Source organism: Streptomyces sp. NPDC045431 (assembly GCF_040646655.1).
Lineage (GTDB): Bacteria > Actinomycetota > Actinomycetes > Streptomycetales > Streptomycetaceae > Streptomyces.
Window position 1 is genome coordinate 1 of sequence record NZ_JBEZAQ010000029.1, and the last position, 53,339, is coordinate 53,339.

General features: G+C 72.9%; 44 protein-coding genes. 26 read left to right on the forward strand and 18 right to left on the reverse strand.

Annotated elements, in window-relative coordinates; all coding sequences use genetic code 11:
• A partial coding sequence (locus AB0A69_RS32210; RefSeq protein ID WP_361429378.1) for a M28 family peptidase occupies positions 1-835 on the reverse strand: 835 nt, incomplete at its 3' end.
• Positions 836-896: 61 nt separating this feature from the next.
• On the opposite strand from AB0A69_RS32210, the gene AB0A69_RS32215 reads away from it, so the two are divergent.
• From AB0A69_RS32215 to AB0A69_RS32235, 5 genes are all read left to right on the forward strand, one after another.
• Complete coding sequence (locus tag AB0A69_RS32215; RefSeq protein WP_361429458.1) at positions 897-1,637, forward strand: protein phosphatase 2C domain-containing protein; 741 nt, start codon at positions 897-899, stop codon at positions 1,635-1,637.
• Between the two features lie 103 nt (positions 1,638-1,740).
• Positions 1,741-2,208 carry a hypothetical protein gene (locus AB0A69_RS32220; RefSeq protein WP_361429380.1) on the forward strand — a complete coding sequence of 156 codons (468 nt, stop codon included), beginning with the start codon at positions 1,741-1,743 and terminating at the stop codon, positions 2,206-2,208.
• A gap of 204 nt (positions 2,209-2,412) precedes the next feature.
• Entirely contained in the window at positions 2,413-4,053 is a 1,641-nt protein-coding gene (pgm, locus tag AB0A69_RS32225) for a phosphoglucomutase (alpha-D-glucose-1,6-bisphosphate-dependent) (RefSeq protein WP_361429382.1), read from the forward strand.
• 137 nt (positions 4,054-4,190) lie between these two features.
• Complete coding sequence (locus AB0A69_RS32230; RefSeq protein ID WP_361429384.1) at positions 4,191-4,988, forward strand: VOC family protein; 798 nt, start codon at positions 4,191-4,193, stop codon at positions 4,986-4,988.
• A gap of 125 nt (positions 4,989-5,113) precedes the next feature.
• On the forward strand, positions 5,114-6,733 hold the full coding sequence (locus tag AB0A69_RS32235; protein ID WP_361429460.1) for an adenosine deaminase: 1,620 nt from the start codon (positions 5,114-5,116) through the stop codon (positions 6,731-6,733).
• Positions 6,734-6,781: 48 nt separating this feature from the next.
• On the opposite strand, the gene AB0A69_RS32240 is transcribed toward AB0A69_RS32235, so the two are convergent.
• The gene (locus AB0A69_RS32240; RefSeq protein WP_361429386.1) at positions 6,782-7,711 is read right to left on the reverse strand and encodes an anti-sigma factor RsbA family regulatory protein; all 930 of its coding nucleotides are present in this window, start codon (positions 7,709-7,711) and stop codon (positions 6,782-6,784) included.
• Positions 7,708-8,073, reverse strand: coding sequence for an STAS domain-containing protein (locus tag AB0A69_RS32245; RefSeq protein WP_361429388.1), 366 nt, complete (start codon positions 8,071-8,073; stop codon positions 7,708-7,710). The genes AB0A69_RS32240 and AB0A69_RS32245 overlap by 4 nt, the downstream gene beginning before the upstream one ends.
• A gap of 148 nt (positions 8,074-8,221) precedes the next feature.
• Between AB0A69_RS32245 and AB0A69_RS32250 the strand changes: the two genes are divergently transcribed.
• Entirely contained in the window at positions 8,222-9,484 is a 1,263-nt protein-coding gene (locus AB0A69_RS32250) for a cytochrome P450 (protein WP_361429390.1), read from the forward strand.
• Between the two features lie 12 nt (positions 9,485-9,496).
• Here the strand turns inward: AB0A69_RS32250 and AB0A69_RS32255 are convergent, their stop codons facing one another.
• The 5 genes from AB0A69_RS32255 to AB0A69_RS32275 form a co-directional block, all read right to left on the reverse strand.
• On the reverse strand, positions 9,497-9,664 hold the full coding sequence (locus tag AB0A69_RS32255) for a Rho termination factor N-terminal domain-containing protein (protein WP_361429392.1): 168 nt from the start codon (positions 9,662-9,664) through the stop codon (positions 9,497-9,499).
• Between the two features lie 62 nt (positions 9,665-9,726).
• Positions 9,727-10,314: a hemerythrin domain-containing protein gene (locus tag AB0A69_RS32260; protein WP_361429394.1), complete on the reverse strand. Its 588-nt coding sequence runs from the start codon at positions 10,312-10,314 to the stop codon at positions 9,727-9,729.
• A gap of 10 nt (positions 10,315-10,324) precedes the next feature.
• Complete coding sequence (locus tag AB0A69_RS32265) at positions 10,325-11,524, reverse strand: hypothetical protein (RefSeq protein WP_361429396.1); 1,200 nt, start codon at positions 11,522-11,524, stop codon at positions 10,325-10,327.
• A 282-nt stretch (positions 11,525-11,806) separates the two neighbouring features.
• Positions 11,807-12,946 carry a lytic polysaccharide monooxygenase gene (locus tag AB0A69_RS32270; RefSeq protein WP_361429398.1) on the reverse strand — a complete coding sequence of 380 codons (1,140 nt, stop codon included), beginning with the start codon at positions 12,944-12,946 and terminating at the stop codon, positions 11,807-11,809.
• Between the two features lie 137 nt (positions 12,947-13,083).
• Positions 13,084-16,338, reverse strand: coding sequence for an amidohydrolase family protein (locus AB0A69_RS32275; RefSeq protein WP_361429400.1), 3,255 nt, complete (start codon positions 16,336-16,338; stop codon positions 13,084-13,086).
• Between the two features lie 207 nt (positions 16,339-16,545).
• On the opposite strand from AB0A69_RS32275, the gene AB0A69_RS32280 reads away from it, so the two are divergent.
• The 4 genes from AB0A69_RS32280 (at position 16,546) to AB0A69_RS32295 (ending at position 22,764) form a co-directional block, all read left to right on the forward strand.
• Positions 16,546-17,808: a cytochrome P450 gene (locus AB0A69_RS32280; protein WP_361429402.1), complete on the forward strand. Its 1,263-nt coding sequence runs from the start codon at positions 16,546-16,548 to the stop codon at positions 17,806-17,808.
• Between the two features lie 152 nt (positions 17,809-17,960).
• Positions 17,961-18,863 carry an NUDIX hydrolase gene (locus AB0A69_RS32285; protein WP_361429404.1) on the forward strand — a complete coding sequence of 301 codons (903 nt, stop codon included), beginning with the start codon at positions 17,961-17,963 and terminating at the stop codon, positions 18,861-18,863.
• Between the two features lie 424 nt (positions 18,864-19,287).
• On the forward strand, positions 19,288-22,191 hold the full coding sequence (locus AB0A69_RS32290; RefSeq protein ID WP_361429462.1) for an AAA family ATPase: 2,904 nt from the start codon (positions 19,288-19,290) through the stop codon (positions 22,189-22,191).
• 153 nt (positions 22,192-22,344) lie between these two features.
• Positions 22,345-22,764: a DsrE family protein gene (locus AB0A69_RS32295; RefSeq protein ID WP_361429406.1), complete on the forward strand. Its 420-nt coding sequence runs from the start codon at positions 22,345-22,347 to the stop codon at positions 22,762-22,764.
• Positions 22,765-22,779: 15 nt separating this feature from the next.
• On the opposite strand, the gene AB0A69_RS32300 is transcribed toward AB0A69_RS32295, so the two are convergent.
• On the reverse strand, positions 22,780-23,571 hold the full coding sequence (locus AB0A69_RS32300; RefSeq protein ID WP_361429408.1) for an ATP-binding cassette domain-containing protein: 792 nt from the start codon (positions 23,569-23,571) through the stop codon (positions 22,780-22,782).
• 145 nt (positions 23,572-23,716) lie between these two features.
• Between AB0A69_RS32300 and AB0A69_RS32305 the strand changes: the two genes are divergently transcribed.
• Positions 23,717-24,067, forward strand: coding sequence for a cupin domain-containing protein (locus AB0A69_RS32305; RefSeq protein ID WP_361429410.1), 351 nt, complete (start codon positions 23,717-23,719; stop codon positions 24,065-24,067).
• A 152-nt stretch (positions 24,068-24,219) separates the two neighbouring features.
• Here the strand turns inward: AB0A69_RS32305 and AB0A69_RS32310 are convergent, their stop codons facing one another.
• Positions 24,220-25,143 carry a Rieske 2Fe-2S domain-containing protein gene (locus AB0A69_RS32310; RefSeq protein WP_361429412.1) on the reverse strand — a complete coding sequence of 308 codons (924 nt, stop codon included), beginning with the start codon at positions 25,141-25,143 and terminating at the stop codon, positions 24,220-24,222.
• A gap of 175 nt (positions 25,144-25,318) precedes the next feature.
• On the opposite strand from AB0A69_RS32310, the gene AB0A69_RS32315 reads away from it, so the two are divergent.
• From AB0A69_RS32315 to AB0A69_RS32330, 4 genes are all read left to right on the forward strand, one after another.
• On the forward strand, positions 25,319-25,987 hold the full coding sequence (locus tag AB0A69_RS32315) for a PadR family transcriptional regulator (RefSeq protein ID WP_361429414.1): 669 nt from the start codon (positions 25,319-25,321) through the stop codon (positions 25,985-25,987).
• 62 nt (positions 25,988-26,049) lie between these two features.
• Entirely contained in the window at positions 26,050-27,771 is a 1,722-nt protein-coding gene (locus AB0A69_RS32320) for an acyl-CoA dehydrogenase family protein (RefSeq protein ID WP_361429416.1), read from the forward strand.
• A gap of 487 nt (positions 27,772-28,258) precedes the next feature.
• Positions 28,259-28,525 carry an alpha-amylase gene (locus AB0A69_RS32325; protein ID WP_361429418.1) on the forward strand — a complete coding sequence of 89 codons (267 nt, stop codon included), beginning with the start codon at positions 28,259-28,261 and terminating at the stop codon, positions 28,523-28,525.
• Positions 28,526-28,573: 48 nt separating this feature from the next.
• Entirely contained in the window at positions 28,574-28,939 is a 366-nt protein-coding gene (locus tag AB0A69_RS32330) for an MmcQ/YjbR family DNA-binding protein (protein WP_361429420.1), read from the forward strand.
• A 51-nt stretch (positions 28,940-28,990) separates the two neighbouring features.
• Here AB0A69_RS32330 and AB0A69_RS32335 read toward each other — a convergent pair whose 3' ends face one another.
• Entirely contained in the window at positions 28,991-29,815 is an 825-nt protein-coding gene (locus tag AB0A69_RS32335) for an ATP-grasp domain-containing protein (protein WP_361429422.1), read from the reverse strand.
• 44 nt (positions 29,816-29,859) lie between these two features.
• Between AB0A69_RS32335 and AB0A69_RS32340 the strand changes: the two genes are divergently transcribed.
• Positions 29,860-30,336 carry a hypothetical protein gene (locus AB0A69_RS32340; protein ID WP_361429424.1) on the forward strand — a complete coding sequence of 159 codons (477 nt, stop codon included), beginning with the start codon at positions 29,860-29,862 and terminating at the stop codon, positions 30,334-30,336.
• On the opposite strand, the gene AB0A69_RS32345 is transcribed toward AB0A69_RS32340, so the two are convergent.
• The gene (locus AB0A69_RS32345; RefSeq protein WP_361429426.1) at positions 30,259-31,020 is read right to left on the reverse strand and encodes an alpha/beta hydrolase; all 762 of its coding nucleotides are present in this window, start codon (positions 31,018-31,020) and stop codon (positions 30,259-30,261) included. The two genes, AB0A69_RS32340 and AB0A69_RS32345, sit on opposite strands and share 78 nt — an antisense overlap.
• A 35-nt stretch (positions 31,021-31,055) precedes the next feature.
• Positions 31,056-31,988: an NADP-dependent oxidoreductase gene (locus AB0A69_RS32350; RefSeq protein WP_361429428.1), complete on the reverse strand. Its 933-nt coding sequence runs from the start codon at positions 31,986-31,988 to the stop codon at positions 31,056-31,058.
• Positions 31,989-32,103: 115 nt separating this feature from the next.
• On the opposite strand from AB0A69_RS32350, the gene AB0A69_RS32355 reads away from it, so the two are divergent.
• On the forward strand, positions 32,104-33,096 hold the full coding sequence (locus AB0A69_RS32355) for a helix-turn-helix domain-containing protein (RefSeq protein WP_361429430.1): 993 nt from the start codon (positions 32,104-32,106) through the stop codon (positions 33,094-33,096).
• Between the two features lie 19 nt (positions 33,097-33,115).
• Here the strand turns inward: AB0A69_RS32355 and AB0A69_RS32360 are convergent, their stop codons facing one another.
• Together AB0A69_RS32360 and AB0A69_RS32365 are read right to left on the reverse strand one after the other, a co-directional pair.
• Positions 33,116-38,266, reverse strand: a complete 5,151-nt coding sequence (locus AB0A69_RS32360) for a tetratricopeptide repeat protein (RefSeq protein WP_361429432.1) — start codon at positions 38,264-38,266, stop codon at positions 33,116-33,118.
• Complete coding sequence (locus AB0A69_RS32365) at positions 38,263-38,766, reverse strand: hypothetical protein (RefSeq protein ID WP_361429434.1); 504 nt, start codon at positions 38,764-38,766, stop codon at positions 38,263-38,265. Before AB0A69_RS32365 ends, AB0A69_RS32360 begins: the two co-directional genes overlap by 4 nt.
• 717 nt (positions 38,767-39,483) lie before the next feature.
• On the opposite strand from AB0A69_RS32365, the gene uppS reads away from it, so the two are divergent.
• Genes uppS through AB0A69_RS32385 form a run of 4 tightly spaced genes read left to right on the forward strand, consistent with a single transcriptional unit; the run spans position 39,484 to position 44,131 of the window.
• Positions 39,484-40,200, forward strand: a complete 717-nt coding sequence (gene uppS, locus AB0A69_RS32370) for a polyprenyl diphosphate synthase (protein WP_361429436.1) — start codon at positions 39,484-39,486, stop codon at positions 40,198-40,200.
• The gene (locus AB0A69_RS32375) at positions 40,201-41,064 is read left to right on the forward strand and encodes a squalene/phytoene synthase family protein (protein ID WP_361429438.1); all 864 of its coding nucleotides are present in this window, start codon (positions 40,201-40,203) and stop codon (positions 41,062-41,064) included.
• Complete coding sequence (locus AB0A69_RS32380) at positions 41,061-42,581, forward strand: oxygenase MpaB family protein (protein ID WP_361429440.1); 1,521 nt, start codon at positions 41,061-41,063, stop codon at positions 42,579-42,581. The genes AB0A69_RS32375 and AB0A69_RS32380 overlap by 4 nt, the downstream gene beginning before the upstream one ends.
• Positions 42,582-42,607: 26 nt before the next feature.
• On the forward strand, positions 42,608-44,131 hold the full coding sequence (locus AB0A69_RS32385; protein WP_361429442.1) for an AarF/UbiB family protein: 1,524 nt from the start codon (positions 42,608-42,610) through the stop codon (positions 44,129-44,131).
• Positions 44,132-44,271: 140 nt separating this feature from the next.
• On the opposite strand, the gene AB0A69_RS32390 is transcribed toward AB0A69_RS32385, so the two are convergent.
• Entirely contained in the window at positions 44,272-44,784 is a 513-nt protein-coding gene (locus AB0A69_RS32390; RefSeq protein ID WP_361429444.1) for a hypothetical protein, read from the reverse strand.
• A gap of 720 nt (positions 44,785-45,504) precedes the next feature.
• On the opposite strand from AB0A69_RS32390, the gene AB0A69_RS32395 reads away from it, so the two are divergent.
• The 5 genes from AB0A69_RS32395 to AB0A69_RS32415 all read left to right on the forward strand — a co-directional run bounded on the left by AB0A69_RS32395 (position 45,505) and on the right by AB0A69_RS32415 (position 51,162).
• Entirely contained in the window at positions 45,505-46,710 is a 1,206-nt protein-coding gene (locus AB0A69_RS32395) for an MFS transporter (RefSeq protein WP_361429464.1), read from the forward strand.
• The gene (locus AB0A69_RS32400) at positions 46,700-47,908 is read left to right on the forward strand and encodes a methyltransferase (RefSeq protein WP_361429446.1); all 1,209 of its coding nucleotides are present in this window, start codon (positions 46,700-46,702) and stop codon (positions 47,906-47,908) included. The genes AB0A69_RS32395 and AB0A69_RS32400 overlap by 11 nt, the downstream gene beginning before the upstream one ends.
• A gap of 228 nt (positions 47,909-48,136) precedes the next feature.
• Complete coding sequence (locus tag AB0A69_RS32405; RefSeq protein ID WP_361429448.1) at positions 48,137-48,847, forward strand: NUDIX domain-containing protein; 711 nt, start codon at positions 48,137-48,139, stop codon at positions 48,845-48,847.
• Positions 48,848-49,402: 555 nt separating this feature from the next.
• A complete protein-coding gene (locus AB0A69_RS32410; protein WP_361429450.1) occupies positions 49,403-50,194 on the forward strand; it encodes a class I SAM-dependent methyltransferase in 792 nt (263 codons plus the stop codon).
• Between the two features lie 521 nt (positions 50,195-50,715).
• Positions 50,716-51,162, forward strand: coding sequence for a hypothetical protein (locus tag AB0A69_RS32415; protein ID WP_361429452.1), 447 nt, complete (start codon positions 50,716-50,718; stop codon positions 51,160-51,162).
• A gap of 303 nt (positions 51,163-51,465) precedes the next feature.
• Here AB0A69_RS32415 and AB0A69_RS32420 read toward each other — a convergent pair whose 3' ends face one another.
• Together AB0A69_RS32420 and AB0A69_RS32425 are read right to left on the reverse strand one after the other, a co-directional pair.
• Positions 51,466-52,161 (reverse strand): hypothetical protein, encoded by a 696-nt coding sequence (locus tag AB0A69_RS32420; RefSeq protein WP_361429454.1) that lies wholly within the window; start codon positions 52,159-52,161, stop codon positions 51,466-51,468.
• A gap of 311 nt (positions 52,162-52,472) precedes the next feature.
• Complete coding sequence (locus AB0A69_RS32425; RefSeq protein WP_361429456.1) at positions 52,473-52,904, reverse strand: hypothetical protein; 432 nt, start codon at positions 52,902-52,904, stop codon at positions 52,473-52,475.
• Positions 52,905-53,339: the final 435 nt, after the last annotated feature.

Consider the following 53,339-nt stretch of genomic DNA (forward strand, 5'->3'; position numbering starts at 1 on the left):
GCTCCGGCTCCACCACCCTCGCCTTCCGCGCCGAGGTCCTCGACACCAAGGACTTCGGCGGCGTCCCGCAGGAGGTCGTCACCGCCCAGTGGGAGCGGCGCCACAGCCGGGCCGCCGCGTCCGTCGCGCGGCGGTGCACCACGAGCGTGAAGTCGCCGCGCAGCCCGCCGGCGCGGACCTCGGCGGCCACGTCGGGGAACGCCGCCTCGAAGCCCAGCGGCATCAGCTGACTGCCCGGCTCGTCCGTGAAGTACCCGACCGACTCCAGGCACATCATGCCCACGGCCCGGCGGCCGCGCCGCAGCCGCCGGGCCGCGTACCGGGCGCCGATCAGCCCGAGCTCCTCCATGTCGAGGACCGCGAGCGTGACCGGGGGCGGCTGCGGCAGCCCGGCGAGCAGGCGCGCGGTCTCCAGCAGCACGGCCACGCCGGAGGCGTTGTCGTCGGCGCCCGGGCTCGCCTCGACGGTGTCCAGGTGGGCGCCGACGACCACGGTCCGGCGGCTCGGGGCGCCCGGCAGCCGGGCCAGCAGATTGGCTCCGGCCAGCCGCCGGTGCAGCCGGAACTCGAGCGGCAGCGCCTGGTGGCCCCGGCGGTCGGTGGAGCCCAGGCGGCACCGGACGTCGAACGGCTGCCGCTCGGTGCGCCAGCCCGCGGCGGCGAGCCGGCCCGCCACGTATGCCTCGGCCCGCCGCATGGCCTCCGGCGCGCGGGCCCGGCTGCGCGGCCCCTCGGCGAGGACCTCCACGTCGTGCCGCAGGCGCGCGGGGTCGGCCCGCGCGCCGAGCTCCCGTACGAGCGCGGCGACGTCCGTGGCCGCGGAGGTACCGCCCATGGCACCACGGTGCTCCCCTTCGCGCGGCGCCACAATGGGAGGGGAAGGGAGGGCGATGCCGGTGGCGTACGCGGCGGTGACCGCCCTGAGCCACGTCGGGCTGGTCCGGGAGCACAACGAGGACAGCCTGGTCGTCGGGCCCTGGACGTTGTGCGGCACGGTGACGGAGAGCCCCCAGACGCTGGTCTTCCCGCTCGGCACGCCGCTCGTCGTCGCGGTCGCCGACGGCCTCGGCGGCCAGCCGGCCGGCGAGGTCGCGAGCGCCCTGGTGGTGCGGCGGCTCTGCGCGCTCGGGCCCACGCTGGCCGGCGAGGACGCCGTCCGCGACGCCGTGGGCCACTGCAACCGCGCGGTGTACGCGGCGGCCGGCGCCGACCCGGAGCTGCTGACCATGGGCACCACGGTGGCGGGTGCCGTCGTGCTGACGGAGTCGCTGCTGGTGTTCAACGTCGGTGACAGCAAGGTGTACGCCGTGTCCGGGGACGGTCTGCGCCAGGTCAGCGTCGACGACAGCCCGCCTCCCCCACCGGGGCGGCGCACCACGTCGGCCGTCACCCAGACGCTCGGCGGCGGCACCGCGTTCACCGCCGTCACCCCGCACGTGACGGCCTGCGCCCTCTCCCCCGGCGACCGGTTCCTGATCTGCAGCGACGGCCTGACCGACCCCGTACCGGACGACGACCTCGCGGCCCTGCTGCGCGTGCACGACGACGGCCGGGCCGCCTTCGAGCTGTGGAAGGCCGCCATCGACGCGGGCGGCCCCGACAACATCACCCTCGCCCTCCTCCGCGTCGGCGTCTGACCGGAGGGGGCGGTGATGAGGCGCCATGGGCACGCGACCGCCGCTCTGGCATGATCCCGCCATGGGGAGCGGTCCGTTTCGACCTGCCCCGGGGGGAGCGACGATGGAGTGGACGACCCTCGCGAGCACCGTGGTCGGCGCGGCGATCGCCACCTTCTCCGGCGCGCTGCTCGACCGCAGGCGCTGGCACCGGGACCGCCTCGACCGGGGCACGGAGGTCCGGCGCGTCCTGTACGGGGAGTATCTCGCGCGACTGTCCGAGGCCCGCAACGCGTGCGGGCGGCTGGCCCGGGGCACGGGCCTCGACGCGGACGCGCGCCGCCGGGAGGCCCGCGAGGCGTTCGAACCCTGCGTGGGGCTCCGGTACCAGATGACCATCACGGCGCCCGGCCCCGTCGTCGAGGCGTCGGAGCGGGTGTTCCGTACGCTGCGCGACCTGCGGGACACGGTCGCCGACGGGGCCCGGGCCGACAGCGACGCGTACGACGCGGGCCGGGAGCGGTACAACGACCGGCTCATGGAGCTCCGGGCCGCCATGCGGAAGGACCTGGGTGCCGACGCCGGTGTGTGAAGCACCGGGCCGGGGAACCCTCCCGCGGGCGGCGGACTTCCCGGAATCGTCTCGCGCAGCGCGGGCCCGTACCCGTGTCCCGTGCGGCTGATGGCACCGTCCGGGGGGAACGTCCGTACGGGGGGTATCCGCCCCCGAAGAGGACAGGCAGGCGATCATGGTCCGTGTACTGCTCACACGGGACCGATGCGGAGGAGTGGACAGATGCCGAACGAGCGCGCGGGACAGCAGGCGCGGCCCGAGGACCTCGTCGACGTGGCCCGGCTGGTGACCGCGTACTACACCGTGCACCCCGATCCGGCGGAGGCGGCCCAGCGGGTGGCCTTCGGTACGTCGGGGCATCGCGGGTCGTCCCTCGCGGCGGCGTTCAACGAGGACCACATCGCGGCGACGAGCCAGGCGATCTGCGAGTACCGGGCCCGGCAGGGCACCGACGGGCCGCTGTTCCTGGGGGCGGACACCCACGCCCTGTCGGAGCCCGCGCGGGTGACGGCCGTCGAGGTGTTCGCGGCCAACGGCGTGACCGTGCTCATCGACGCGGGCGACGGCTACACCCCGACGCCCGCGGTGTCGCACGCGATCCTCACCCACAACCGCGGGCGGGCCTCGGGCCTGGCCGACGGTGTGGTGGTCACCCCCTCGCACAACCCTCCGGCGGACGGCGGGTTCAAGTACAACCCGCCGAGCGGCGGCCCGGCCGGCTCCGAGGCGACCGGGTGGATCCAGGAGCGGGCCAACGAGATCATCACCGGTGGGCTGAAGGAGGTGCGCCGGCTGCCCTACGCCCGCGCGCTGGCGGCGTCCACCACGGGCCGGTACGACTTCCTCGGCGCGTACGTGCGCGACCTGCCGTCGGTCCTGGACCTGGACGCCGTGCGCGCCGCGGGCGTACGGATCGGCGCGGACCCGCTCGGCGGGGCGTCGGTGGCGTACTGGGGGCGCATCGCCGAGGAGCACCGGCTCGACCTGACGGTGGTGAACCCGCACACGGATCCGACGTGGCGGTTCATGACGCTGGACTGGGACGGCAAGATCCGGATGGACTGCTCGTCGCCGTACGCCATGGCGTCGCTGATCGAGGGCCGCGACCGGTTCGCCATCGCCACCGGCAACGACGCGGACGCCGACCGGCACGGCATCGTGACGCCGGACGGCGGGCTGATGAACCCGAACCACTACCTGGCCGCGGCGATCGACCACCTCTTCCGCCACCGCGAGCGGTGGCCGGCGAGCGCGCGGGTCGGCAAGACGCTGGTGTCGTCCGGCATGATCGACCGCGTCGCCGCCGACCTCGGCCGCGAGCTGGTCGAAGTACCGGTCGGCTTCAAGTGGTTCGTCGACGGGCTGGCCGACGGCTCTCTCGGCTTCGGCGGCGAGGAGTCCGCCGGGGCGTCGTTCCTGCGCCGTGACGGCTCGGTGTGGACCACCGACAAGGACGGCATCGTGCTCGCGCTGCTCGCCTCCGAGATGCTGGCGGTGACGGGCCGCACGCCCAGCGAGCGGTACGCCGCGCTGACGGCCCGGTTCGGCGAACCGGCGTACGCGCGCGTCGATGCGCCCGCCACCCGCGAGGAGAAGGCCGCGCTGGGCCGCCTCTCCCCCGCCCAGGTGACCGCCGGCACCCTCGCCGGCGAGCCGATCACCGCCGTCCTCACCGAGGCCCCGGGCAACGGCGCGCCCATCGGCGGCATCAAGGTGTGCACCGCCAACGCCTGGTTCGCCGCACGCCCTTCGGGCACCGAGGACGTCTACAAGGTGTACGCCGAGTCGTTCCAGGGCCCCGAGCACCTGGCGCGCGTGCAGGAGGAGGCCCAGGCCGTCGTGTCGGCGGCCCTGCGGGGCTGACGGACGCCGCGCCGTCCCGCGTCACCGGTTCGCCCCTCCCGGCGGGCGCGGGACGGCCCGCGGTGTCACGCTGCTGCGGTAGACCGGCGGTGGGCCCGCGGTAGGGGTACGCCGCACCAGCGACGCGAGGAATCACCGTGATCACCACTGACTTCGTCCAGGGCTCCCCCTGCTGGATCGACCTCGGCGCACCCGATGTCGCGGCGGCGGCCGACTTCTACGGTTCCGTGTTCGGCTGGGAGTACCAGCCGATGGAGGCCGACGAGCCGGACTTCGGCTTCCTGGCGCTGGACGGCAAGAGGATCGGCGGTCTCGGCCGGCTCACCGAGGAGGGCGCCCGCTCCGCCTGGATGATCTACTTCCTCACGGACGACGTCGACGCCACGACCGAGGCGGTACGGCGGTCGTCCGGCACGGTGCGGGTGGCCCCGATGGACGCCGACGGGGAGGGCCGGATGGCCCAGTACACCGACCCGCAGGGCGGGCAGTTCGCCGTCTGGCAGCCCAGCACGTTCAAGGGCATGGACACCGTGGACGCGGTGGGGGCCCTGTGCTGGACGGAGCTGATGACGACGGACGCGCCCGCGGCCAAGGAGTTCTACGGGAGCCTGTTCGGCTGGCGGACGCAGGACATGGACCTGCCCGGGGGCGGCGGGACGTACACGCTGATCACCCCGGCGGGCCAGCCGGAGGAGCGGATGCACGGCGGGCTCATGCAGCTCCCGGCCGAGCAGCTGTCGTTGACCGGTGGCCGTGCCTACTGGCACCCCGTCTTCGGGTCCGAGGACTGCGACGAGACCGTCGCGAAGGTGACCTCGAAGGGGGGCACCGTGCAGATGGGGCCGGAGGACGCGGAGGGCGTCGGACGGCTGGCGGTCTGCGTCGACCCGGCGGGCGCGGACTTCGTGGTGCTCACCCCGGTCGAGATGAGCTGACGACCCGTCACATCACCTCCGTGTCGCCCCTTCCCCGCTCCGTTCACCCGTACGGGTGGCCGTCGGTGTGAACATCGCCGGACGGGCCGTACGCCCCGCGCTCCGGTGGCGATCATGCAACGGTGATCACCCAACGCCACCACGCCGGCCGCCGACGGGCCCTCCTCGCGGCCGGTCTCGCCGTGCTCAGCCTGTTGTCGGCGCAGTCCGCGCTGCCCGCCGCCGCCCAGGGCGCGGACGCCCCGTCGACGCCGTCCTCGCACGCCGCCCACCCGCGCCTCGTGACCCCGGCGGAGGCGCGCGTCGACGCCCTTCTGGAGACCATCCGCCACCGACCCGCCCGGCTCCGGGAGTTCTTCCGGAACCTGCCCAAGGGCGGTGACCTGCACAACCACCTCTCCGGCGCGGTCTCCACGGAGTATCTGATCCGGCTCGCCGGAGAGGACGGGCTGTGCGTCGACGAGTCGACGATGACCGCCGTGGAGCCGCCGTGCGGGCCGGGCAGGCGTCCGGCCGCCGACGCCGCGAGCGACCCCGCGTTCCACCGTGCGCTGGTGCGGGCGTGGTCCATGGAGGGCTTCCCCGAAGGGGAGCCGGGCCACGACCACTTCTTCGCCACCTTCGGCCGGTTCGGCGCGGTGACCTGGCGCCACCGCGGCAAGCTGCTGGCCGAGGTCGCCGACTCCGCGGCCGCGCAGAACCAGTCGTACCTGGAGACGATGGTGAGCCCCGCCTCGGACGGGGCCAAGCAGCTCGCGACGGAGGTCGGCTGGGACGCGGACCTCGCCAGGCTGCACGGCAAGCTGCTGGAAGGCGGGAAGCTCGACCGGCTGGTCGCCGAGGCGCGCGCGGAGGCCGACGCGGCGGACCGCGAGTTCCGTGAGACGGCGCGCTGCGGCACCGCGCGGCCCGCCCCCGGGTGCCGGCTGACGGTGCGCTGGATTTCGCAGGTGTCGCGGGGCGGCGCGCCGGAGCGGGTCTTCACGCAGATGGCCCTGGGGCTGCGGCTGGCGGAGCGCGACCCGCGGTTCGTGGCGGTCAACCTGGTCCAGCCGGAGGACTGGGAGAGCTCCCTGCGCGACTACCGCCTGCAGATGCGGATGCTCGCCCATCTGCACCGCGTCTACCCCCGGGCCCACATCACCCTGCACGCGGGTGAGCTGTGGCCGGGGCTGGTCAAACCGGAGCACCTGACCTTCCACATCGGCGAGGCGGTGAACGTCGCCGGCGCCGAGCGCATCGGCCACGGCGTCGACCTGGTCCACGAGGACGACTGGCGGCGGCTCGCCCGCACGATGGCCGCCCGGGAGGTGGCGGTGGAGGTGCCGTTCACCAGCAACGCCCAGATCCTCGGCGTGAAGGGCGCGGACCATCCGTTCTCCACCTACCGGGAGTACGGCGTGCCGGTCGTGCTCTCCACCGACGACCCCGGTGTCTCGCGCATCGACATCAGCCACGAGTACCAGTACGCCGCCACCACGTACGACCTCGGCTACCCGGAGCTGAAGGACCTGGCGCGGGCGTCCCTGGAGTACGCCTTCCTGCCGGGCCGGAGCCTGTGGCGGGGCAACCCCACCCGGGAGGGCTACCGGCCCGTCGCGGAGTGCCGTCCGGAGCCGTCCACGCTCCGGGCGCCGGGGTCCGCCTGTCAGGAGCTGCTGGCCACCAGTCCGAAGGCGGCCCTCCAGTGGCGGCAGGAGGTGGCCTTCGCCGCCTTCGAGCGGAGGTTCCGCGCCGGGGCGTGAGCCCCCCTGGCACAGCGGGGGCCACGACGGCACGGGGTGAGCCCGGGTTCAGCTCAGGTAGAAGCGGATCGTGGTCCCCGTGTCGCCGGTGTGGAGCCGTACGAGGTCCGACAGGTGGTGGACGAGGAGGAGCCCGCGCCCGCCCGGCTGGTGCGGCGGCGGGGGGCGCCGCCCGGCCAGCGGGTCGGTCAGCCGCCCGCCGTCGTGGACCTCGCAGACGACCTGTCCGCCCTCGGCCCAGATCCGCAGGACCCCCTCCCCCGCGCCGTGCACCACGCTGTTGGTGGTGAGCTCGGCGACGGCGAGGGCCAGGTCCTGCGACCGCGGCTCGGTGAGGCCGAGCCGCCGGCCCTGCTCGACGGCGAAGTGCCGTACGCCGGGCAGTACGCCTGCGGCGAACGCGTACGACGCGGCGCCGGGCGGGGCGGGCAGCGCCGTGTTGTAGCGGGCGATGACCCCCTCGGGGTCGTAGGCGGCCGAGACCGCCTCACCGGAGTCGTCGAGGACGACGGGGTGGGTCTCCAGGGCGTCGGCCAGCACCTGGGGGTCCAGTCCGTCCGCGTCGTACGGACACAGGATCGTCACGTCACGTCCGGCGAACGCGTGGTTGATCAGCGCCTCGTGCTGCACGCAGGCCGGGTACTCCGCCTCCGTGCGGCCCGGCCAGATCGGCTCCCCGATGATGCGGATCCGTCCCGGTCCCCGGCTGTCGGCGAACGCCCGCAGCACGCCCGGGATGATACGGCCGGGGTTGCGGCCCGCCTTGGTCATGTCGACGAAGTGGACCTCGCTCGCGCGGTCGCCCAGCTCCGTCTGGATCAGCTCCAGGCGGGCGGGAGGGGCCGCGACGGCCACGGGCTCGCCGCCGGCCAGCCCGTCCAGGATGAAGGGGACCGTGCCCGCCACGTACTGCGCCGCGCCGCGGTAGAACAGCGCCGGATGCACGAAGGGGTCCCCGACGGTGACCTCGCTCGTCACGATGCCACCTCGATCTCGGTCACTTCCGGCCAGAAGAGCTCTAGTATGCGGGGCAATTGCGGCGGAGGGCTGTGCAGGACGATCCTTCGCCCCCGCGGCATCGCCTGGGCGGTGAGTACCAGATCGGTGGCGCCGGCGACGTCGATGAACGACACCTGCGCCAGATCGGCATGACAGGCGTCCCCTGGCTGCCGCACTAGCTCCTCCAGCACCGTGCGCCAAGCCAAGCGCGTGGTCACACTGATCTCCCCGTTCACCCGCAGGCCGGACAGGTCCCCCAGCGGATACGCCTCGAGGGAAGCCTCTTCCCCCGGTTCCGCGTCGAAGCCCGCCCGGCCGGCAGGTCGGCCCTTCATGCTCATTTTCCGTACCGTACCCGCCGCGGCCGTCGGCATGTCACCCCGGGGCGGCCGTAACAAGACGACAGCGGTTGGCGTACGAGCTCCACGGCGGGGGTGCCGCCCGCCCAGCGCGGTTTCCGTTCGTGCGGTATGGGGCATTTGTGGGGCTATGTCTGCACACCGAACTCCCCTCGCCGATCGCACCGCCTCCCTGTTCCTGAAGGGCTACGCCTGGCTGCCCAACCGGATGCGGCGCGCCCCGGACGGCGTCGTCCGGGTCCGGCTGCTCGGGCGGCACGCGGTGGCTCTCCGAGGGCCCGAGGCCGTGCGGTTCTTCTACGACGAGGCCAACGTCCGCCGCGGCGGGGTTCTCCCGGAACCGGTACGCGCCACCCTCTTCGGTGACGGGGCGGTGCACACGCTTGACGGGGAGGGCCACCGGGTCCGCAAGGCGATGTTCCTGTCCCTGCTGACACCCCCGGCGCGCGTCGCGGATCTGGTGGAGCTCGTCGGCGACGCGTGGGACGATGCCGTGCGGCAGTGGGGCCGGCAGTCGGAGGTCGTGCTGTTCGACGAGGCGGCGGAGGTGCTGACGGCGGGGGTGTGCCGCTGGACCGGGGTGCCCCTGGAGGTCGCGCGCACCGGCGCGGTGGCGCGCGACATGGTGGCGATGGTCGACGGTTTCGCCACCCCGGGGCCGCGCCACTGGCGCGCCCGCGCGGCACGCCGCCGGTGCGAGGCCTGGCTGGGCGGGCTGGTGGAGGACGTACGCGCCGGGGCGGTCGAGGTGCCCGAGGGCTCGGTCGTCGACGCGGTGGCCCGGCACCGCGACTCCGACGGGCGGGCCCTGGACGCGCGCACCGCCGCCGTGGAACTGCTCAACGTCGTCCGGCCGACGGTCGCGGTGGCCTGGTTCGTCGCGTTCGCCGCGCACGCGCTGCACCGCTGGCCCGAGCACCGCAAGCGGCTCCAGGACGACGACGCGGCGTACGCGGCGGCCTTCGTGCACGAGGTCCGCCGCTTCTACCCCTTCGCACCCTTCCTCGCGGGCCGGGCGGCCAACGACCTGGACTGGCGGGGCCACCCGATCCCCCGGGGCGCGCTCGTCGTGCTGGACGTGTACGGCCAGAACCACGACGCCGAGCTGTGGGGCGATCCGTACACCTTCCGCCCCGAACGCTTCCTGCAGCACCCGGTGGACCGGGACGAGCTCGTCCCACAGGGCGGGGGCGACCCCTCCACGGGTCACCGGTGCCCCGGCGAGGCCGTCACCATCGCGCTGCTGGAGGCCCTCTCCATCCGGCTGGCGCGCCTGCGGTACGACGTGCCGGACCAGGACCTCGCCATTCCCCTGGGGCGCATCCCCACCCGGCCGCGGGACGGCCTGCGGATCGCGGGCGTACGGCTCGACGCCGACGGGAACGCCGGGTGACCGTCCGGGCCGTCAGCCGCCGGCTCCGCTGATCGCGTCGACGAGCTCCCGCTTGCGCAGCGAGCCGACCCTGCCGGCTCCGCGTTCACGGGCGAGACCGCGCAGCTCCTCCATGCGCATGTGCTCCAGCTCCTCCATGGAGGTGCCGGACCGCTGCTGCTCGGCCTTCCACCGTCGCACGCGACCGACGCCCCCGCCAGCGCATCCGGCGGGGGCGGAAGGGCCGACGGCCGGTGGTCCGGTCAGTGGCCCATGGCCTTGCGTACGGCGTCCTTGGTGCGGTCCATCAGCGCGGCGACCGGGCCCACCGCGATGTTGGCGGCCGCCGACTCGACGCCCGGGTGCGGCCGGGTCGGGGCCATGGCCTCGGCGGCCTTGACGCCCCGCGCCATCGCCGCGAGCCGCGCGCTGTCCGTGCTGCGCCGGATGTGGGTGAACTCGTAGCGCTCCTCGGCGCGGGCGTGCGCCTGTACGTCGGCGCGCAGCGCGAGGAGCTGCGGCATGAAGTCGGGGTCGTCGGTGTCCATGCCGTCGAGGGCGGCCAGCGCCTTCTTGGCGGCGCGCTCCTCGGCGAGACGGTCCTCGACCACGCCTTCGCCGCCGGGCATCGAACGGCGGGCGAAGGGGTGGACGACCTCCTCCTCCGCCGTCTCGTGGACGGCGAGGAGGCGCACCAGGCGGCGGAACGCTTCCCGGCGCTCGTCTCCGGTGCACCGCTCGACCTCGTCGAAGAGGTTGCGGATGTCTCCGTGCTGGCGCATCAGCAGCGAGACGACGTCGTCGTCCGGGGCGTTGTCGTCGCCGGCGTGCGGGGTGTCGATCGGGGACACGGCGGGCCTCCTACTTCTCCTGCAGGGCGGGGTCGGGGTGCGGTCCTTCGGTCTCGACGCGGTACTCGCGGCCGAACATGTCCTGGTGCTGGGCCATGACGCGCTCGCTGGGCGGCTCCTCGCCGCCGTTGATCGCGGCCTGCATCTTCTCGAACCGCTCGTGGGCCTCGCGCACATAGCCGGCGCCCAGGGTGGTGAGGTCGATCTGGGTGGCGAGCAGGTCGCGTACGTACGCCTTGTTGGGCTCGAAGGTGAGCACGTTGGGCAGCTCGGGGGCGAGCACCGACTCGGGGTCGCGGCCGTCGTGCCGCCGCATCAGGTCGCACGCGATGCGCAGGTGCTCCAGCTCCATGTTGAGGTGCAGCTCCCAGATGGCCTTGACCTTGGGGTCGCTCTCCTGCTCCATGAAGGAGTAGTACAGGTAGCACTCGTTGTACTCGTGGTTCACGAGCTGCTCCCACCACGTCTCGCCCGGGTCGACCAGCGACTCGTAGTGGGTGACGTGCTCCTCCTCGATGAGCCCGATCTCCTGGTAGAGCTGGCGGGCGATGGGCTCCATGTAGGTGGAGCCGGTGTTCATGTAGAAGTTCATCGTCTGCTGCTCCGCCGACATGACGGTCAGGGCGTGCAGCTTCGACAGCGGGTTGGTCTGCTCGCGGTCGTAGGGGTCGCGGACGTTGTCGGCGGGGTGGCGGTGGTGGTACTTCGTCGGGCGGCCCGGGATGATCTCGGTGAGGTTGTCGACGATCGACTCCGCCTTGCGGTGCTCGATCATCTCGTACAGGTTCGCGTACCGGTACAGGTGGTCGAAGTCCTCCAGGACGCCGAACTGGTACGCCTGCTTCAGGTACGGGTCGGGCTCCATCCGGGCGACCCAGGCGGTGAGGTCGACGGCGACCTGCTCGTACGCGATCGTCGTCTCCAGGACCGACGACACGCCGGGCAGCAGCCAGTTCACCACCTTCTGCTGCTGGGCCTCGATGTAGCGGGTCTCGGCCAGCTGTCGCTTCACCTCGGGGTCGATGGTGTTGCGGGCGAGCTGGTGGCTGAAGAGGATCGCCTCGACCTCGATGCCGTTCATCGTGATGATGCGGCAGCGGGTGTACGGGTCGCAGTGGTCGGGGTCGATGGGCTCGACGTTCAGCTCGCGCCAGTTCCTGAGCTGACGGTCGAGCGGGATACCGCGTTGCTCCAGTGGGTTGAAGGACATGGGGCCTCCTGTGGGCGGTGGCAGTCGACTGCACGGCTGGGTACCCCGAAAGGCGCACGGGGAACGACGCGTTTCGGCCGGGGCGAGAGACATGCTTAACCGCTTCCGGATTCCGCCTACCGCCCGCGCCCTCGCGCGTTGCTCCCTCCGGGTAATCGCCGGGGCCATCGGCCCGCATTTCCTTGACCTCACGGTGGATACCGCACTCGGGGGCGAGGTGGACCACGCACGCGTCCCCCGCCGGGCGCGGGGGCTCGGCGGGGGACGGGGAGAGCGACGGGCTTACGGGGTGACGCAGCCGATCATGCCGATCGGGTAGTCGTTGCCCGTCGAGGTGGCGGTGAAGCCGAAGGTGACGCTGCTGTCGGCGCCGATCGTCCGGTTGTAGTCCACGTTCCGCACGGTGACCGTGCCGTCCGCGCCGTTCGTCAGGGCTCCGCCCCAGATGCTGCTGATCTTCGTGCCGGTGCCGGGCTTCCAGGTGACGCCCCAGCCGCTGGTCGGCGTGGTGCTGTGGTTCATCACCTCCACGGAGGCCTGGAAGCCGCCGTTCCAGGAGTTGACCACGTTGTAGACGGCCATGCAGGAGCCGGTGTGGGGGTCGGTGGGAGTCGGGGTCGGCGTGGGCGTGGGGGTCGGGGTCGGCGTGGGGGTCGGGGTCGGGGTCGGGGTCGGGGTGGGCGTCGGCGTCGGCGTCGGCGTCGGGTTCGAGCCGCGGATGCCGGTGACCTCGCCGTTGCCGCCGTCGAAGACCACGTCGGAGCAGGAGAAGAAGTTCTCCTGGCTGTCCGAACGCACCCACTGGATGAAGATCATCGCGTCACCGGAGCGGCCGGAGGGCAGCTTCAGATCCCAGTGGTAGTGGCCGCCGTTGGAGCCCGGGGAGCCCTGCTGGGGCGGGTTGGTCACCGTCTGGATCAGGTCGAGGTCGCCCCAGGCGAGCGGCTTCGTGGGCGACCAGCCGGGCTTGGTGAGGTAGACCCGGAAGTCACCCGGGTGCGCGGCCCAGTTGCTGTACTTCACCCGCATCGTCGCCCCGGACGTCAGGTGCGTCTTGGGCCAGTCGGCGCGGGCCGCGTTGTAGGCGGAGAAGTTGTACGGGGAGCGGTCGCCGGCGCTGCACAGCTTGCCGTCCGGGACGTAGCCGGCGCCTCGCCCGCCCGCGTTGGAGTCGAGCACGGCGAACCAGTTGTACAGGGCGCTGCCACCGCTCTGCGCGAGCGCGTCCTTGCAGGCGGGGTTGGTGGGGTCCAGCCCGCCGGTGCCCGTGATGGCGTCCAGCTGGCACAGGTACGTGCGCGAGCCGGGCATCATGGCGACGCCGTGCGCCTGCGCCGTGTTCTGCCCCAGGAGCAGCAGCCCTATCGCGGACAGGAGCGTGGCGAAGGCGGTCGCCAGGGAGTACGTCTTACGTCGTGACACAAGGCCTCACCCTTCGAGCCTTTCGAGTGGCAATGGTGATCGATGCATGACAATGCTGTGCCCCGCCGCTTGGGAGCGCTCCCACCGCTACGGTACCCAGACGTAAAGAGCGTGTAAACGGGAGCGTCCCCAGAAGGTCAGCCGAGGCCGCCGTCCGCGCCGCAGCAGCCGTCCCGCCGCAGTTGCCGCCCGACGGCCGACCAGTCCGCCTCGGAAGGCTCCTGGGAGCGGCCGGTACCCGTACCCCTGCCGGTACCGGCGAACGCGGCGACGAGCGCCGCCTGTTCGTACGGCACCCCGCCCCGCAGCACCGAGACCGTACGCACCAGCGTGTCGAAGTCCGCGAACGGATCCCCTTCCACCACCGTCACGTCCGCCACCTTGCCGACCTCCAGGCTCCCCAGGTCGCGCTCGGCCCCGAAGGCACGGGCGGCCAGCAGGGTCGCCGTGTGCAGGGCCTCGGCCGGGGACAGGCCACCCAGGTGGTGCAGCGCCCGCAGGTTCATGTGCAGCGAGAGGCCCACCGGCACGATCGGTGCGTCGGTGCCCAGGGCGACCAGCCCGCCCGCGGCGAGCACCCGCCGGTACAGGCCCGTCTCGGTGCGCAGCGCGGCCAGTTGCGCCTCACTGGGCGGGCGCGCGGCCAGCTCCCGTACGGCTGCGGTGTCCCAGGGCGCCATGACGGTCGTGACGCGGGGATCGCGGGCGAGCCCGGGGTCGGCGCCCACCAGGCTCATCGCCGAGAAGGGCGTGGCGATCAGCGTGAAGTCCACGCCCCGCGCGGTGTAGATCTCCTCGACGTCCTGGTAGGACCGTCCGGACGCCGTCGTCGCGTGCCCGTACTCGGCGCGCTGCGTCGCCTGGAGATGGGTGGTCAGGTCCTGCCCGGTCTGTACGCCCGGCGAGCAGAAGTGGCTGCCCGCGGGGACGCCGAGCCGCTCGTGGGCGAAGCGGGCGGCCTCCTCCATCACCCAGGCCGGGGCGCGTACGTACGTCTTGACGACGTCCCAGTCGAGCGCGGCCCCGCGCTCCAGGGACCGCCGCAGGCCCGCACGCGTGTGGTGCGCCCTGCCCATGCTGTACGCCACGCGGGTGCCGTCGAGCAGTTCGCCGCAGGTCAGCAGGCGGGGCCCGGCCAGCTGCCCGGCGGTGATCGCCTCACGGAGGCGGGCCTGTTCGTAGGCGAACCCGCCGAGCGAGACGGCCGTGGTGATGCCGTACGACAGCTGGGCGGCCGTCTGGCGGCCGCCGTAGGTGCTCTGCCAGGGGTGGGTGTGCGTGTCCCACAGCCCGGGCAGCACCGTGCCGTGCCCGGCGTCGACACGCCGCAGTGCCGGCCGGGCGCGGGCCGGCCGGTGCGGCTCGATCGACGCGACGCGTCCGCGGCGTACGACGATGTCGACGTCCTCCCGTACCGAGGTGTCGCCGCCCGTGCCGTCCCACAGCCGGCCCGCGTGTACGACCGTGTCGGCCGGCGTCGGGCGCCGGTGGTCCAGGGGGACGCGTACGGTGCGGGGCCGGCCGCCCTCCCGGCCGGTGAGCCGCAGCAGCCTCAGCCGGTCCCCGGAGAGGTACAGCAGGGTGCGGGAGTCGCCCGACCAGGAGGGGTGGTCGGCCGCTTCGTCGCCGAGCCGGCGCAGCGGGCCGCGGGGCGTGCCGTCCGGCGCCACCGGCAGCAGGCACAGCGCCGATTCGACGATCAGCGCCATCCAGCGTCCGTCGGGCGACCAGACCGGGCCGGAGTCGTAGCGGTCGGAGATCGAGGCGTGCGGCTGGACGGCGTGCAGGCGGGTGGTGCCGGTTTCGGTGTCGGCGACCCGGATGAGGTTGTAGCCCTCGCGGAAGCGCCGGTTCAGCCGGTTGCGGTCGCACCACGCGAGATGGCGGCCGTCCGGGGACCAGCTCGGCCGGCCCGGCAGCCCTCCGCCGCCGAGGGGCGCGGCGAGTACCCGTTCGGCTCCCGTGGACAGGTCGCGGAGGATGACGTTGCCCGCCATGTCCAGGCAGGCCAGCCGGGTGCCGTCGGGCGACGGTGCCGGGAGGACCCGGCCGCCGGTGGCGAGCGCCGTCCGCGTACCGGAGCCGAGGTCGAGCCGGTACACGCCCAGCAGGCCGTCGCTGTCGTCGCAGTGCACCAGGGACCGGCCGTCCGGCGCCCAGACGGGTCCGAGGACATAGCGGGTGGCGTCGGCGCGCAGCAGCCGGCGGGGTGGCCGCCCGCCGGTCGTGCCGGCCACCCAGAGGGAGTTGAGCGCGGCGAAGGCGACGCTCCGGCCGTCGGGTGACAGCGCCGGGAGGTGGATTCCGCGCACCGGGCGCAGCCGGTCGCCGTCGAAGTCGTGCTCCTTGGCGCGGTGGCGCGGCCGCTCCACGGGCAGCGCCGCCCGGAATGGGATCGGTTCGGCGGTGTGGGGCGCCTCGGGGCGGACGAGCGTGAAGCGGCCGTCGACGGTGAGCAGCAGCTCTCCGGCGGCCGTCCAGCGCGGCGGTACGGGCGCGATGTCGCCGTCGACCGCCACCGGCGCGCCGTCGACCACGAGGGTGCAGGAGCCCTGGGGCGCGGGGGTGGTCCGGAGGTACGCCAGCCTCTTCCCGTCCGGTGCGACGGCCGGGGCCATGACCTGGGCGGTGGCGCGCTCGGTGTGCACGACGTCGACCGCGCCGCTCCCGTCGGCGGCCACGGCCGCCACCGTCCGGGCCTCCAGGGTCACCGTGCCGGTGGGGCTCGTCAGGGCCCGGGCCCGTACGAACAGGATCCGATCGCCGTCCGGGGACCAGGTGGGGTCGAAGTCCTCCCAGGCGCCGTCCTGCGACGGGTCGTCCTGGCCGGGCAGTCCGGTCACCCGGGTGAGCCCTCCGCCCCTCAGGTCGAGTACCCAGATCCGGTACGGCGCGCCCGTCACCGGATCGCCGCCGCGCTCGGACGCGAACGCGATCCGGGTGCCGTCCGGGGACCAGGCCGGACCCCGGTCGTCCCAGGGCCCTTCGGTGCGCCGGCGGAGCTCCGATCCGTCGGGGCGTACGGTCCACACGTGGAACCCGCCGTCCCGGTACGCGCAGAAGGCGACGAGCGCGCCGTCGGGCGAGACGGTCGGCCGGTTCGGCTCCAGGTCGGGCGGGGTGAGCGGGAGGGCCCTGCCGCCCGCGCGGGGCACCGACCACAGGGTGTGCTGCACCTCGGCGATGAGCCGGTCGCCCGCGGGCAGGAGGTCGGCGGAGCCGTTGGTGGCGGCGGTGAACTCCAGGCGCGGGCCGGCGGGCCGCGGCGGGGCCGCGGCGGTGGCGGCGTCGGCGGTCCCGGCCCCGGTCCCCGTGGCGACGAGCACGGTGCCGGCCGCCGCCCCGGCTCCCGCGAGAAATCCGCGGCGGGAGAGACCCTCAGCCCCGGACATCGGCTGCCCTGCGTCCAACGGTCCTCCCGGTCGAAGCGCTCGGCGGATCACCACGCGCCCGCGCGCGCAGGAGCATCCTTCCGCGCGGGCCCCTCACCTATGCACGGCCTCGCCGGTGCCGCCCGGGTGCCGCGTTCGCGCCAGGCGCACGCATCAGCCGCGGCGAGGTCCACGCGACACACGTACCGGCAGGGCAGGATCTCCGGCATGCCGACTCCCTCCCTCGAGCAGTTCAGCCTCTACGACGAGCGCTTCCAGGACGGTCGCTACGAGATCTACGACGCGCTCCGCACCAGGGAGCCGGTGTTCTGGCACGAGGAGACCCGGTCCTGGTTCATCACGCGCTACGTGGACGTCTCCGCGCACCTGGTGGGGGACGCTTTCCTCACCGGTCCGCTGGTGAGGAACAAGATGAGGAACGTTCCGCCGGGCGAGGAGGGGCGGTTCCAGGACATCGTCGACATCGTCTCGGCCTGGATGGTCTACAACGACCGTCCGGTCCACACCCGGCTGCGCAGCCACATGAACCGCGCGTTCTGGAGCAGGGAGATCGACCTCATCCGTCCCGAGATCCGGCGCATCGTCTCGGAACAGCTGGATCTCGTCCTCGAACGGACCGGCGGCTCCTTCGACTTCGTGGAGGCGGTCGCCCATCCGGTCCCCGCCATGGTCCTGGGCCGGATGCTCGGCATCCCGGCGGAGGAGGTCGAGCGGTTCATCGGATGGTCCGACGACATCGCCGCCTTCATGCAGGACTTCGTCGTCAAGGCCGCGCCCGACCGCGAGACCGGTGCGCGGACCCGGCGCAGCCTGCGCGAGATCGTCGGGTTCCTGACCCGCGCGATCGAGGAGCGGCGCCGGAGCCCGAGGAACGACCTGCTCACCCGGCTCGTCGTGAGGGACGCCGACGACTCCGGTGGGCCCGGGGCGCTGACGGACGCCGAGGTGATCCGGCAGACCATCCACCTCGTCTTCGGCGGGCACAAGATCCCGCAGTACCTGCTGAGCAACTGCCTGCACCTGCTCCTCGCGCACCCGCGGGAGTTCGCGGCGCTGAAGGCGGACCGCGCCCGCGTGAGCGCGACGGTGGAGGAGTGCATCCGGCTCGAGGCACCGCTGCAGTACGTCACCCGGCACGCGAAGGACGACATCGAACTGCACGGCAGGAGGATCCGCGGCGGCGACTCCGTCTACTTCTTCCTCGGCGCCGCCGGCCGCGACCCGGAGGCCTTCGAGGACCCCGGGGTCTTCCGCCCCGGCCGCACCGGCCGCCGGCACCTCGGGTTCGGCGGCGGGTACCACGCCTGCATCGCGGCGGCGTTCGCCCGGGCGGAGGTCGAGGAGGTGCTGCTGGGCCTGCTCGACCGGATGCCCGGGGTGGCCGCGCGCTACGACCTCTCCAGGCCGCGCTGGACGCCGAACCCGACCTTCCACGGCATCGTCACCATGCCGGTGGAGGCCGAGGGCTGACCGCGGTCGTCCGGCCCACCCCCGCGCAGGCGTGCACCACGTGCCCCGGACACGGCCGTGACGTCCGGCGGACGAAGGCGTTTTCCCTCATCGATACGGTGACGGGTGGCGGGTCCGTCCGGCTCGCCGCCCCCTTCAGGAAGGTGGCACCCATGCGACGCAGCGGCCCCGGCACCGCCACGAGTACCGCCGTGATCCTCACCAACGCGCGCGGCCAGTACCTGCTGCACCTGCGCGACGCCCACAAACCCATCTGCGATCCGGGCACCTGGTCGCTGATCGGCGGCGCACCCGAGGGGGCGGAGACGCTCGACGAGGCGATCGCCCGCGAGCTGCGCGAGGAGGCCGGACTCGTCCTCCCCGGCCTCACGCCCTTCACGACGGTGCGCGCCGAAGGCCCCCAGGTGACGGAGGGTCACATCCATGTGTACACGGGCCGGTGGGACGGTGACGCCGACCGGTTGCCGGTCGGCGAGGGCATCATGTTCCGCTGGTTCGACGTGGCGACCATGGCGCAGCTGACGATGTGTCCGTGGGCGTACGAAGCGATCCTCACCCACCACCGGCAGGCTTCTGTCGCCGCGCCCGCGCCCGCGGCGGTGCCGCAACAGCGTTCCGGCGCCGTGCGGAACGTGATCGGCGCGCACCTCTACCTGGAGCGCGACGGGCGCACGCTCCTCGGACTGCGCCACCCTGAGGTCGCGTACGCGGCCGAGCACTGGCACGCGCTCGCGGGACACGTCGAGTACGAGTCCGTCCGGTCGGCCCTGGTGAGGGAGGCCGCCGAGGAGGCCGGTCTCCTCCTGCGACCGGAGGACCTGCGCCTGGTGCACACCGTCCACGTGCTCGACCGGGCCGCCGCGGAACCGCGCGTCCAGCTGTTCTTCCGCGCCACCGCCTGGTCCGGTGAACCCGAGGTGCGCGAACCGGACCGGTGCATCCGCTGGGAGTGGTGGCCGCTCGACGGCCTGCCGGAGCCGATGGTGCCCTACACCCGCACGGCCATCGACGGCATTCGCGCCGGCCGCGCCTACTCCGAACTGGGCTGGCCGTGACGGCCCTGGCCGTCCCTATGACGTGGCAGGAGCCGCCGGACAAGGGCCAGGTAAGAGGCGCGAAAGCGTCACAGCTTCAGGAGCACCCCGCGCCCGCACCTCGCGGTCTGCCGGGACCAGGCGCAGGCGGATGCGGAGGGAGTGGCCCGGGCCGGGACCGCGCCACTCCGCCACGAGGTCGGCTTCTCCGCGGGGGTGGCGGCCCGGACGCGGTACGGCGCGTCCGGGGTGGCGAGGGCGAGCAGCGCGGCGCGGGCGTCGGCGGCGGAGCGAGGGGGGCGCCTTCGGCGGGGTGGCGGGTGCCGGTCAGTCGGTCAGTCGGTCAGTCGGTCAGTCGGTCAGTCGGTCGAGGAGACGCATCTGATCATCGTACGGAGGGCGCCGGTCGGGACGGATCGGGCGAACTAGACTGTCCGGTGTGGTGATGCGGTCGCCCCTGGTCGGCCGGGCAGCCGAGTACGCCGGGCTGCTCGAGGCGCTCGCGCGGTGCCGGTCGGGTGAGGGCGGCCTCGTCCTCGTCAGCGGCGACGCGGGGGCCGGCAAGAGCCGGCTCGTCGCGGAGGTGCTGGACGGGTGGGACGGGCGCGTACTGCGCGCCGCCGCCGCACCCGGAGCGGGGGCGTACGCGCCCGTGGCCGATGTGCTGCGCGCCGTGTCGGAGGGCGCCGGCGGGATGCCGTCGTACGGCGAAGTCGAGCAGTCCGCCCTCTTCGACGCCGTCCTGCGCGTCTTCCGGGACCTCGGGCGTGAGCGGCCGGCGGTGGTCGTGCTGGAGGACCTGCACTGGGCCGGCGCCGCGGCCCTCGACCTGCTGCCGCCGCTCGCGGAGGCGGTGGCGCGCGAACCGCTGCTGCTGCTCGGCACGTACCGCGGCGAAGAGCTGCCGCGTGCGCACCCCGTCCGGCGCCTGCGGACCGCGCTGCGCCGTGGCGGCCGCTTCGTGGAGGTCGCGCTGCACCCGCTGACCGCCGAGCAGACCGGTGAGCTGCTGACCGGGCTCCTCGGCGGCGCTCCTTCGCCCAGGCTCGTCGCGGCGGTGCACGGCCGGGCGGAGGGGCTGCCGTTCTATGTCGAGGAGCTCACCGCCGCCCTCGTCGAGACCGGTGGCGTGTGGCGCCAGCGCGACGGCGGCCTCGACCTGGTCCGGGACGCGGAACTGCCCGTGCCGGAGAGCGTGCTGGACGCGGTGCTGGTCCGTACGGCGGGGCTGCGGCAGCGGTGCGCGGACGCGGTGGAGTTCGCCGCCGTCCTCGGCGTCCGGGTCGACCTCGTCGCGCTCGCCGGGCTCGTGGAGCCGCAGGACGTCGACCGGCTGCTCGACAGCGGGCTGCTCACGGAGCTGGAACAGGAGCCGGGGTGGGCGGAGTTCCGCCACGCACTCGTACGGGACGCGCTGTATCGCGGCATCCCGTGGGCCCGGCGGCGGCGCCACCACCGCCTCGTCGCGGAGCACCTCACCGCGCGCGGCGCACCGCCCGAGGCCGTCGCCGAGCACTGGATCGCCGCGCACGAACCCGAGCGGGCACGACCCTTGCTGCTCGCCGCGGCCGAGCGGCACTGCGGTGTGCACGCCTACCGGGACGCGGCCGGGCTGGCGCGGCGGGCGCTCGCGCTCTGGCCGGAGGACACCGACCCGGAAGGCCGGCTCACCGCGCTGGAGCACCTGGCCGACTGCGCCGAGCTGTGCGGGGAGCTGGAGGTGGCCCTGTCGGTGTGGGCCGACGTCGCGCGGCTGCGGCGCTCCGGGGGCGACCTCCCGCGCGCCGCGTCGGCCCATCGGCGCGGGGCCAACGCCGCCGGGCTGCTGGGCGACTGGTCCCGCTCGGTCGCCGAGCGCGGCGAGGCGGCCGACGCGTACACGGCGGCGGGCCTGCCGGCCGAAGCGGCGGCGGAGCGGCTGACGCTGGCCGACGAGCTGAAGTCCGCGGTGCGACTCACGGAGGGCCTGGACCAGGCGGTGGCCGCGGCCGAGGACGCGCGGGCGGCGGGCCGTACGGACCTGCGGGCCCGCGCGCTGGCGATGCAGGGCTCCCTCCGCTCCGCCCTCGGTGACGGAGCCCGGGGAGTCGCACTCGCGCGGTCCGGGCTGGAGCTCGCCCTCTCCGTACGGCTGCCGGAGGCGACCGGCGAGGCGTACTACGAGCTGGGCGAGGCCCTCGGGTACGCGGCCGACTACGCCGCGGCCGCCGACGCCATCGACTCGGCGATCGAACTGTGCCGGGCCCACGGGGTCACCGAGCTGGGGCGGGTGTGCTTCACCTGCCTGTCACCCGTGGTGCGCCTCATGGGCGACTGGGACCGCTCCCTCGCCATCTGCGGCGAGGTGCTCGCCGACGCGCAGACGCCCGAGATCCTGCGCAGGGTCGCGGAGGAGGAGTCGGGGCTGATCACCGTGCTCCGCGGGGACCGCCGGCACGCGCGGGCGCCGCTGCGGCGCTCCGCCGACTTCGGCCGCGCCCACGAGGTCTTCGGCATGGAGGTGGGCGCGACCTGGGGCCTGGCCATGGTCGCCGCCCTCGACGGCGACGAGGACGCGGCCGTGCGCACCGTCTCGGCCCTGCTGGAGCGCTGTCGCCTGAAAGGGGAAGGGCACTACGCGCTGCCGGCGCTGCGCTGGGCGGCGACGTTCCTGGCGGAGCGCGGCGACGAGGACGGGGTGGCGCGGTGCCACCGGGCGCTCGCCGCGGCCGCGGCGCGGAACAGCGCGCCCAAGGTGCTGTCGGCCCTCGCCCACGCGAGTGGCGAACTGGCCCTGGCCGAGGGTGACCCGGTGCGCGCCTCGGCGCACTTCGGCCGGTCGCTCGACCTGCTGCGGGGGATCTCGGCGCCGTACGAGCGGGCCCTCACCCAGCTGCGCCGGGGCGCCGCCCTGGCGGGCGAGGGCGACCGGGACGCCGCGGTGGCCGTGGTGACCAGCGCCTACCGGGCCGCGCGCCACCTCGGCGCCAGGCCGCTGACCCGCGGCTGCGCGACGACGCTGGCCGCCATGGGCGAGCGGATCGACCGGCGGCTGGGACGCCTCGCGGCCCGCTCCCTGGAGCCGGCCGGGCTCACCCGCCGGGAGCGGGAGGTGCTGCACCTGCTGGCCGACGGCCGGACGAACCGCGAGATCGCCGGCGAGCTCTTCGTGAGCACACGCACCGTCGACATGCACGTACGCCATGTGCTCGACAAACTCGGCTGCCCGTCGCGGACGGCGGCCGCCCGTCGCGCGGTGGAGCTCGGCCTGACGGAGGCGGGGGCGGGGGCTGGGGCCCGGACCGGGGCGGGGGTCGAAGCCGGGGCGGGGGCCCGGGCGGGGCTGCCGTCGCGGAAAGTACGGCAATAGCCGGCCGGGAACACGGCAGGACGACGGATGTTCCTCCCTCCGCCGCTTCCTAGCGTGGGGGGTGAGCCATCGAGGACCAGGGCCTGTCGTTCGGATCAGGCCGGATCAGACCGGATCAGGGAAGGCTCTGGCACCCCTCACCGGGAGGAAGCCATGGAGAGACTCGCCATCGTCGTCCGGGACGACGCGTACGACAAGTTGCTCACGCCGCTGACGTTCGCCTGGCTGTACGCGGAGAAGGGCGTGCAGGTGGACATGCTGTTCGTGCTCTGGGCCGTCCGCGTCCTGACCAAGGACGGGGCCGGGTCGGTGGAGGTGGAGGGCCGGCACAGCGGCGCGGACGCGGAGGCGCTGCGGCGGAAGATGACCGAGGACGGGGAGCCGACCGAGATCCTGGACTACCTCACCCACCTCAAGAGCACCGGCCACGTGAACCTCTACGGCTGCCGTCTCGCCGCCGAGAGTTTCGGGGTGGACGAGACGAACCTGATCCCCGAGTCGGCGGGCATCGTCGACGCCACGTGGTTCCTCGAGGAGAAGGCCGTCCCCGCGGACCATTGCCAGTACTTCTGACGGCGGGAGCCTGCCTCATGGGCGCCGCCGGGTCCGCGCGCTCCACCGCCCGTCCCTGCGCTCCAGCTGGACGGGGTGGCCGAAGCAGGTGCTGACCAGGTCACTGGTCAGCACCTCGGCGACGGGGCCGGAGGCCAGGGCGCGTCCGGCCCGCAGCAGCAGCGCGTGGGTCGGACCGGCCGGGAGCTCCTCCAGGTGGTGGGTCACCAGCAGGGAGGCGAGTCCGGGGTGGGCCTCGCGCAGGGCGTCCAGCCGGTCGAGCAGCAGCTCACGGCCGCCCACATCGAGGCCCGTGGCCGGTTCGTCCAGGAGCAGGAGCCGCGGCCGCGGCATCAGCGCACGGGCGATCAGGGTCCGGCAGCGTTCCCCCTGGGAGAGCGTCGGCCAGCGCGCCTCGCTCCGGCCCGCCAGCCCGAGCATTTCCGTCAGCCGGTCGGCCCGCTCCTCCTCGTCGGCGGACGGCAGCCGGCGCGGTGGGCGCTCGATGGAGTTGGTGAGGCCGGTCAGGACGACCTCGCGCACGCGCAGCGCCGAGCGGAGGGGGTGGCGGGGGTTCACGTGTCCGATGAGGGCCCGCAGTTCCCGCAGGTCGACCCGGCCGAGCCGGTGGCCCAGCACCTCCACCGTGCCGCTGGTCGGGTGGGTGAGCGCACCGAGCAGGCCGAGCAGCGTCGACTTGCCCGCGCCATTGGCGCCGAGCAGCGCCCAGTGCTCACCGGCGCGGACGGTGAGGGAGATGTCGCGGAGGAGGGGGACGCCGTCGCGGACGACCTGGACGTCATGGGCTTCGAGGGCGGCGGCGGTCATCGGCTGGGACGGGGAGCGGTGAAGATCACGGACGCAGCCTAACCACTGCTCAGCTCCTCAGACAAGCTGCGGACCTCCGGGTCGGTTGGATCCATGCGACCCCCTCCCCCAACGCCCCGATCTTGAGTGCGTACAGTCAGGGCCCATGACGAACCAGTCCTCCTTCGTGGTGCACGTTCCCGACGCCGAGCTGGAGCCCGAGCCCCTGGACCCCGAGCAGATCGTCTCCGGCGACCCGGTGGTGACCGGGAAGGTGCTGTGGGAGTCCGCCGACGGCAAGCAGGTGCGCGGCATCTGGCAGATCACGCCCGGCGTGGTGACGGACACGGAGGCGAACGAGCTGTTCGTCGTCGTCAGCGGGCGCGCCACCGTGGCCGTCGAGGGCGGGGACACCCTGGAACTCGGGCCGGGTGACGCGTGCGTCCTGCGCGAAGGGGACCGGACGACCTGGACGGTGCACGAGACCCTGCGCAAGGCGTACCACATCTGCCTCTGAGGCCAGGGGCGTCGGCGACCTACCGATCCGCCGACGCGGAACGGTCCGTCGACGCGGAACGGCCCGCCGACGCAGAACTGCCCGCCGACGCAGAACTGCCCGCCGACGCAGAACTGCCCGCCGACGCGGAGCGGCCCGTCCGCTGACCCGCGTCACCCCGCGCGGGTCGCACGGGTCGCCGCCGCCGCGCCCGCCGTGACGTCCGCGAGGTGCCGCAGCCGTACTTCCAGGCGCCCGTCGACCACCCGGCTGTCGAACGACGGCTGAGGCGCCGTCGCGGGTCCCCGGACGTTCCAGCCGTCGGCGAGCCGGAAGACGCTGCCGTGCCACGGACAGCGCACGCAGCCGTCGCGGATCTCGCCCTCCGACAGGGGTCCGGCCATGTGGCTGCACCGGTCGGCCAGCACATGGACGGCTCCGCCCGGCTCGCGGAACACCATGACCGCCACCTCGCCGACATGGCTCCGTACCGCCCTGCCCACGGGGAAGTCGGCGAGGTCGCCGAGGGCGTGCCAGCCGGGCTCCGTCATGTTCGGCACCTGCTCGGCGTGGTTCGCGCCGGAGGCCTGGCGGTAGGCGAGGTGGCCGCCCAGCGCACCGCCCACCATGACCGCCGACAGTCCGGCCAGCCCCAGCGCCTTGCCCCGCCACACGCGGCCGCGGCGCCTGGCCGCGTACGAGGCCGCGTACAGGGCGACGGCGGTGATGTTGCCGGCGGCGTGGACGAGCCCGACGCGCTGCTGCTGCTTGGGAAGGTCGGCCCAGTCGACCCAGCCGGCCACCGCGGCGGGCCCGGCTGTCGCGAGACCCACGCCGATCAGGGCCCGGGAGGCCCGGCGGTTGCCGGGCAGGGCGTCCAGCACCGCCGCCGACAGCCACGTCCCGATGGGCACCTGCACCATCAGCGGGTGCAGGGGATGCCCGAGCCAGCGCCCGTGCAGCACGTCCCGCGCGGCGCCCAGCGGGGCGGCCTGGACCGCGGACCGCACCGCGCCGATCAACCAGTCGGCTCCGGACCACCGCTCCAGCCCGTCCGCGCCCCGAAGGACGCGGCCGGGCCCTTCGGCCGACGGCATAAGCCGCCGCACCACCGCGGTCCCGCGCTGAAGCCTGCCCGTTCGTTTCATCCCGGTCATGCCGTTCCGGGTAGCCGCTCACACCCCGGATGAAACGGCGGGCCGCCGAGTGAGCCGGGTCTCACCGGGACGCCACGACTTGTCTATGCAACAAGTTGCATAGCAGGATCACGGTATGGCGCTCGAGCACGCGATCCTCGTCTCCCTGCTGGAGAAGCCCGGCTCCGGCTATGAGCTGGCCCGGCGCTTCGAGCGGTCCATCGGCTACTTCTGGACCGCCACCCACCAGCAGATCTACCGCGTGCTCAAGCGCATGGAGGCCGACGGCTGGATCGACGTGCGCGAAGTGGCGCAGCAGACCCGGCCGGACAAGAAGGAGTACTCGGTCGCCGCCCCGGGCAGAGCGGCCCTCTCCCGGTGGCTGCACGATCCGATCGAGCCCGAGAGCGTCCGGCACGACCTCGCCGTGAAGATCCGGGGCGCCGCCTTCGACGACCCGGCCGCGCTGATCGAGGAGGTGGAGCGCCACCAGGGCCTGCACCGCGACCGGCTCGCGCACTATCTCGCCGGAGAGCAGCGGGACTTCGGCGCGGACCGGGCTCCCGGAAGGCCGGTCGACCCGCTCGGTTCCGACGACGCGCACGGTTCCGACGGCGAGGGCGGGTCCGGCGGCACGGGCGGTTCCGGCGAAGCGGGCGGTTCCGGCGAAGCGGGCGGCGCGCTCGATGCCGGGCGGGAGCTCCAACACGCGGTGCTGCGGGGCGGTATCGCGTACGAGCGGATGATGATCGCCTGGCTCGACGACGTGCTCGCCACCCTCCACCGGCTCCGTCCCGGCCGCTGAACCCCGTCGGCTCTCCCTGTCGCTTCCCCTCCCCTGTCCCCAAGCCGGAAAGGCGAACATCCATGGCTGACCCGCTGCTGTTCAACCCGCGCACCTACGACCCCGCGCACTTCGACCCCGAGACCCGCAGGCTGCTGCGCGCCACCGTCGACTGGTTCGAGGAGCGCGGCAAGCGCAAGCTGATCGAGGACTACCGCTCCCGCGCCTGGCTGGCGGACTTCCTCGCGTTCTCGGCGAAGGAGCGGCTGTTCGAGACCTTCCTCACGCCCGCGTCCGCCGCCGAGGGACAGCCGGACAAGCGCTGGGACACCGCGCGGATCGCCGCCCTCAACGAGATCCTCGGCTTCTACGGCCTCGACTACTGGTACGCGTGGCAGGTCACGATCCTCGGCCTCGGACCGGTCTGGCAGAGCGACAACGCCGCGGCCCGCGCCCGCGCCGCCGAACTGCTCGCGCAGGGCGAGGTGTTCGCCTTCGGCCTGTCCGAGAAGACCCACGGCGCCGACATCTACTCCACCGACATGCTGCTGGAGCCCGACGGCGACGGCGGCTTCCGGGCCAGCGGCTCGAAGTACTACATCGGCAACGGCAACGCCGCCGGACTCGTCTCCGTCTTCGGCCGCCGCACCGACGTCGAGGGCCCGGACGGGTACGTCTTCTTCGCCGCGGACAGCCGCCACCCGGCGTACCACCTGGTGAAGAACGTCGTCGACTCGTCGAAGTACGTCAGTGAGTTCCGACTCGACGGCTACCCGGTGCGCGCCGAGGACGTCCTGCACACCGGGCGCGCCGCGTTCGACGCCGCGCTCAACACCGTCAACGTCGGCAAGTTCAACCTCTGCACGGCCTCCATCGGCATCTGCGAGCACGCGATGTACGAGGCGGTCACGCACGCGCAGAACCGCATCCTGTACGGCCGCCCGGTCACCGCCTTCCCGCACGTGCGCCGCGAGCTGACCGACGCGTACGTCCGGCTCGTCGGCATGAAGCTGTTCAGCGACCGCGCCGTCGACTACTTCCGCTCGGCGGGCCCCGACGACCGGCGGTACCTGCTGTTCAACCCGATGACCAAGATGAAGGTGACCACCGAGGGCGAGAAGGTCATCGACCTCATGTGGGACGTCATCGCCGCCAAGGGGTTCGAGAAGGACACGTACTTCGCGCAGGCGGCCGTGGAGATCCGCAGCCTGCCGAAGCTCGAGGGCACGGTCCACGTCAACCTGGCGCTGATCCTGAAGTTCATGCGCAACCACCTGCTGGACCCGGTCGATTACGCCCCCGTGCCGACGCGCCTGGACGCCGCCGACGACGCGTTCCTCTTCCAGCAGGGGCCGGCCCGCGGCCTGGGCTCGATCCGCTTCCACGACTGGCGCCCCGCCTTCGACGCCTACGCGCACCTGCCGAACGTGGCCCGCTTCCGCGAGCAGGCGGACGCCCTGTGCACGTTCGTCACCACCGCCGCGCCGAACGAGGAGCAGAGCCGCGACCTGGACCTCCTCCTCGCCGTCGGCCAGCTCTTCGCCCTGGTCGTGCACAGCCAGCTGATCCTGGAGCAGGCCCGCCCGACCGGCCTGGACGAGGACGTCCTGGACGAGCTGTTCGCCGTCCTCGTACGCGACTTCTCCGCGTACGCCGTCGAGCTGTACGGCAAGGACTCGGCCACGCCCGAGCAGCAGCGCTGGGCCCTGGACGCGGTCCGGCGCCCGGTCGTCGACGACGGCCGGTCGGCGCGCGTCTGGGAGCGCGTCGAGGCGCTGTCCGGGGCCTACGAGATGGCGCCGTAGACCCGGAACCGGCGAACCCGGTGTGCGGGAGCGCGGTGGCTCGGGGGGCGCCGCGCTCTCGCACACCGGTACGGGCCTTGCCGGCGCCGGAGCGGGGAGCGGGGAGCGGCCGTGAGCATGCGCGATTTCCGGCCGAAGTGTTCGGTCGCTCGGACAGGTTGCGCCCGTTTCGGGGCGGCGGTGCAGGTGGGCGCCCTGTGACCGGTGCGAACGGCGGGTTGCGCCATGTGCTGTGGCGCGCCGGGCGACGTGGCGGTGAGCGGAACGCCGCAGGTCGGCGGAGGCGTCGTCCCGAGGGCGTCATCCGGAGGAAACGTCGGCGACACACGGCCTTCGGACAGGTCGGCGCGAACCTTGTCCACCCGCGTCGACGGCGACGCACACTACCCCTGTCGTTCAACTCATGAAGACAGGAGTGACAGTGAAGCGGGTTGTCCGTTCAACTTTCAGCGTTGCTGCGCTGGTGACCCTCGGTGCACTCGGTCCCGTGTCCGCCGCGACGGCGGCGTCGGCCGGGTCCTTCGCACCGGCTCCGGCGTGCCTGGAACTGGCCGCCGGCTGGCGGTACACGCTCGTCGGCAACCACTGCGGCACGCCGCACCGGGTGACGGTGGAGTACCGCGACGGCACCGTCGCGCCCTGCCGCGAGGCCGCCGCCGGTGACACGGTGACGTTCGCGGGCTACGGCCCGCAGGGCAACGACCCCCTCGGCGTCCGCCTCTGCGCAGAGGCGGACGCACCTGCAAGCGCCTGACCTGCTGCGGAAGGTGGGCTGTCAGTGGTGCTCGCTACCGTGGTGGCCATGATCGATGCCGAGCAGGTCCGCCGTATCGCGCTGTCCTTCCCGGAGACGGTGGAGAAGGAGGCATGGAGCATGCCCACCTTCCGCGTGGCCGGGAAGATGTACGTCACCATCCCCGACGACCAGACGTCGTTCGCCGTGCGCTGCCCCAAGCACGAGCGCGCCGAACTGATCGCCGCCGAGCCGGGGAAGTTCTGGGTCCCACCGCACGAGGCGAGCTCCGCATGGGTCCGCGTGCGGCTCGCCGCCTTGGAGGACCTGGACGAACTGCGGGACATCCTCGTCGACTCCTGGAGACAGGCAGCCCCGGACCGGCTGGTCGAGGCCCACCCCGGCCTGCGGCCCGGAGGGGCGGCCGACCGCTGAGCGCAGGGTGCCGGTCCACCCGGCCCGGAGCGGCGGCGTCTTCAACAGCCGTCACGGTACGGGACGGCGCCCGGAGGGCTTGACCCACGCTCGGTCGCTCGCCGCCAGACGGGTCCGGGGGCCCGCGGAGCGCAGAACGACGTCCAAGACACGGTCGGGGTCGGCGGCGTAACAGTTGCTGAACCAGGCCATGTTCGCCTCGACCACCGCCCACCCCTCCGCTCCTCCGGGGTCGGGTGCCGTCACCAGCCCGACGTCCACCACCACCGCGCTCGGCAGCGTGTCCCCACACGCGGCGAGGAGCCCCGCCGCGAAGTCGAGCACGGCGGCGCGGTGCCGGTGGCCGTCGAGCGGTGCCACGTCGAGCCGTCCGAAGGTGGCGTACTGCGAACCCGTGCGGACCTCTCCGTCCAGGATGAAGAGACGGAACTCCACTGCCCAGGTGACCACGTCGCTGACCAGAACCGGGGTGTCCGGTGCAGGCTCCCCCGGCCTGCCGTACGGCAGCCGGCTGCCATCGGCGTGGACCGCTGCAGGGAAGCTCTTGTCGCTCGGGGGCTTCACGAACGCCGGCCTGGTCAGCTGCCGGGCCTCGCCCAGGGTGGCCTGGACGACCCGTCGGAGGGTGTACGCGTACGGCAGCGCCGTCAGCCAGCCATCGGCCGGCTCCAACAGCGCGATCCCGAGGTCGTCCACCACCGCGGCCGCGAACCGGGGCCCACCGTAGTAGTGGACGTCCCCGGAACCTCCGAGGCCCGCGGCGCCGACGGCCGGGAGCACCTCGACCCGCATGGACCGCCGCCGCGCGGCGGCCGACAGCAGCTCACCGGTCGTGGTGCGCTGGGGTGACAGGGCGAGGACTCCGTGCTCGTTCATGCCAGGCGACCTTGCCACCCCCATGGCCGGACCGTCCATGGGTTGTGAAGCACCTGTCGGGCGCGGCCCTCGACGAGCACCGCACCTTCGTGGGGATGCAGTACGACGCCGTGGGCAAGCCGTTCACCGAGGCCGACTACGACAGCGCGCTGCGCACCGCCTTCGGTGAACCGTGGGCCGGGCGCGTACGGAACGGGTACCCCACGAGCGCCTTCCCCTCCCCCGCGCTGGCGTGGGCCACCGTCATCACCGACCGCATGTGGGCGCGGGGCACCCAGGCCATGCACAGCGCGCTGGCACGGCATGTGCCGGTGTACGCCTACGAGTTCGCCGACCGGGAGGCGCCGATGTTCCTGCCGTTGCCCGGCGCGCCGCACGGCCCCGGGCTGCCCGCCTGCCTCCCCCACCGACCGGGGGTCGCGGGCGGCCCTCCGTACACGCAGTCACTGGCACCGCGGCGTATCGGCCCCGTCGACTACCACCGCACGCACCACCTCGGTTTCTGGAGCCGCATGCCCTGACGCGCCGGCTGGGGGCCGTGCCGCCGCCAGCAGGATCTTCAGCAGGTCGTCGGGGGCGTCCCGCATCACGTTGTGCCCTGAGGGCACCGCGTGTGTGCGCCAGGAGGGATCGTCGCGGAGGCGCTCGTGGAGTGCGGTGAAGGGCGACTGTCCGTCCCACCCGGTGGCGTAGACGTAGTCCCTGCCGCGGAAGCGGTCGAGCCCGCCCTCCAGCCGGATCGCCTGGAGCAGGGACGCCAGGGGGTGCGGTGTCGCCCGGGGATCGAAGAACGGCAGCGGTGCGCTGGTGCAGCCGGTCTCGCCCACGCCCTGCAGGTACCAGGCGCGTTCCCGCTCGGTGACCAGCGACCAGCAGGAGTCGCCGTTTTCGGGCACCATCGCGTCGACGTAGACGAGTCCGGCCACGCGCTCGGGTACGCGGTCGGCGGCGCCCGTGATCACCATGCCGCCGTAGCTGTGGCCGACCAGTACGGCGTCGGTGATCTGCTCGTCCTCCAGGAGGTTGGCGACGTCGGCGATGTGGGTGTCGAGGTTCACCGTGGCGGTGAGCAGGTGTCTGCGGTCTCCCACGCCGGTGAGGGTGAGGGGGTAGGCGTGGTGTCCGTGTTCCCGCAGCCCGCGTGCCAGCGGTTCGAAGGTCCAGGCGCCGTGCCAGGCGCCGGGTATGAGGACGAAGGTGGTCATCGGGGTGTTTCCTTGTCTCGTACGCGTCGGGGCGGTCAGTCCGCGACGGTGAGCACGATCTTGCCGGAGGTGCGGCGGCTGTCGCCGAGCTCGTGCGCCTTGGCGGCCTGGTCGAGCGGGAGCACCGTGTCGATCTCCGGGCGCAGTCGCCCGCTCTCCACCAGGGCGGCGATCTCCCGCATGCCCGCCTGATCGGCTTCCACGATCATGAAGGCGGCGCGCCGGCCGACGGCGGCGGCTTCGTCGGCCAGATACGCCTCGGCCGGGGAGGCGAGGGAGACCAGGACGCCGCCCGGGCGCAGGGTGCGCAGCGAGCGCGGCCCGTAGGCGCCGCCGATGGTGTCGATGACGACGTCGACGGGCGCGACGGCCGTCTCGAAGTCGGTTTCGGTGTAGTCGACGAGCTCATCCGCGCCGAGGCCCCGCAGGAACGCGTGCTTGGCCGCGCGGGCCGTCCCGGTCACGTGCGCTCCGCGGGCCTTGGCGATCTGGACGGCGAGGTGCCCGACGCCGCCCGCCGCCGCGTGGACCAGCACGCGCTGGCCCTCCTGTACGTGGGCCACGTCGACCAGGGCCTGCCAGGCGGTGAGGGCGGCCAGCGGCAGCGCCGCGGCCTGTATGTGGGTCAGCACCCCGGGCTTGCGGACGAGGTGCCGGGCCGGGGAGGTCACGTACTCGGCGTACGTGCCCGCCGGGAGCGGGTGGCGCGGCAGTCCGAACACCTCGTCTCCCGGGGCGAGCGTGGTCACGCCGGGGCCGACCGCCTCGACCACGCCGGAGACGTCCCAGCCGAGCCGTACCACCGTGCCGGCCAGGCCGCCGGAGGCGCGGTGCCAGGAGTCCGTCGGGTTCACCCCGGCGGCGTGGACCCGCACCAGAACCTCGGCCGGACCGGGCTGCGGGCGCTCCACCTCCATGACCTTCAGAACCTCGGGCCCACCGAATCCGTCCTGGCCGATCGCACGCATCGTCAACTCCCGTTCCCCGTCGTGGCGGGCCGCCGCGGCCCGTCGTGATCAAGCTTTTCGTACGCGGTGGAGAGGAGCGAGTGGCAAGCTTGCCAACACCTGAAAGGATCTTGCCATGCATCGTGTTCTCGTCCTCGCCCTCGACGGTGTCTATCCCTTCGAACTCAGCATCCCGGTACGGATCTTCGGCACGGCGGCCGGACGGGACGGGAAGCCGCTGTACGAGGTGGCGACGTGCAGTCTGGACGGCGGACCGGTCACCACGAGCGCCGACTTCACCATCGCCGTGGCCCACGGCAGCGAGGCGTTGCGGACGGCGGACACGGTCGTCATCCCGCCCTTCACCTGCGGCCCGGCCGGCGGCTCGGCCGGGGGCTCCGCGGAGGGCTCCGCCACCGAACGGGAGTGGCTGCCGGACGCGTTGCGCCAGGCCCTGACGCTGGTACCGGCGGGCGCCCGCATCGTCTCGATCTGCACGGCGTCGTACGTCCTCGCCGCCGCGGGCCTGCTCGACGGCCGGCCCGCCACCACGCACTGGAACGAGGCCGAACACTTCCAGCGGTCCTTCCCGCGGGTCCGGGTGGACGCCAACGTGCTCTTCGTCGACGACGGTCAGGTCCTCACCGCCGCCGGGGTGGCCTCCGGCATCGACCTCTGCCTGCATCTGGTGCGGCGCGACCACGGCAGCGAGATCGCCAACCGGGTGGCCCGGCTGTGCGTGGTGCCCCCGTGGCGGGAGGGCGGCCAGGGGCAGTACATCGACCGTCCGGTGCCGGAGCCCTCGGACGCCACGACGGCCCCCACCCGCGACTTCGCCGTGGGGCAGTTGCACCGGCCGCTCACCTTGGCCGAACTGGCGGAGCACGCCGGCATGAGCGTCCGGACGTTCTGCCGGAGGTTCCGCGAGGAGACGGGGATGCCGCCCGGCAAGTGGCTCACCCGGCAGCGCGTCGAGCACGCGCGGCGCCTGCTGGAGACCACCGACCTGCCGGTCGACCAGGTCGCCGCTCACGCGGGCTTCGGCACCGCCGCCTCGCTCCGCCAGCACCTCGCCGCCGCCATCGGGGTCTCGCCGTCGTCGTACCGCCGGGCGTTCCGGCCGGTGTGAGCGCCGGGCCCCGGACCGCTCAGCGGCCCAGGGCGCGCAGTGCCTTCTCGCGATGGCTCAGCGCCAGCTGCTCCGACTCCCGGTGGCCGGAGCGGCGGAAGTGGTCGGCCGCCCGCTGGTTGACGGTGACGGCTTCCTCGTACCGTCCCACGTCCACCAGGAGGCCGCCGAGGAGGAGCAGACCCATGCCCTCTCCCCGGCTGTCGCCGGTCTCCCGGCAGATCTCCAGGTACCGCTCGAACGCGGGGACGGAGTCCTCGTACTGCTGGAGCCCCACGGCCACGACGCCGAGCCGGAAGAGCGCCTGCCCTTCGTTGACGCGGTCCTCCCGGGCCCGGAACAGCTCCGCGGCGCGCCGGTAGGACGGGATGGCCTCACCCTTCCGGCCCATCTGCTCCAGGAGCTGGGCGAGGTGGAAGTGGACCTGGGACTCCCGCTCGCGGTCGGCCGTTCGCGGGTAGACGGTGGCGGCCCGCCGGTAGGCGGTGACGGCTTCGTCGTTCCGGCCCAGTGCCCGCAGGGCGTTGCACAGGTTGAGGAGCGCGGACCCCTCCATGGCAGGGAGGTCCTGCTCCCCGAAGGCAGCGGCGGCCCGCACGTACGTGGGGACGGCCTCCTCGTACCGGCGCGCGCCCATGAGGGCCTCGCCCAGGCGATACAGGGCCAGGCCCTCGCCCCGGGGGTCGCCCGACGCGCGGTACCGGTCGACGGACTGCCGTACAGCGGCCAGGGACTCCTCCTCGCGGCCCGCGGCCGTGAGGGCGTCGCCGAGATGGAGCAGCGCTTGGGCCTCGCCGGGGCCGTTGCCGGTCCCGCGGAAGAGCTCGACGGCCTGCCTGCAGACGGTGACGGCCTTCTTCGGCTTTCCCTGCCCGGTCAGGCCGCGCCCGACGACGGTGAGCGCATGGGCCTCCCGGGCGCGGTCGCCGGACCGGTGGTGCGTCTCGGCGGCATGCCGGCCGGCGGTGACGGCTTCCGCGTGCCGGCCCAACCGGTACAGCGATTCCCCGAGTTCGCCGTACGCCGCTCCTTCGCCGCGTACGTCGCCCGCGGAGCGGAACGCGACGATGGCCCGCTCGCGGGCGGCGACGGACTCCTTGACGCGCCCCAGCTCCATGAGCGCGGATGCGAGCCGGTCGAGCAGTTCGGCCTCGTGCGCCGGGTCGCCGGCCTCGCGGTAACCGGAGGCGGCCTGCTCGCAGAGCGGCACGGCCTCGGCGTACCGGCCCTCGTAGACGAGGACGAGGGAGAGGTTGAACAGCACCGCCAGCTCGCTGTCGCGGTCGCCGAGTTCCCGGCAGAGCCCGAGCGCCCGCTGGTACACCGTGATCGCTTCGGTTGACCGGTGCACCTGGCAGAGACGGATGCCGAGCTCCTGCAGCACCACGGTCTCACGCTCTCGGTTGCCGACCTTGCGGTAACCGGCGGCGGCCTCCTCGCAGGCGGTGACGGCCTCCTCGAACCGCCCCGCTCTGGTCAGGGCCTCGTGGCGGACGGCCTGTGCGTGGGCTTCGAGCTCGTGGTCCCCGGTCTCCCGCAGGAGTGCGGCGGCCTTCCCGCAGGCGGTGGCGGCCTCCGCGTAACGGCTCAGCTCCGTGCAGGCGTTTGCGAGGTTGATCAGCTCCGACGCCTCGCCGGTGCGGTCGCCGAGCTCGCGGAAGACCGCGGCGCCCCGCTGCGTGGCGGCGACGGCCTCGTCGTAGCGCTGCGTGCGCAGCAGGGCGGTGCCGAGCCGGCTGAGCACCCGGCCTTCCTTGCCGCGGTCGTCGTTCTCGTGGAAGAGCGCGGCCGAACGCTGGTAGGCGGTGATCGCCTCGTCGAGCCGACCGGTCTCGTACAGGGCGTCGCCCAGATTGCTGAGGGAGTCCGCCTCGCGGCGGTGGTCGCCGTGCTCGCGGTAGACGGCAGCGGCCTGCCGCGAGGGGGCGATGGACTCCTCGTGGCGCCCCTGACTGAGGAGGGCGTTGCCGAGGTTGTGCAACGGCAGGCCCTCATGGCGGCCGTCGCCGGTCTCGTCGGAGAGGGCGGCGGCACGCCGGCTGACCTCGGCGGCCTCGGCGAACCGCCGCGCGGCCGTCAGGGCGTTGCTCAGGTTGGTGAGCGCCGCCACCTCGAAGATCCGCGGCCTGGCGCCCCGGAAGGTGGCCGCGGCCCGTTCGGCGGCGGCGACGGCCTCGTCATGGCGGCCGTCGTCGGCCAGGGCGGTGCCGAGGTTGGTCAGCGCGGTGCTTTCCAGGATGCGGTCACCGGTCCGGCGGAAATGGCCGGCGGCCCCGTCGAAGAAGGCGGCCGCGTCCTCGGAGCGTCGCATGCCCATCAGAGCGTGGCCCGCTTCGAGGAGCAGCTCGGCGGCGCGGCGGCGGTCACCGGTCTCGATGTGGACGGCCGCGGCCCGCTCCACGGCGGTGACGGCCTCCTCGAAACGTCCCAGGCGGGCCAGGGTCTGGCCGAGCTTCCCCAGCGACGTGGCGAGGTCTGCCCGTTCGACCCCGGAGAACGTCTCGTCCAGCTGCCGGTACAGCTCGGTCGCCGCACGCGTGGCGGCCAGCGCCTCCTCCCGGACGCTGCTCGGGGTGCGGGCCAGCCGACCGCGTACGTCCGCGTGCTCGGGCAGGTCGACCGTGGGGTGGGCGAGCGTCAGCTGCCGGAAGAGGTCGTCGGCTTCCCGGGTGACGGCCAGGGCCCGCTCCTCGTGGCCCAGGGCGAGGAGCCGGTTGCCGAGGTCGTTCAGGACCTTGGCCAGACCGAGGCTGTGGGCGGCGGCGTCGGTGTCGGCCAGCTGCCGCTGGATCGCCACGGCCTCCTCGGCCGGGGCGAGGGCCTCCTCCCCGCGGCCCAGGTCCGCGAGGAACGCCCCCAGGCTGATCAGCGCGGTCGTCAGGTCGGGCTGGTGGGCGGCGGGATTGGCGTCGGCCAGCTGACGGTACAGGTCGGTGGCCACCTCCGTGATCTCCAGCCCTTCCTCGGGGCGGCCGGCGGCGCGCAGCGCGGCCCCGAGGTTGGTGAGTGACATGGCGAAGTGGTGCCGCTCGCCGTCGGGGTCGGCGTCCGCGAGGCGCCGGTACAGCTCGACCGCCTCCTCGGCGGCGGCCAGGCCCTCCTCGGTGCGGCCCGCGTCGACCAGGCGCAGACCCAGGTTGTTGAGCAGCCCCGCCAGGTCGGGCCGGTACACGGGGTCGGCGTCGGCCAGGCGCCGGTACAGTTCGGCCGCCTCCTGGGTGGCGGCCAGGGCCTCCTCCGACCGGCCGTGCCGGGCGAGCCGGTTGCCGAGCCCCGCCAGCGAGTCCGCCAGGCGGTCCTGGTGAGCGGCGTGGTCGGCGGCGGCCAGGCTGCGGCTGATCGCCACGGATTCCTCGGCGGTGAACAGCGCCTCCTCCCAGCGGCCGGCGGCGGACAGCCGGTCGCCGAGGACGCTGAGGGCGTTCGCCAGCTGCGGCAGGTGGCCGGGGTCGCTCCCGGCCAGCTCCCGGTGCAGGCGTACGGCCTCCTCGGCAGGGGCGACCGCCTGCTCCCGTCGGCCGGCGTTGGCCCGGCGCCACGCCAGGGTGCCGTACAGCCAGGCGCGTTGGCCGAGGTCCGTGGTCGTGGCCAGACGGTGCGCGATCAGGGTCTCGACGACGGCGAGGATGCCGCTGTCCAGGTCCGCGTGGCGGCCCGAGGGCAGTTCCGATTCGACGGCCTCCAGGACCGCGAGCAGGGAGGGGTCGACGCCCTTCTCGGCCGGGCCGGTCGTGGCACTCGTGGCGCTCGTGTCGCTGGTGGCGCTCGTGTCGGCGAGGGCGGCGAGCGCGGTCAGGGCGGGGCTGCCGGCCGCGATCGCGAGGCCGGGTTCGGCGCGCAGCAAGGGGTAGAGCACCCGCTCGCCGAGATGGGCCCAGCGGTCGGCCGCGGAGGCGAGGAACGTCACGGCCCGCGGGGCCACGGTGGGCCTCAGCTCGCCGTCCAGCAGGACGGCCGGGACCCCGCTCGCCCACGGGTCGGGGTCGTAGGCGCTGATGTCGTGCCCTGGCGTGAGCAGGGCGAGGAAGTCCTCGGCGAGCCGGTCGGGGTAGAGCGGCTCCAGGACCAGCTCGCGGTCGGCGGGCGGGTAGCAGAACCGGTGGTCGAGGAGGAGGTCCTGCGGGTGGCCCGGCAGGTCGAGGGCGCGCAGCGCCCGCGCCCCGGCGTCGTGGCTCACGGCACCGGTGAGGGCGGCCGTGAACACCGTCTTGGCCATGACCGCGGGCCGGGTCCGGTAGTCCTGCCCGTGTCCACCGGCGTCGAACAGCCGCTGCCACGCCCGGTATTCGCGGTCCAGGAGGTACGCCGACAGCTCGTGCGGCTCCGCGAGGGAGGGCCGTTCGCCGCGTGTGTGGGCGTCGACGGAGACCAGGGCGGCCATGTGCAGGTTCAGCGTCAGGCCGAAGCCACGGCGGTTCAGGGAAACGGGCGGCCCGACGGCTGCCGTGTCCGGCAGGTCGTACAGGTCGTGTGCGGCGAAGCGGTCCCGGGCGGCGGTGAACATCCGCAGCCGGTCCGCGTCCAGGGAGGGCAGGAGCAGGTCACCGGCGGCGGCGCGGCGGTCGGCGAGCTCACCGCGCAGGGCCGCGAACCAGCGGACGGTGCGACCGATCAGCAGGACGCGCGTGGGCCGCTGCCGGTGCAGGACGGGGTCGGACAGCAGGCGCTCCAGCTCGCTGTGCGCCCAGCGGTCGGCGTAGTCGACCACGAGCAGCACACCGGCCCCGTCCGCGGGGGACGCGGTCAGGTCACCCGCGGGCGGGCCTGCGCTCCGGAAGCCCGCCTGCAGGACCTCCCAGCGTTCGGCCGCCGGCAGGTCCGGGCTGCGGGACTGCTCGGCGAACTCCGTGGCGAGCCGCGTCTTGCCCTCCCCGCCGGGAGCGTGGAGCAGGAGCACCGAAAGCCGCGTGTCCCGCGCGTCCCGCCACTGCCGCAGCCGTTCCAGCTCGGCCTCCCGGCCGGTGAAGGGGACGACGTGGCTCCGTGCGTCGAGGAGGCGGCTGGGCTGCGCCATCAGCCATGCGGTGTCCGGGGCGGCCGGGGCGGGTAACGCCTCGACCGCCGGCAGCCGCCTCCCGTAGTAGTGGTGGTGGACGGTCGCGGTCGCGTTCGGGCCCTGTGCCGCCACCGCGCCGGCGGCGACGTGCTGTTCGTAGCGCGGCTCGGTCAAGACTCACCGAGGGGCGCCTGAGCCGGTGCACCGCCGGCTGCGTAATGGTGGTGGTTGATGGTGACGGCCGCGCCCGGACCCTGCGCGCCCGCGCCGCCGTTCTGGATCACCTGGCTGTAGACGCCACCGGCTGCCGTTCCGCGCAGCGCCGCCCCGAGGGCGCGGATCTCGCCGTCGGCGCCGGGCTGCCCGGCGAGCAGCTCGCGCAGCAGCCTCTCGTGTTCGGCCGAGCGGTCGGCGTTCTCCAGGGCCGCGCCGAGCCGGGCCGCCCAGTCGTCGTGCGCGGCGCCCAGCGCCGACTCGTCGCCGCGCTCGTAGGCGGTGAGGACGGTCTCGCGGGCCTGCTCCAACTCCGCCTCGGCGGCCGCTGCTTCCTCGTCCTGGCCGCGCCCGAGCAGCCGGACGAAACCCCGCTTGGTGTGGTCCCACGCGTCCGTCGTCATCGCGGTGACGAGCGTGGTCGCGGCGGTGGCGGCGACGGCCGCGACAGCAGGGTCCAAGACGATCTCCTCCAGAGGCACTTGACCACTCCGAGGGCACAAGTGTGCCATCGGGTCGCTGCGGACGGCTTGGTTCACCTGATGCGGTTCCGGCCAACTTCCCGGTCCGTTCGTTTGAGGGAGGCCCCGGTCGGTCCCGTTACCTGCGCCGTCCACGTCCACTTCGTCCGAAGGAATCCGCTCGTGTCCGGGCCTGCGCACCCGCGGGCGGTGATCTGGGACTGAGCCGACGGCCCGCCCTGCGTGCCGGGGCCCGGGCGGGCCGTACACCAGCCCGTCGGCCTAAGGGCGACCGGCGGGCGAGGCGCGTGCGCTGCCGCCGCGAGCACCCGGGCCGCCGTGCGAGAACCCCGCGCCGCCGCGTCGGACACAATCGCCCAGGGCACGGACCTGCTGTCGACCGCGCCACCCGGTTCCCTACCCGTCGGCAGCACGGGACGGGGACCGGCGCCTCACCGCTTACACCGCAAAAACGTATTCTGCCTTCTCCTTTGACACGCGTGCATTCTCCTTTTCGCGCTCTCCCCTCATCGAATCATCGAATAAAGACATCCATTCTGTCGTCGTACAACGGTGCGACAGAAAATCCGAAACGATTCAGGCGGTTGGGGGTGGGGTACGAACGACGCCGGGAGCACGTTCATGGGAGGGTGGAATTAAATGGCCGGTACCCCGTTGTCGTCGGAGCCGCATTCGTTCAGAGGCCGGAAACCTGTGGTGCCGCCGGAGCGGCTGCCCGCACACGTCGCCCTGATCGTCGACGGCAACGGCCGGTGGGCCGCTCGTCGCGGCCTGGCCCGCAACGCCGGGCACGCCGCCGCCGTGCCGCGTCTGCTCGACACCATCGACGGCGCCGTGGAGGCGGGGATCCGGTACCTGTCGTTCTACCTGTTCTCCACCGAGAACTGGCGACGCGAGCCGGCGGAGGTCGCGAGGACTCTGGAGATCATCGGCGATTTCGTCACCGACAACCGTGCCGAACTGCACGCCAAGGGCGTACGGGCCCTGTGGTGCGGCCGGCGCGACCGGGTGCCGCCCGCACTGGGCCGTACCCTCGCCGACTTCGAACAGCTCACCCGCGGCAACCGGACGCTGGACCTGGTCTTCTGTGTCGACTACGGCGCCCGCGACGAACTGCTTCGGGCGGCGGCCGAGTTGGCGCGGGACGCCGCCGACGGACGGCTGAGCCCCGACCGCATCGATGTCGCGTCGCTGACCAGTCGGCTGTACCAGCCCGGCGTACCGGACGTGGACCTGCTCATCCGCACCTCGGGCGAACACCGGATCAGCAACTTCCTGCTGTGGCAATGCGCTTATGCGGAGCTGTACTTCACCGACGTGCTCTTCCCCGACTTCGACCGCTACGCCCTCTGGCAGGCGGTGGCCGACTATGCCGGCCGGGAACGCCGTTTCGGAAAGGCAGGGGCGGCCTGAATGAACCTGGTACCGCCCGTCTCGTACCGGGTCGTGCTGGACCGTGCCGGAATTCACGAGCCTTCGGTGCGGAACACGTACCGCGATATCGCCCGCGAGGTTCGCCGACTCGAGCCTCCCTACTATGCGGCCACCCGGCTGCTCGCACCGCTGTGGCTGCAGCCGCACATCCTGTGCGTGTACGCGTTCGCTCACGCCACGGACACCGCTGCCGACAGCGGGCCGGTCGACCGGCGCCCGCAGCGCTTCCGTACGTGGGAGGCCACCGTACGGGCGGCCCTCACCGACCGTCGTGCGGACGATCCCCGGTTGGCCGCGCTGCTGCTCACCCTGGAACGCACCGGGCTCCCCGAGGCGTGGGTGGGCGACTTCATGGACGGCATGGCCGGCGACCTCGACTACCGTGACTTCGGCTCGGAGGCCGGCTTCCAGGCGTACGTGGACCGCGTCTCGCATCCGCTGATGCTCCTGCTCAGCGGAGTCCACCCCGGGTGCCGTACAGAGCAGGTGGTCCGCGCGCTGCGCGACGCGGCCGAGGCGGCGCAGCGCATCGACTGCCTCAGTGACCTCGCCGACGACCTGCGGGCCGGGCTGCCCTGCCTGCCGCACACCGGTCGGCAGCTGCGCGAGCAGATCGAGCTCGCCGGCGCGGCCCTGGACCGGGCCGGCGCCGTCCTGCCGCTCCTGCCGCCGGAGTTCACCCCTGTCATGACGGCGTTCCTCGACGTGCACCGGATCCAGCTGCGGGCCGTCGAACGAGCCGGACCCCATCTGACGCGGAAGACCGTCCGAACCCCCCTGACGCCCTCGCTCAAGGTCCTCTTCGCCGCGCGGCGACAGCACATGGAAGGCGCCCCGACATGACCGCACCCCTGTCGGCCTCCGAGCCCGAAGTCTCCATCGACTGGACGGGTTTCCCCGGCCCCGGGTCCGTGACCTGGAGTCTGCTGGGCCAGTGGCGGATGGCCCTGGTGATGCCCCGCCTGCTGGTGCTGCAAGCGGCGCACCCGGTGGTCGGCGCCGGCCTGGCGAAGCACTCCACCTATCGCACCCACCCCTGGCGACGCGTCGATCACACCCTGATCAGTCTGCAGCGCTTCGTCTACGCCCCGCCCGAGCAGCGGCACAAGGAGGTGCACCGGATCCTGCGCGCCCACCGGCGCATCAAGGGCACCGATGAGCGGGGCCGCGCCTACACCGCCGAGCAGCCGGAGGTACGGGCCTGGGTGCTCGGCACCGTGTTCGAGGCGATGAGCAGCATGGAGCGGCTCGCCGGCCGGCCGCTCTCGGCCGCCTCCGAGGCGAGGCTGTACGACGAGTGGCGTGCCACTCTCGGGGCCTTCGGTCTGGACCGCGACCTACTGCCACCCGATCTCGACGGGTTCTGGGACTACTTCGAGCGGATGCAGCGCGTGGTGCTGGAGGACAACACCGAAGTGCGTTTCCTGATGCGGGACATGTACCGGGGTGCCGCGACGCCGTCGGTGCTGGAGTGGTGCCCGCCGCTGTGGGCGATGATGCGTTCCTCGGCCGCGATGCTGATGCCCGGCGCGGTGGCCGCGCAGCTGCCGCGGACGTACCGGGAGCGCCTCCATCTGCACGTGGGGCAGGCCGACCGTACGCTGTCGCGCACCGTGCACCACACCGCGCGCGCCGCGATGGAGCCGCTGCCCGTAGGCGGCCGGTACATGCCCATCGCCGCCGCCGCGCTGGCAGGCCGGGAGCTGGACGAGGCGGACGAGGTGCGCCCCGGCGGCTTCACGCTTCCCGGCGCCGGTCTCCTGTCCCGGCCCCTGGGGCTGGTCAGAGCGGTGGCGTCCGCGGCCGTCCGCGGGCGGGACCGCGACTCCAGGGAGGACCGGCTGGGCCGTTTCTTCTCCCAGGTGCTCGACCAGACCGGCGACGGCAGGATCGACGCCCCCGACCTCCAGGCCATGGCCCGTGCCCTGTGCTGGCAGCTGGAACTCACCCCGGAGCAGGAGGACGGGGTGTACGCCGGATTCACCACGTGGTGGGAGCACATGCGCTCCACCATGGATACGGACGGCGACGGGAGCATCGGCAAGGACGAGTGGATCACCGCGATGCTCCGCAACTGCGACGCGGACCCGGCGTACGTGCGCGACGGTGTGCATCACGCTGTGCGCGCCATGTTCGAGGCAGTGGACACCGACGGCAGCGGGGCCATCGACCGGCATGAGTACCGCACGGTGTTCGCGGGAGGACGGATCGATCCGGGCGACCTCGACCGCGGCTTCGACGAACTCGACGTCGACAAGGACGGCACGATCAGCCTGCCCGAACTCCTGGACGGTTTCACGGCGTTCTTCATGGCCCGGGAAGCACACGTGTCCGGAACACAGCTGCTGGGACGGGCCTGAGGCCGGTGACCGTGGGAAGGGAAGGGGTGCGGGGCGTTGCCGTGGCCCGGCTGGCCGGGCTGCTCGCGCAGGATGTGCTCACGGCCCAGGAGAACGCCGATGCGCCTGAGGGCAGAGTGGCCGCGCAGCGCTGCCGGGCGCGGCGGATCCGGGAGGCGTTGGAGGCACTGGGGCCTTTCTACATCAAGGTCGGACAGGTGCTGGCCACCCGGCCGGATCTGGTCTCCGGCGCCTTGGTGACGGAACTGGAACGGCTGCAGGGCGCGGTGACGGTGGCGCCGTTCGCCGCTTTCGAGCCGGTACTCGAGGAGGAGCTGGGGCGCGACTGGCGGCGGCTGTTCCGCGAGGTCGACACCGGCCGGCCCTGCGGCTCCGCGTCGCTGGCCCAGGTGTATCCCGTGGTGCTGCACGATGGCAGCCACGCGGTGCTCAAGGTGCAGCGGCCCGGGGCCGCGGGCCGGATGCGGGCGGACATGGCGGCGCTGGGCCGAGCGGCCCGGATGGCGGGGCGGGCGGCTCCCCGGCTCGCGGAGGTGCTGGACCTCGACGCGGTCCTGCAGGGGATCTTCGACTACATGCGTCCGGAGCTCGACTTCACCGCCGAGGCCGCGCACATGGAGGCCGGCCGCCGGGCGGCCGCGGGCTTCCGCCACCTCACGGTGCCCGCGGTACGGCAGGCCGGGCGGCGGGTGCTGATCCAGAGCGTCGCCCCCGGACGGGCGCTCAGCGCCGGGGCGGCGGACGACCTGTGCGAGGAGCAGCGCGAACGGGTGGGCGCCGAACTGCTCAGGTACATGTACCGGGGCTACTTCGTCGAGCACTTCTTCCACGCCGATCCGCATCCGGGAAACGTCTTTCTGCACCCCGAGACGGGGGCGACCCTGATCGACTGGGGGATGGCCGGGCGCGTCGACCGGCACACCGGGACGGTGGGAGCGCTCGCGTTCACCAGCATCGCCCAGAACGACGCGCGCGGGCTGGCCGCCGCCTGGCTCGAACTGGGCCGGTCCACCCCGCGCACGGACCTGCCGGGGTTCCGGGACGATCTGACGCGCGTGGTGCCCCAGTTGGCGATGAGCCGGCTCGACGGCATGAACCTCGGCTCGGCCCTGTCCACGATCCTGCGGTGCGCCGCTCGGCGCGGGATCCGTACCAGCCCCATGATCGGCATGTTGGGCAAGTCCATGGCCAACGTCGAGTGCACGGTGCGCGGCATGGCCCCGAATCTGTCGGCCGCGGAAGTGTTCCGAGAAGCGCTGATGGACGTCATGGGTGAGCTCGCGCGCAGGCACCTGTCACAGGAGCAGGTGGCACGGCGGGGCCTGGAGCTTCTGGCGGCCGGTGACAGCGCCGTGGACGAGGCGCGCGCCGTGCTGCGCGGCCTGGCCTGCCAGGAGGGCGCGGCGCGCATGGGGTCGTCACCCGGTCACGGCATCGGCGGTGGCGGGGAAGGACGGGGCCCGCTGGCACGCTACGGCGGTGCCGCGGCGGGGTGGGCGCTCGCCGCGTGGGCGGTGCACCGGGTGACGCGCCACGGCCCGCGGCGTTAGGGAGCGTCCCGCCGTCCACCACCGTCCACCACCGGGCTCGCGTCCGCGCCCCACCGCCCACCACATGCTCGAAGTGGCCCGCGCGGTCTCGTCACCGCCGGGCCACCGGAGACTCGACCGATGACGACCGACGACGTTGCTCAGACCAGGCTGGCGAGCGGTTCGCCGTAGTAGTGCTCGCCGTAGTAGTGCTCACCGCCGACCAGGACCGAGGTGACGTACAGGGGGAGACCGCCTCGCGTTCGGGGGACCTCCTGGGAGGTCTGGCGGGTGAAGCCCAGGGAAACACCGGGGACGAACGGGTACTCGTGATCGGTCCGGTCGACCGTCCACCCGCGGTTCTCCGCCCGCTGGAAGAGGTCCTCGGCCGGTGTCGTGAAGACGTCGTCGCCGTCGAGGAGCACGCGGACGTCGGTGTGGCGGCCTTCACCCGGCCACCACAGCTCCACCGCGGTAACGGACTTCCCGGCGTCTTCCAGCAGCACGTTGACCCCGGTCTCGTCGCACGCCGTGTGGATCGTCGTCGACGGATCGTCGTGGTCGTACGCGATCTCCGGTATCCCCCAGGAGGCGACCGCCTCGACGGCCTCATCGAGCGTCATGCCCAGCCGTACGGGGCCGGCGCCGCGGGGCGGCTCCAGGACGAGGTCCATGGGAACGTCTGCCTTTCCTTGTGCCTGCGTCCGCTCCCGGCCACCAGTCACCAGTCAGGTTCGCCGGCTGCGTCTGCCGGTGCCGACGGTAGCCGAGCCCACCAGCCTCCCGTACGCAGGGTCCAACGGCCGCCCGGAGCGCGGCGGCGCGGCCGTGAGGTGGCATACGGGGGTGGCAGGGGCGTCGAGCGCCGGCGTCCACGGTCAGCCGCTGGCTTTCACCGCTACGGCGTCAGCCTCGTCTGACGCCCCCTCCACATCCAGCCATCCCGGTGACCCGCCCTCCAGGCGGGCCATCGGTTCATTGGCGCATCGGCGTTTCGGCCATCCGCCCTCGGCCGTGCGCTCTCGCGCAGCAAGGGTCGGTGCACTGCGCACCTGCGGGCAACCCCTCAATTCCGGCGTGCGCAACCCGTCCGAAAGAGCGCGTGTTCGAAATCGTGGCGGCGTCGTTGAACACGCCGACACCACGACCACGCCTCCGACAGGGAACACATTGCCGCAAGCCGCACAAACCCACCAAAGGTTGTGGCCACGGCCACGGCCACGGCCAGCGTCTTGGACACCGATGGTGCTCCGCACCGTCCGCCGGCCACAACGGAGCCGATCGTGACGGCCGACAGCCCAGCCCGGGACACGGCAACACCGACCGCAGCCGCCGGAGCAGGCATTCCTCTGCGGCACAACAGGTCCTTTCGCGCGTACTGGGCCGGCGAGGCGGTGACCCTCGCGGGGGCATCGGTCCACGGCGTGGCGCTCCCGGTGGTCGCGGTGCTGGAGCTGGACGCCTCCCCCGGCCAGGTGTCGCTGCTGGCCGCCGCGTCCACGGTGCCGGCGTTCGTCCTCGCTCTGCCCGCCGGGGTGGCCGGCGACCGGTACCCCAAGCGACGGATCATGGTCGGCACCGATCTCGTCGCGGCCGCGGTGGTGTCCGTGGTGCCGGTCTGCTGGGCTGCAGGGGTCCTGTCCGTGCCCGTCCTCTACGCGGTGGCGCTGCTGTTGGGGGCGCTGACCGTGCTGCATCAGGCCGCGTCGATCGCCATCGTTCCGGAGATCGTCGACCGGCGGCAGCTCCACCCGGCGAACAGAAGGATCGCCGCCGCGTTCTCGTTGGCGGACACTGCCGGGGCCTACGGTGGCACGCTCGTCGTGGGGCTCGTCGGTGGGGTCCGTGCCCTGTGGCTGGACGCGGCCTCGTACCTGGTGAGTGCCTGGTACGCCGCTCGGATCGGGCCGCAGCCCAGTGTGGTGCGGCGGGAGAGTCCTGACCGGCCTGCGCGGCTGCTCGCGGCCATCCGCGAAGGGGTCGGCTATGTGCTGCACGATCCGATACAGCGTCCCTTGGTGCTGTCGCTCGCCGGTCACGCGTACGCCGACGGGATCGTGACCACCTACTTCGCGTACACGCTGTTGACGCGGCTCGACTCCGGCAGCACCGGTCTGGGGCTCGTCATGGGTGTCACGGCCGTCGGCGGCCTCGCGGGGGCGGTAGTCGCCACCCGCCTCGTAGACCGGTGCGGGCCGGCGCGCGTGATGCTGGCCGGATTCCTCGCGTACGCCGTGTGCGGGGTGCCCCTTCTCGTCGCCCGGCCGGGGCCGGTGTGGCTGGGCGTGATCGCGGCCGCCGGCGCGCTGCGGACGGCGGCCGCGGTCGCGGCGGGCACGACGCAGCGGTCTCTCCGCCAGCAGCTGTGTCCGATCGAGCTGCAGTCGCGGGCCCAGCAGACGTCCGTCTGGCTGGTCACCGGCCTGCGGCCGGCCGCCGCCCTGACGGCCGGTGCCATCGCCGCCGCCTCCTCGGTACACGCCGCGCTGATCGCCGGAACCCTGCTCCACCTCGTGCCGGCGGCACTGCTGTGGGCCTCGCCGGTCCGCCGTCTGACCACCATGCCCGCTTCCGCGAAGGACGCCGTTCATGTCCCTTGACCTCCACACGGCGACGAGCCGTCGGCGCGCCGGCATCGTCGACCGGCTCTCGGCGGACGGCGTCCTGACCGATCCGCTGCTGCGTGACGCGCTGCTTCGCCTGCCACGCGAGGTGCTGCTCCCGCACGCGTACGTCCGGGTCAGCGGCCCGGCCGCGGACCCGATCGACTGGCGCCTCCTCGACGGCTCCCACCCCGACGACCAGGAGGAGTGGCTCGAACTGATCCACAGCGACGAGTCGATCCTGCTCCAGCGCAACGGCGAACCCCTCGACGCCCTCCCCCGCGGGCGGGTGACCGGTGGCCACATGACCTCCATGTCCACTTACACCCCCGCCACGGTCGAAGCACTCCAAACCATGCAACTGACAGCCGGGCAGCGGTATCTGGAGCTCGGGCCCGGGCCCGGCGTCTCCCTCGCGCTCGCCGCCGCCATCACCGGTCCCCATCTCGCCACCGGCGTGGAGCGGGACCGCCATATGACGGCTTTCGCCCAGCGGAACCTGGACCGTCTCGGCGTCGGCACGGAGGTGATCGAGGGTGACGCGCTTGAAGGGCACGACCCGCGGGCACCGTACGACCGGATCCACTCCGGCATCGGCGTTCCCCAGGTCCCGGCGGCCTGGGTGGAGCAGCTCGCACCGGGCGGCCGGCTGCTCACGACGCTCGTGACCCGCACCCCGAGCTGGCCCGGACAGCTGCTTGTCACCCGTACCCCGGCGGGCACGGTCGAGGCGGTCCTGCGGGGCCGGTCGCGCGGGTACCGGCCCTTGCTCGGCTACCGGTGGCTTAACGCCCTGGGCCACCGCGCCCGCGTCAAGGCCGCCCCCGGCAGGGCGCGACCGACCCGGCTCGCGCCACCGGCGGACGACGCCCACGGATTCTGGCTCGCCGCCGCGTACCTGGTCCCCGGCACGGTGCGGGACTTCCAGGCCGAGGCGATGACCATCGTCGCGCCCGAGGACGACTCGTGGGCCGTGGCCGGCCCGGGTGACGGCGTCGTGCGCGTCGATGGGCCGCGTGACGTCTGGGCTGAGCTCGAGAACCTCCACGCCCGCTGGGTGCAGGCCGGCCGGCCCGAGCGGTACCGGGTCGACCTCCGCGACACCGAGGCCCAGCGCGTCACCTCCGGGACGGGCCCGACGTCACTGAGCTGGACACTGCCCCCGCTCACAACCGTCCCCCGGCAGGTGCCATGACCCCGCCTCCTCGGATCGGCGTTGCCCTGCACGCCCCACCCCCACGGCTTCGACCCGGCGGCGACCGCACAAAACGTCGGTTGCACCGAACGCTCCGTCAAGAGCGCCGCCAGCGGCATGCGAACGCGGCTTCAGACGGAGAACCCCAACCACCGGGTCGCCTTCGCCCACCCATAAGGCCTCCTCGTCCAGCGCCCCGCTCGCCGCCCCAGCAGATGGGAGTTACTCGTGACCCAGCACGGCCCGCTTCATCGCCGAGCCGACATCCCCGCCTCGCCGCTCGTGAGCGCCGGCGGGCGGTACACCGTGCCGGTGGACGTGCACCTGCTCGCCGTCCGTGACGGAGGACAGGGCCCGGAAGTGCTGCTGTCCCGGCGGGCCGGCGAGGTGTACGCGAGCGGTCTATGGCACGCGCCGTCGGGTCATGTGGAGCGCGAGACCGTCGTCGACGCCGTCGTACGCGAGACGCGGGAGGAGACCGGTCTCGTCGTGGACCCTGCGGATGTGCGGGCGGCCGTCACCGTGCACCACCGGCCGCCGGACGGGCAGGCGAGGGTCGGGTTCTTCTTCGAGGTCCGCCGCTGGAACGGCACCCCGCGGGTCAAGGAACCGGACAAGTGCGACGCGGTGGAGTGGTTCCCGCTCGACGAGCCACCCGAGCCGATGGTCGCCTACTGCCGAGCCGGACTCGACGCCTACCGGGCCGGCGCGACGGTCGCGCTGCACTTCCAGGAACCCGGCGACCCGATCGCCTACGCCCCGTCCGCAGACCGGCTGGCCCTGGTCGCCGATGCCGGCAGACGTGGTGCCGTCATGGACGACGCGGTGCGCGCCTTCGCCGAACAGGCGGTGGGCCGGATCACCCCGTGGACAGACCCCTCCTGGGCATGGAAGGAGAGCCGCGTATGGCGGGCGCGCGGCGCCGAGGGCGGCACCTGATGCGTCAAGATCCACCAGAACGACCGCTTCCACCACCGCGAAGTCGCAGCGCTTCGTGGCTGGAATCAGTGTTGTCGGTCCAGATCGACCACTCGGCGCCCGCGACGTACGGGGTACAGGAGCAGAGGCGGGCTCGTCTGCGACGGTGCGAAGAGGTAGCGGTCCAGCATGAGCGCGGCGTCGGCGAGAATCTCGGGGTCGCTTCGGTGCTCCTGCGGAAAGCTGGGGCGAGCAAGTCGGCCCCGACTTCTTCAGCGAGTCGACAGCGTCGCCGGGACTCCTCGGTGTTCGGCATCGCGTAGCCGCAGACGAGTGCCTTGTGCACTCGCTCCGAAGGCACCGACCGGGTCATCAAGACCGTCGCCCGCGATACGCCTACGGCTTCCGCAACCCCGTCAACCGGCGCCTACGCACCCGCTGCGCAACCATCGGCGAGCCCGTGGGCACTTCGACGCCCGCACATTTCGTTGAGCCCGCGCCTGTGATCGTGTTGGCTAGCGGTGCCGAACCGTCGGTACCGCTGGTGTCCGCTTGGCTGTGGCAGGGGAGTCGAACGTGCAGGACCCTATCGTCGACCCCGGTGCCCATAATCGGGCAGCCTGGGACAGGTATGTCGAGGAAGGCAACGAGTGGTCGAGGCCGGTGAGTGCTGAGGATGTCGAGCGCGCCCGCATGGGCGACTGGTCGATTGTTCTCACCGGGCGTGAGCCAGTCGACCGCTCCTGGCTGCCGACGGACCTGACCGGCAAGGACGTGTTGTGCCTGGCCTCCGGCGGCGGCCAGCAGGGTCCGATCCTCGCCGCCGCAGGGGCGCGGGTCACCGTGTTCGACAACTCGGCCCGTCAGCTCGGCCAGGACCAGATGGTGGCGGCGCGCGACGGACTTGAACTGCGTACCGTCCTGGGTGACATGCGCGACCTCAGCGCCTTGGGCGACGCAGCATTCGATGTTGTGTTCCACCCGGTCTCGAACCTGTTCGTACCCGACTTGGCACCGGTGTGGCGTGAGTGCTTCCGCGTCCTGCGACCGGGCGGAACTCTGCTCGTGGGCTTCCTCAACCCTGATGCGTACTTGTTCGACCACGAGGCCCTCGACGAGCGCGGCGAGCTGGTCGTCGTGCACAAACTGCCCTACAGCGATGTCACGCATTACTCCGCCGAGGAACGCGCCACGAAGTTCGGCGCGGGCGCCCCTCTTGAATATAGCCACACCCTCACCGACCAGATCGGCGGGCAACTCGCCGCGGGGTTCGTCCTCACCGGCTTCGCAGAGGCACCTCACCAATCCAACGCATCCGCCCCATACATGTCGACCTATTTCGCGACGCTGGCGGTCAAGCCAGGCTGACCCAGCATCAAGGAGCCGCCTGACACTGCCGGGCTGCGGCTGGCCCGCTGACGTGCTCGCTGGCCTCATCCAGACGGGTCCAGTCATCCCCGGACTGCTCGAGGACATCTTCATTCGCTCCACCGCGACGTCAGTTGTACGGCACGGGGCTGCGCCTCCACGTCCTTGAACGCCTCCACGTCCCGCGCGTCGCCTCATGCCAGCCCTTGCCGAACACCTGCAGGAAGCAAGTCCGAGCCCCGCGCCCCTTCATCGGCGAGACGGCCGACCGCTGGTGGCTCCACCTCCCCTCCGTGCCAGAGGGCAAGCCTGGTGGTCCCCTGTGGGAGGGAACGGCCACCGCCGAGGCCGCCATTCCCCCACAGTGCCCCGCCCACTGCTACAGGCATCGCACGCCACCCGGACTCCGTCATCGCCGGCCTGGCTCTGCCCTGGAGCTCAGGCGTCGTGGAAGGCACGTCAACCGGATCAAGGTGCATGTCGGGTCGGACAGGCTCATCCAGGCAGGCCTGGACGCGCTGATGGCGGGGGTCGAGAGCCCGTCTCTGGCCATGCTGGCTGGACTCCTCCGGAGTGAAGAGCCCGAAGCGCCAGAGTTTTTCGACCAAGTACTGGAGGAACTGGGACTGCTCTTCCGCCCACCCGCGGACCCCCGGGCCGCGAAGTGGGCGATGGCTTACTGGATCGCCGGCCAGATCGCCGACGGATCGCTGGATCCCGCCGCCGGTACTCACCTCATCCGGGCAGACATCGCCTACGACCTCGGCTATCCCGAAGAGCTGGAACCACTTGTGCAGTGCGCCCACAACCTAGACGTCTGGGAGGAGAGCTGGGGAGTCTCCGTCGAAGAACTCAACGGGGAAGCGGTCGAGGCAGCGAAACAATTCCTTAGCAAGAGGTCTGCAGCCGAGGCCGGAGACTCAACCGAGGTTCGTTCTCGCCATCGGGATTGGTCAACCGCGGGCTGATCCGCTCACTCAGCGCGGCCGCACCGCAGAAGCTGTGCCAGAGCCACTTCACGTGAACGGAACCACGTTGGGAGCCCGGGATGGCGTATCCAAGTTCTGCCCGAGCCCACAGCAGCTGACGATCCAGACCTCCACGTCGGCTGGCTCCCGCGACAGCGAGGACCGCCGACTACGCTACGACGCCGGCGTCGTCCGATAATGGCCGACCGCGCCCCGGGCCACCACGTCCGCGCGAGGTATCGACGGCGAGCAGACCGTACGCAGCCGCTGAGCGGCATGCCACGGCTTGGGCCGGTGCCTTGATCAGGCCCACCGGGTCAGGTCGTAGATCTCGTCGCAGACCTCGTCGCTCATCACGAGGACGCGGTGTGCGGCGAGCGTCTCGGGGGCGTCCGGGTTGAGGATGGCGATGACCTTGGCCGAGGCCCACCAGCCCACCAAGCGCGGCTGGCCGCTCTCGTCGTCCCGTACGGCGAGATCGACTCCGAGGACGCGGTCGCCGCGTGCCAGGTAGACGCGTACGACGTCGGGGGTGCGCAGATCGAAGCCGATCAGCCGGTACAGGTGGGAGTCCACGGAGGCGGCGGCGCCGTGCCACAGCGGATCGCCGACGAGGTCGCCGACCACGTAGTCGAGCCCATCCGACGGAGTGACCTCTATGTCCTGGGAGACCTCTCCCCGTGCGACGAGTTCCTCCACGTCGACGACGGCGTGCCGGTGCCCGTGCTCGTACGGAATGCCGGCCAGGCCGCCGCGGTGAGCAAGCCGCGCGGTCGCGCGCAGTGCTCCCGCGTACCACCATGTCCCGATCTGCCCGCCATCGGGCCATGCCCTGGGCAACAAGACGACCAGGCTGCCCGACGAGGCGCTCACCAGACGAACCCGGTAGGACGCCTCGCCTGCCGGATAGGCGGCGTGGAGGTAGTAGTCGGTGCCGGGCAGCGGCACGCCGATGAAGCGCCGCAGGGTCAGCAAGACGCGGGAGGAGGAGTCGTCCATGCCGACAGCCTTCCCGATCCCCATTCCCCGGCCGCCGGCCCGCGCGCGTTGGTCGAAGCGGGTTGACCCAGTCGGTGTACAACGTCTGGCCACGGCAGAAGGCGGTCAACATCACCTACGTCCTGCAGGGGGCCCGCTGCACCGGCGACCTCGGTTTCGCCGCGCATCCGGGTGAGAGCACCGTCTCAACCGCCGGCTGGAGCCTCCGGATCAACGAGGACTCGTCCGCCGGTCACGTGCGGAGCCAGATGAAACCGGTCGAGCCCCAAGCAAGAGCGGCGACGACGACTTCAGCACCTGTCCGGCCCCGGTCACCAGCACGACCGCGGGTCTTGTACGTGCTCTGGCGAGTGCCGGTCCTCTCCCCTGCCCAGGCCGGTCCGGACCAGAAAACCGGGGTCCGCGTCCCACTGCGGGGCAGCGATGTGCACCCGCTGGGTGCCGGGGATACCGACCTCGACGAGAGCTCCGCCGCGGAACATCCACAGACCGAACAGGTCGTCGTCCTCGTCGTGCAGCATGACCTGCACGCAGGCGGGCTCGTTCCACGGCAGGGACTCCAGGTCCTTGAGCACGCCGCGGCGCTGGTTCCACCGCTCGAACTCGATGTGCCAGCCTCCTACGAACCAGGGGATCCGCACGAAGCAGCCGTGCCAGGAGCGGGCCTCGTCCGGGCGCGTCAGCGGCTCCATCACCTCGTCCTCGTACCGCGCCAACACGATGACCTGCGCCATTCTGCTCATGCCCACATGTCACACCGTGCCGGGTACCGAGGGCAATCGAGTTGGGCCCCGGAGCCGTGGGGACTCCGTCCGTATGCGGAGTCCGCCGCCGAGGACTTGTCGGCCGGTCACGTTCCGGAGCCAGATGGTGAGGGATGCGGCGACCGTGGTGCCGGGGTAAACGTAACGGCGCTTGTCGTAGCCGTGGCGACAACTGCCCCGCGCTCAGCCGCACCCTGTTCGCAGTGACCGAGTACCCGACCACCCCTCGGGACGGGCCCGCCACATGCGTCCCGCCGCGCAGCAGGCGCAGCAGTTCCGCGGCCCGCGGTGGGGTGTAGAAGTGGTGGATCGCGTCTTCTAAGGGCTGTCCCGTAACTGCTGGCCACGGGTGAGATGATCTTGTCGTGTCTGGTGTGATCACGGCGTCGGAGCCCTCCTGGATAGCCCCGTTCA

Coding starts and splice junctions, on each gene's coding strand:
- AB0A69_RS32220 (WP_361429380.1), top strand. CDS start 1,741: ATGGAGTGGACGACCCTCGCGAGCACCGTGGTCGGCGCGGCGATCGCC.
- pgm (WP_361429382.1), top strand. CDS start 2,413: ATGCCGAACGAGCGCGCGGGACAGCAGGCGCGGCCCGAGGACCTCGTC.
- AB0A69_RS32245 (WP_361429388.1), bottom strand. CDS start 8,073: ATGAGCATGAAGGGCCGACCTGCCGGCCGGGCGGGCTTCGACGCGGAA.
- AB0A69_RS32250 (WP_361429390.1), top strand. CDS start 8,222: ATGTCTGCACACCGAACTCCCCTCGCCGATCGCACCGCCTCCCTGTTC.
- AB0A69_RS32265 (WP_361429396.1), bottom strand. CDS start 11,524: ATGTCCTTCAACCCACTGGAGCAACGCGGTATCCCGCTCGACCGTCAG.
- AB0A69_RS32275 (WP_361429400.1), bottom strand. CDS start 16,338: ATGTCCGGGGCTGAGGGTCTCTCCCGCCGCGGATTTCTCGCGGGAGCC.
- AB0A69_RS32280 (WP_361429402.1), top strand. CDS start 16,546: ATGCCGACTCCCTCCCTCGAGCAGTTCAGCCTCTACGACGAGCGCTTC.
- AB0A69_RS32285 (WP_361429404.1), top strand. CDS start 17,961: ATGCGACGCAGCGGCCCCGGCACCGCCACGAGTACCGCCGTGATCCTC.
- AB0A69_RS32290 (WP_361429462.1), top strand. CDS start 19,288: ATGCGGTCGCCCCTGGTCGGCCGGGCAGCCGAGTACGCCGGGCTGCTC.
- AB0A69_RS32295 (WP_361429406.1), top strand. CDS start 22,345: ATGGAGAGACTCGCCATCGTCGTCCGGGACGACGCGTACGACAAGTTG.
- AB0A69_RS32300 (WP_361429408.1), bottom strand. CDS start 23,571: ATGACCGCCGCCGCCCTCGAAGCCCATGACGTCCAGGTCGTCCGCGAC.
- AB0A69_RS32305 (WP_361429410.1), top strand. CDS start 23,717: ATGACGAACCAGTCCTCCTTCGTGGTGCACGTTCCCGACGCCGAGCTG.
- AB0A69_RS32310 (WP_361429412.1), bottom strand. CDS start 25,143: ATGCCGTCGGCCGAAGGGCCCGGCCGCGTCCTTCGGGGCGCGGACGGG.
- AB0A69_RS32315 (WP_361429414.1), top strand. CDS start 25,319: ATGGCGCTCGAGCACGCGATCCTCGTCTCCCTGCTGGAGAAGCCCGGC.
- AB0A69_RS32320 (WP_361429416.1), top strand. CDS start 26,050: ATGGCTGACCCGCTGCTGTTCAACCCGCGCACCTACGACCCCGCGCAC.
- AB0A69_RS32330 (WP_361429420.1), top strand. CDS start 28,574: ATGATCGATGCCGAGCAGGTCCGCCGTATCGCGCTGTCCTTCCCGGAG.
- AB0A69_RS32335 (WP_361429422.1), bottom strand. CDS start 29,815: ATGAACGAGCACGGAGTCCTCGCCCTGTCACCCCAGCGCACCACGACC.
- AB0A69_RS32345 (WP_361429426.1), bottom strand. CDS start 31,020: ATGACCACCTTCGTCCTCATACCCGGCGCCTGGCACGGCGCCTGGACC.
- AB0A69_RS32350 (WP_361429428.1), bottom strand. CDS start 31,988: ATGCGTGCGATCGGCCAGGACGGATTCGGTGGGCCCGAGGTTCTGAAG.
- AB0A69_RS32355 (WP_361429430.1), top strand. CDS start 32,104: ATGCATCGTGTTCTCGTCCTCGCCCTCGACGGTGTCTATCCCTTCGAA.
- AB0A69_RS32375 (WP_361429438.1), top strand. CDS start 40,201: ATGAACCTGGTACCGCCCGTCTCGTACCGGGTCGTGCTGGACCGTGCC.
- AB0A69_RS32380 (WP_361429440.1), top strand. CDS start 41,061: ATGACCGCACCCCTGTCGGCCTCCGAGCCCGAAGTCTCCATCGACTGG.
- AB0A69_RS32390 (WP_361429444.1), bottom strand. CDS start 44,784: ATGGACCTCGTCCTGGAGCCGCCCCGCGGCGCCGGCCCCGTACGGCTG.
- AB0A69_RS32400 (WP_361429446.1), top strand. CDS start 46,700: ATGTCCCTTGACCTCCACACGGCGACGAGCCGTCGGCGCGCCGGCATC.
- AB0A69_RS32415 (WP_361429452.1), top strand. CDS start 50,716: ATGGCGGGGGTCGAGAGCCCGTCTCTGGCCATGCTGGCTGGACTCCTC.
- AB0A69_RS32420 (WP_361429454.1), bottom strand. CDS start 52,161: ATGGACGACTCCTCCTCCCGCGTCTTGCTGACCCTGCGGCGCTTCATC.
- AB0A69_RS32425 (WP_361429456.1), bottom strand. CDS start 52,904: ATGAGCAGAATGGCGCAGGTCATCGTGTTGGCGCGGTACGAGGACGAG.